Origin of the sequence: Luteimonas rhizosphaericola (genome assembly GCF_029888045.1) — a bacterium.
In the GTDB taxonomy this organism is placed as follows: Bacteria; Pseudomonadota; Gammaproteobacteria; order Xanthomonadales; family Xanthomonadaceae; genus Luteimonas; species Luteimonas rhizosphaericola.
Window position 1 is genome coordinate 297,050 of record NZ_JARXRN010000020.1, and the last position, 57,671, is coordinate 354,720.

The 57,671-nt window shown below is 71.1% G+C and carries 35 protein-coding genes (1 of these 35 cut by a window edge); 10 read left to right on the top strand and 25 right to left on the bottom strand.

Annotated elements, in window-relative coordinates; genetic code table 11:
• Positions 1–125: 125 nt before the first annotated feature.
• The 5 genes from pbpC to gyrA form a co-directional block, all read right to left on the bottom strand.
• Positions 126–2,465, bottom strand: coding sequence for a penicillin-binding protein 1C (gene pbpC / locus QFW80_RS05305; protein WP_280600342.1), 2,340 nt, complete (start codon positions 2,463–2,465; stop codon positions 126–128).
• A 176-nt stretch (positions 2,466–2,641) separates the two neighbouring features.
• Positions 2,642–7,576, bottom strand: coding sequence for an alpha-2-macroglobulin family protein (locus QFW80_RS05310; protein ID WP_425603501.1), 4,935 nt, complete (start codon positions 7,574–7,576; stop codon positions 2,642–2,644).
• Between the two features lie 242 nt (positions 7,577–7,818).
• Positions 7,819–9,126, bottom strand: a complete 1,308-nt coding sequence (locus QFW80_RS05315) for a putative bifunctional diguanylate cyclase/phosphodiesterase (RefSeq protein WP_280600345.1) — start codon at positions 9,124–9,126, stop codon at positions 7,819–7,821.
• A 4-nt stretch (positions 9,127–9,130) separates the two neighbouring features.
• Positions 9,131–10,606: a cyclic di-GMP phosphodiesterase gene (locus QFW80_RS05320; protein WP_280600347.1), complete on the bottom strand. Its 1,476-nt coding sequence runs from the start codon at positions 10,604–10,606 to the stop codon at positions 9,131–9,133.
• A gap of 168 nt (positions 10,607–10,774) precedes the next feature.
• Positions 10,775–13,423, bottom strand: coding sequence for a DNA gyrase subunit A (gene gyrA / locus QFW80_RS05325; protein WP_280600348.1), 2,649 nt, complete (start codon positions 13,421–13,423; stop codon positions 10,775–10,777).
• Positions 13,424–13,751: 328 nt separating this feature from the next.
• On the opposite strand from gyrA, the gene QFW80_RS05330 reads away from it, so the two are divergent.
• The gene (locus QFW80_RS05330; RefSeq protein ID WP_280600350.1) at positions 13,752–14,537 is read left to right on the top strand and encodes a CPBP family glutamic-type intramembrane protease; all 786 of its coding nucleotides are present in this window, start codon (positions 13,752–13,754) and stop codon (positions 14,535–14,537) included.
• Between the two features lie 97 nt (positions 14,538–14,634).
• On the opposite strand, the gene mtnA is transcribed toward QFW80_RS05330, so the two are convergent.
• The 10 genes from mtnA to QFW80_RS05380 form a co-directional block, all read right to left on the bottom strand.
• Entirely contained in the window at positions 14,635–15,705 is a 1,071-nt protein-coding gene (mtnA, locus tag QFW80_RS05335; RefSeq protein ID WP_280600351.1) for an S-methyl-5-thioribose-1-phosphate isomerase, read from the bottom strand.
• A 57-nt stretch (positions 15,706–15,762) separates the two neighbouring features.
• On the bottom strand, positions 15,763–16,347 hold the full coding sequence (locus QFW80_RS05340) for a DUF3011 domain-containing protein (RefSeq protein WP_280600353.1): 585 nt from the start codon (positions 16,345–16,347) through the stop codon (positions 15,763–15,765).
• Between the two features lie 95 nt (positions 16,348–16,442).
• Complete coding sequence (gene epmA / locus QFW80_RS05345; protein WP_280600355.1) at positions 16,443–17,465, bottom strand: EF-P lysine aminoacylase EpmA; 1,023 nt, start codon at positions 17,463–17,465, stop codon at positions 16,443–16,445.
• Positions 17,462–19,975, bottom strand: a complete 2,514-nt coding sequence (gene ligA, locus QFW80_RS05350; RefSeq protein WP_280600356.1) for an NAD-dependent DNA ligase LigA — start codon at positions 19,973–19,975, stop codon at positions 17,462–17,464. Before ligA ends, epmA begins: the two co-directional genes overlap by 4 nt.
• An 883-nt stretch (positions 19,976–20,858) precedes the next feature.
• The gene (zipA, locus tag QFW80_RS05355) at positions 20,859–21,605 is read right to left on the bottom strand and encodes a cell division protein ZipA (protein ID WP_280600357.1); all 747 of its coding nucleotides are present in this window, start codon (positions 21,603–21,605) and stop codon (positions 20,859–20,861) included.
• Between the two features lie 28 nt (positions 21,606–21,633).
• Positions 21,634–25,137 (bottom strand): chromosome segregation protein SMC, encoded by a 3,504-nt coding sequence (gene smc / locus QFW80_RS05360; RefSeq protein ID WP_280600358.1) that lies wholly within the window; start codon positions 25,135–25,137, stop codon positions 21,634–21,636.
• Positions 25,138–25,308: 171 nt separating this feature from the next.
• Complete coding sequence (gene otsA / locus QFW80_RS05365) at positions 25,309–26,679, bottom strand: alpha,alpha-trehalose-phosphate synthase (UDP-forming) (protein WP_280600359.1); 1,371 nt, start codon at positions 26,677–26,679, stop codon at positions 25,309–25,311.
• The gene (locus tag QFW80_RS05370; protein WP_280600627.1) at positions 26,676–28,469 is read right to left on the bottom strand and encodes a glycoside hydrolase family 15 protein; all 1,794 of its coding nucleotides are present in this window, start codon (positions 28,467–28,469) and stop codon (positions 26,676–26,678) included. Before QFW80_RS05370 ends, otsA begins: the two co-directional genes overlap by 4 nt.
• Entirely contained in the window at positions 28,469–29,218 is a 750-nt protein-coding gene (gene otsB / locus QFW80_RS05375) for a trehalose-phosphatase (RefSeq protein ID WP_280600361.1), read from the bottom strand. Before otsB ends, QFW80_RS05370 begins: the two co-directional genes overlap by 1 nt.
• 46 nt (positions 29,219–29,264) lie before the next feature.
• Positions 29,265–30,356 carry an ABC transporter ATP-binding protein gene (locus QFW80_RS05380; RefSeq protein WP_280600362.1) on the bottom strand — a complete coding sequence of 364 codons (1,092 nt, stop codon included), beginning with the start codon at positions 30,354–30,356 and terminating at the stop codon, positions 29,265–29,267.
• A 173-nt stretch (positions 30,357–30,529) separates the two neighbouring features.
• On the opposite strand from QFW80_RS05380, the gene QFW80_RS05385 reads away from it, so the two are divergent.
• From QFW80_RS05385 to QFW80_RS05410, 6 genes are all read left to right on the top strand, one after another.
• Positions 30,530–31,903 carry a GH1 family beta-glucosidase gene (locus QFW80_RS05385; RefSeq protein WP_280600363.1) on the top strand — a complete coding sequence of 458 codons (1,374 nt, stop codon included), beginning with the start codon at positions 30,530–30,532 and terminating at the stop codon, positions 31,901–31,903.
• 21 nt (positions 31,904–31,924) lie between these two features.
• Complete coding sequence (zwf, locus tag QFW80_RS05390) at positions 31,925–33,343, top strand: glucose-6-phosphate dehydrogenase (protein WP_280600365.1); 1,419 nt, start codon at positions 31,925–31,927, stop codon at positions 33,341–33,343.
• A complete protein-coding gene (gene glk / locus QFW80_RS05395; protein WP_280600366.1) occupies positions 33,340–34,347 on the top strand; it encodes a glucokinase in 1,008 nt (335 codons plus the stop codon). The genes zwf and glk overlap by 4 nt, the downstream gene beginning before the upstream one ends.
• A 20-nt stretch (positions 34,348–34,367) precedes the next feature.
• Complete coding sequence (gene pgl / locus QFW80_RS05400) at positions 34,368–35,084, top strand: 6-phosphogluconolactonase (RefSeq protein WP_280600367.1); 717 nt, start codon at positions 34,368–34,370, stop codon at positions 35,082–35,084.
• A gap of 46 nt (positions 35,085–35,130) precedes the next feature.
• The gene (gene edd / locus QFW80_RS05405) at positions 35,131–37,047 is read left to right on the top strand and encodes a phosphogluconate dehydratase (protein WP_280600369.1); all 1,917 of its coding nucleotides are present in this window, start codon (positions 35,131–35,133) and stop codon (positions 37,045–37,047) included.
• Between the two features lie 168 nt (positions 37,048–37,215).
• Positions 37,216–37,878, top strand: coding sequence for a bifunctional 4-hydroxy-2-oxoglutarate aldolase/2-dehydro-3-deoxy-phosphogluconate aldolase (locus QFW80_RS05410; protein ID WP_280600370.1), 663 nt, complete (start codon positions 37,216–37,218; stop codon positions 37,876–37,878).
• Positions 37,879–38,001: 123 nt separating this feature from the next.
• Here QFW80_RS05410 and QFW80_RS05415 read toward each other — a convergent pair whose 3' ends face one another.
• From QFW80_RS05415 to QFW80_RS05460, 10 genes are all read right to left on the bottom strand, one after another.
• Positions 38,002–38,670, bottom strand: a complete 669-nt coding sequence (locus QFW80_RS05415) for a hypothetical protein (protein WP_280600371.1) — start codon at positions 38,668–38,670, stop codon at positions 38,002–38,004.
• Between the two features lie 170 nt (positions 38,671–38,840).
• Complete coding sequence (locus tag QFW80_RS05420; RefSeq protein WP_280600372.1) at positions 38,841–42,074, bottom strand: discoidin domain-containing protein; 3,234 nt, start codon at positions 42,072–42,074, stop codon at positions 38,841–38,843.
• 585 nt (positions 42,075–42,659) lie between these two features.
• Positions 42,660–43,493: a carbohydrate ABC transporter permease gene (locus tag QFW80_RS05425; RefSeq protein ID WP_280600373.1), complete on the bottom strand. Its 834-nt coding sequence runs from the start codon at positions 43,491–43,493 to the stop codon at positions 42,660–42,662.
• On the bottom strand, positions 43,490–44,368 hold the full coding sequence (locus QFW80_RS05430) for a carbohydrate ABC transporter permease (RefSeq protein WP_280600375.1): 879 nt from the start codon (positions 44,366–44,368) through the stop codon (positions 43,490–43,492). Before QFW80_RS05430 ends, QFW80_RS05425 begins: the two co-directional genes overlap by 4 nt.
• The gene (locus tag QFW80_RS05435; protein ID WP_280600376.1) at positions 44,358–45,635 is read right to left on the bottom strand and encodes a sugar ABC transporter substrate-binding protein; all 1,278 of its coding nucleotides are present in this window, start codon (positions 45,633–45,635) and stop codon (positions 44,358–44,360) included. The genes QFW80_RS05430 and QFW80_RS05435 overlap by 11 nt, the downstream gene beginning before the upstream one ends.
• Before the next feature lie 117 nt (positions 45,636–45,752).
• Positions 45,753–47,417, bottom strand: coding sequence for a glucoamylase family protein (locus QFW80_RS05440; RefSeq protein WP_280600377.1), 1,665 nt, complete (start codon positions 47,415–47,417; stop codon positions 45,753–45,755).
• Positions 47,418–47,486: 69 nt separating this feature from the next.
• Positions 47,487–50,495 carry a TonB-dependent receptor gene (locus QFW80_RS05445; protein ID WP_280600378.1) on the bottom strand — a complete coding sequence of 1,003 codons (3,009 nt, stop codon included), beginning with the start codon at positions 50,493–50,495 and terminating at the stop codon, positions 47,487–47,489.
• A gap of 74 nt (positions 50,496–50,569) precedes the next feature.
• Entirely contained in the window at positions 50,570–51,607 is a 1,038-nt protein-coding gene (locus QFW80_RS05450; RefSeq protein WP_280600379.1) for a LacI family DNA-binding transcriptional regulator, read from the bottom strand.
• Between the two features lie 163 nt (positions 51,608–51,770).
• Positions 51,771–54,050, bottom strand: a complete 2,280-nt coding sequence (gene bglX / locus QFW80_RS05455; protein ID WP_280600380.1) for a beta-glucosidase BglX — start codon at positions 54,048–54,050, stop codon at positions 51,771–51,773.
• Positions 54,051–54,195: 145 nt separating this feature from the next.
• A complete protein-coding gene (locus QFW80_RS05460; protein ID WP_280600381.1) occupies positions 54,196–54,495 on the bottom strand; it encodes a YciI family protein in 300 nt (99 codons plus the stop codon).
• A gap of 450 nt (positions 54,496–54,945) precedes the next feature.
• On the opposite strand from QFW80_RS05460, the gene QFW80_RS05465 reads away from it, so the two are divergent.
• The 3 genes in view from QFW80_RS05465 to QFW80_RS05475 are tightly spaced (at most 50 nt apart) and all read left to right on the top strand, a layout consistent with a single transcriptional unit that may run on beyond the window.
• Entirely contained in the window at positions 54,946–55,845 is a 900-nt protein-coding gene (locus QFW80_RS05465; protein ID WP_280600382.1) for a segregation and condensation protein A, read from the top strand.
• A 50-nt stretch (positions 55,846–55,895) separates the two neighbouring features.
• A complete protein-coding gene (scpB, locus tag QFW80_RS05470; protein WP_280600383.1) occupies positions 55,896–57,002 on the top strand; it encodes an SMC-Scp complex subunit ScpB in 1,107 nt (368 codons plus the stop codon).
• On the top strand, positions 56,995–57,671 hold the start of the coding sequence (locus QFW80_RS05475; protein WP_280600384.1) for a pseudouridine synthase. It continues 829 nt past the right edge of the window; only the first 677 of its 1,506 coding nucleotides appear in the window; it begins with the start codon at positions 56,995–56,997; its stop codon lies beyond the right edge, outside the window. Before scpB ends, QFW80_RS05475 begins: the two co-directional genes overlap by 8 nt.

Sequence of the window (57,671 nt, forward strand, 5' to 3'; positions counted from 1 at the left end):
GTCTGCCGGTGGCCCCGGCAGCGCCGCGACACGCGCGACCACGCGTCCGCGTTCGCGGCCTCCGGGCGGTATGCCGGGGCGTCCCTGCGCCCGGAAGTGCGGGCGCCACGGTGCGCGGCCCCTGCTCAGTCCAGTACCCGCACCGTGAGGCTGTGCCAGGCCCCGGTCTCGGCCAGCGCGGTGAGCCGGTGGGTCCCCGGCGCGTCGAAGACGTGCACGAACGCGTTCGCGCCGCGGGTCCCGGCGATGCGGCGCCCATCGAGCAGCCATTCCACCGGCGCCTCGGTCCCCAGCGCGCGCAGCGAAATCCGGATGCCGCGCGTGCTGCCGGGCGGTTTCGCCAGGGTGGCGCCGTCCTCCAGGCCTTCGATGCGCAGTTCGGCCATCGCGTCGCGCCCGTCGGGCGCGCAGTCCGGCGACAGCGGCGGCAGTTGCGCGGCCCGGCGCGCGGAGGCCGGCAGCCAGGGCGCCGCGAGCGCAGGCCAGCGTGCGATCGCCGCGGTCCGCGCCTCGTGCGGGGCGCTGCAGGTGGCCGACAGCCGCAGCCCGGTCCGCGCGTCCACGTCGAAGCGTTCCACGCCCGCGCTCCAGGCGCGCGCGCCGCGCTCGGCGAAGGTCGGCGGGATGGCGCCGTCGAGCACCCAGGCCTCGAACCGGCGCCGGCACAGGGCCGCGGGCTGCCCTTCGGCCGCGGTGCCCAGCGGCCAGCACACCTCGCGCCGCGACACCTGTGCCGGCATCGGCACCGGCGCGACATCGCCGGGGCCGCGCGGCAGGCTGTCGACCACCTCGAACAGCAGCGGCAGCGCGGTGAGCGCGCCGTACTGGCCCGGCAGCGGCGTGCCGTCCGGGCGCCCGACCCACACGCCCACGGTGTGGCGGCGGGTGCCGCCGATCGCCCAGGCGTCGCGGAAGCCGTAGCTGGTCCCCGTCTTCCACGCCACGCGCGGGCGGCGACCGGCATCGAACATGCCGTCGCGCTCGCCCGGGCGCGGATTGGATTCGAGGATCTCGCGCACGATCCACGCGGCGCCCGGCGACAGCAGCCGGCGGTCCAGCACCGGGTCCTGCGCCGTGTAGCGCACGCGCCCGGCGATCCCGTCGCGGTGCAGCGCCGCGTGCGCGCCGACCAGGTCCTCCAGCCGCGCACCGGTGCCGCCCAGGATCAGCGCCAGATTGGGCGAAGCGCCGCGCGGAAAGCGCAGGCCGATGCCCGCGTGCGCCAGGCGCGCCGCGAAGCGCGCCGGCCCGACGCGGTCGAGCAGGTCCACCGCCGGCACGTTGAGCGACAGCCGCAGCGCCGTCGCGGCCCCGACCGGCCCGTTGAACGCGGCGTCGAAGTTGCCCGGCCGGTAGCCGCCGAACGACTGCGGCGCGTCCACCAGCAGGCTTTCGGAGTGGATCAGCCCGTCGTCCAGCGCCATGCCGTAGAGGAAGGGCTTGAGCGTCGAGCCCGGAGAGCGCCAGGCGCGCACCATGTCCACGTGCCCGAGGCGCGCGCGGTCGGCGAGGTCGAGCGAGCCGACGTAGGCGCGCGCCTCCAGGGTCGCGTTGTCCACCACCAGCAGCGCCGCGGAGGTGCGTTCGGGCAGGCCGGAGAAGTAGGCCGCCACGCGCGCTTCGAGCGTGCGCTGCAGCCCGGCATCGAGGGTGGAGACGATGCGGGCCCGGCGCGGATGCGCGCTGCGCAGCCGCTGGGCGAGCAGCGGTGCGCTCAGCGGTGGCCGCAGCCGCCGCGCCACCACGGTCTCGATCTTCGCGTCATCCACCTGCGCGCGCGACCACGTGCCGAGCGTGGCCATGCGCTCGAGCACCTTGTCGCGCGCCGCTTGCGCCGCGTCCGGATGGCGGTCCGGGCGCAGCCGGCTCGGCGCCTGCGGCAGCACCGCCAGCATCGCGGCCTCGGCATGCGACAGCCGTGCGGCGGGCTTGCCCAGGTACGCCCAGCTGGCGGCTTCCACGCCTTCGATGGTGCCGCCGAACGGCGCCCGCTCCAGGTACAGCGCGAGGATCTCGCCCTTCGACAGGTGCGCCTCCAGCTGCAGCGCACGCAGGATCTGCCGCAGCTTGCCGGACACGCTTCGGGTCGAGCCGCCCTCCCCCTGTTCGAGGATGCGCGCGACCTGCATGGTCAGCGTGGAGCCGCCCGAGACGATGGCGCCGCCGCGGACCCATTGCCATGCGGCGCGCAGCAGCGCGACCGGATTCACGCCCGGGTGGTGCTCGAACCAGCGGTCCTCGTAGCCGAGCAGCGCCTGCAGGTACAGCGGCGACACGCTCGCGCGCGTGGCCGGATGCCGCCACACGCCTTCGGCGTCGGCGAACGCGCGCAGCGGGGTGCCATCGGCCGCGACCACCAGGGTGCTGGTGTCGCGCGCACCGGGCAGCCGCGGCGGGAACGCGAGGTCGAGCGCCAGCACTGACAGCAGCAGCGCGACCGTGCCCCAGCGCAGCCAGGGCAGCATCCGACGCAGCCTGCGGCGCGCCGCCGCCGGGACCGGTGGCCGGGGGGCGGCCTTTCGGTGTTCCCGCATCACTCCGCCTCCCTACCCGCGGTCGCTGCGTCGGATCGCCGTCCGGCCGCGTGCGCGCCTGCCGGCCCGACGACCACGGTCGCGCGCGAAGCGGACGCCGCCCGCGCCTACGGCTGGACCACCGTGACCGTCGCCGGCACGGCGCGGCCCACGCCGCGGGTCTCGGGCCGGTACATGTCCTCGACCATCGGCGGCGGCACGGTGTAGCTGCCTGGCGTCACCGCGCGCACCAGGTAGAACACGCGCGCCTTGCGCCCCGGATCGAGCGCCAGCGCGGCGACATAGCGGTCGTCGCGGAACTCCTCGTGCTTCACGTCCGCGGCGTCGGACCGCTCGCTGATCCCGATCCCGTCGACCACGACGTCGGCCCACTGCTTCGCGTCGCCGAGGTTGAAGTTCTCGATCTCCAGCCCCGCCGGCAGCAGGTCGGTGAGCAGCGCGTCGGGCATGGCGACGTCGGAGGTGATCGACACCGCCACGATCAGCGCCTCGCCTTCCTTCAGCGGTGCCGGCGTCCACGGCCGGCCCTCGATGGTGAACAGTGCGCGTTCGACCTTGATCCGGCTCGCATCCGGCACCGGCGCGGACGTCGGCACGCCGGCGACGTCGATGCTCACGAACAGCGGGCCGGCCCCGGTGCCGGCCGCGACCTCCGGATCGAAGCGCACGCCCCTGCCCAGCGCACCGGCATCGTAGGTCCGCCCGACCACCCGCGCGGCGGGCACCGGCTGCGACACGCCGCCCTCGACCAGCGTGCCCGACACCCGCCGCCCCTGCGCCGCCGACAGCGCCTTGCCCAGTCGCGCCAGCGCGATCTGCTCCTGCGTGCTCAGGTACAGCCAGCCGCGGTCACGGCGCGTGTCCAGCTCGCGGCCGATGTCCACCGCGCGCGCATCCCAGGCCGCGCGCGACTGGCCGCGTTCGTGCGTCAGCGCCACCATCAGCGACTGGTCGCGCAGCGGGCTGCCGTAGTCCCACAGATAGCCGGGACGATCGCCCTTGAACGCGAACGCCGCCTCCAGCGCCTTGCCGCCGCGCGCCGTGTCGCCCTGCAGCGACAGCGCCAGCCCCAGGTGCGCCAGCGGCAGCGCGGTCAGCGTGGCCTTGCGCTCGTTTTCGTACAGCGCGCGCAGCGTGCCCAGCGGGGCGCGGTTGACGCGCGCGAGCACGTAGCCGGCGTGCGCCTGGTAGGCGAACTTCAGGTGCGAGCGGTGGTCGCGGCCGTAGAACTCGTTGCCGCCCGCCAGCAGGTCCTCGCCGAGACGTTCCAGCGCCTTCTGCAGCATGGCCTCGGGCACGTTGAAGCCGGCTTCGCGCGCGTCGAGCAGAAACTCGACGATGTAGGGCGTCAGCGCCGGGTTGACGTCGCCGTCGTTGCCCCACATCGAGAAGTGCCCGGTGCTGGTCTGCATCGACGCCAGCCGGCCGAAGGCGCCTTCCACATACTGGCGCCGCTTTTCGTCGTCGACGTCGCGGATGCCCAGCATGTCGGCCGTGGCCCGGTCGAGCTGCAGCGCGGCGTAGCCCTTGCTCGTGGTCTGCTCGGCGCAGCCGTAGGGATAGTCGAGCGCGCCACGGATCGCGCTCGCGAACGGGATCGGCGGAATCGCGCTGACGGTGAACTGCGCCGTCACCGACCCCGGCATCAGGCCATCGGCCAGCGCCGCGTCCAGCGTCACCGGCGCCGGCGACTGCAGTACCTGCGTGCGCGAGCGCAGTACCGACGGCCACGCGGCGCGCACCGGCAGGTCGTAGCTGCGATCCACTTTCGCCCCGTTGCCGTCCACGCGCACGCGCACCTTCGCCACGGTGTAGCCGGTTCCGGCCTGCAGCGGGAAGCTCAGCGTCGCCTTGCCGTCCGGGTCGAGACGCGCCTTGCGCGCGCCCTCGCCGATCGTGACCGGGCCGACGCCGTCCACGCGCACGTCGAACTCGCCGGCCCGGCCGGTGAAGTTCGTGAGGTCGAGCGTCACCGTGCCGCGGTCGCCCGGCGCCATCACCCGCGGCATGCTGGCCTCGGCCACCACCGGCGCGCGCGACACCGTCTCCACCGCGCGGCTGCCGTAGCCGTCGGCCGAATACACCAGCGCCGACACCCGCAGCGTGCCGTTGAAGTCCGGCACCTGCACCGCGACCTTCGCATTGCCCTGCGCATCGAGCTTCACCGGTCCGGAGAACAGGTCGACGGTCTGCACCCGTGCGGTCGGGCGCCGTGCCTGCGGCAGGGCCGCCAGCGCCATGTCGCCACCGAAGCGCAGGCGCGCGGTGCCGCCTTCGAAACTCTCGACCACGCGTCCGTAGACGTCGTACGCATCCACGCCCAGCCGCCGCTGGGCGAAGAAATGCGCCAGCGCGTCCGGCACCGGATAGCGGGTGATGTTGACGATGCCCAGGTCCACCGCCGAGACCGTGGCGTACGCCTCCTTGCCCGCCAGCTGGGGCGCGCTCAGCACCACCTGCATCGGCCCCTCGGGCCGGATCTTCTCCGGCGCTTTCAGCCCCACCGCCACCCGCCGGTCGCGCCGGTCCATCGCCACGTGCGCCACGCCCACCGCCCGCGCCGGAGTGACCTTGCTCGACGCGCTGCCCCCTCGGAACACCAGCGCGGTCACGTAGACATCGTGCCGCTCCCATTCCCCGGTCACCGGGATCTCGAACCGGCTGCCGGCGCGCACGTCGATCTCCTGCACGTACAGCATGCGGTCGCTCTCGACCATCAGCAGGCCCTTGCCCGGGTGCGGCGGCGTCACCGTCACCGCGAGCGTGTCGCCGGCCCGGTAGCGGGTCCGGTCGAGCGACAGCTTCACCTTGTCCGGGCGCGCGTCCAGGCCGCGGTTCTCGTCGCCCCAGCCCCAGCCGGCGCGGAACGGGTAGCGCGTGACCAGCTTCGTCTCCGGATCCAGCACGTCGAGCCGGTATTCGCCCCACTCCACCGGCACGCTGATGCGTGCCGCGGTGTCGCCCAGGTCGACGGTCCGGGTCTCGACGTTCTCGAACCGGCTCGAGTACTCGTAGTCCCAGCCGCCGTCCTCGTCGTATCGCCAGTGGTAGTCGCGGTGCTCGCGCACCAGGGTGACCTGTACGCCCTTCACCGGGCGCGGCTTGCCCGCGCCGTCCACGCGCAGCAGTTCGAAACCGGGGCTGGAGTCGGCGTCGGCGCCCTCCTTGTCGTCGAACTGCGGGCGCACCGCGACCAGTGTCGGTGCCGGCCACAGCACGCGCTCCAGCGTCCGGTTGACCGTGCGTCCCCCTGTTTCATACAGGCTGCCGGAGACCACGGCCACTACCGGCGTGGTCGCCTTCACTTCTTCGGGGAGCGGGATGTCCTGGCGCAGGCGCCCCTGGGCGTCGAGCGTCGCGTCGACGACATCCTTCGCCTCCTTCGGCAGCTGCACCGTCGGATCGCCGAAGAACCAGCCGGGCATGCCCTCGACCGGGTGCTGCTCCACCGCGACGGCCAGCTTCGCAGTGAAGCGGTTGCCCGCGGCCGGCGCGCCGTACAGGTAGGCGCCGGCCGCTTCCAGCACCAGCGGCTGGCCGGGGGCCAGCACGGCGGCGGGCGACGCCAGGTCGAGTTTCATCCGCTCGGGCAGGAATTCCTCGATCCGCAGGGTCATGCCCTGCACCGCGTCCTTGCTCGACGGGTCGGTGCGGAACTCCACCTGCCAGCGGCCGGTGGGCGCATCGATGGGCACCTGCTTCTCGAAAGCGAAGTAACCCAGCGCGCCCGGCTGCAGCCGGGTCTCGAAGAACGTCTTGCCATCGGGCTGCCGCAGCCGCACGAACAGCGACTGCGCCTCGCCGTCCTTCGCCGCCACCGGCCGGCCGTCGTGGTCGCGCAGCAGCGCCGAGACGCGCACGGTCTCGCCCGGGCGGTAGAGGTCGCGGCCGGACCAGGCGTAGACGTCGAACCACGCGTTCCCGCGCCCCGACACCGCGAACTCCGACAGGTCCAGCGCCGGCTGGTTGAAGGGCAGCATCGACACGTTGCTGCCGCGGCTGGCGACCAGCACGTGCGCGGCATCGAGCGTGTAGTCGAGCATCGCGTTGCCGTTGCCGTCGGTGGTGCCCCTGTAGATCGTCTCTCCGCGGGCGTCGAGCACCCGCAGCTCCACGCTGCCGACCGCGCCGCCCTCGCGCAGCGACGCGGTATGCACGAACAGCGTGTCCTTGTACGCCCGCGCATGCAGGCCGATGTCGCTGACGGTGAAGAACGCGGTCTCGAACCGGTCCTGGAACGAGCCGGCCGGCTTCATCACCGCGAAATACAGGCCCGGCTGCTGCAGTTCGGCGATGTCCTGCAGCGGCAGGTAGGTCAGCACCCGCTCGTTGCGCGCGCCGCCGAGCACGAACCGGTTCACGTACACCGGCTCGGCCAGTTGCGAGATCGGCAGCTTGTCGCCCCAGCGGCTGTCGAGCTCCCAGCTGCCGCGGCGGCCGCCGCGCTGGTATTCGGCGAAGAACTTCGGCAGCGACGACTCCCGCACCCGCAGGAACTCGACGTCGACTTCTTCCACGTTCACCGACACCACCGGCAGGCCGCGCGAGTCCTTCGCCGGCAGGACGCTGCCCTGCGAGGCGAAGCCGACCACCGGATCGAGCTCGCCGGTGTAGACCTTCTCCTCGCGCGCCTGCCCGAGGCGGGTACCATCGGCGGCGGTCAGGTCGCCGGCGATGCGCACGGTGTAGTGCGCATCGGCCTCGACATGCGGATAGCGCAGCACCCTGCCGTCGTCCGACAGCGTCCAGCCGCTCGGCTCGGCCACGGTTTCCGCGAACGTGACCAGGCGGTCGAAGTCCTGGGTGCCGACCAGCGGCTGCGAGAACTCCAGCGCGATCGCCAGCCCGTCCGCGGACTGGTCGGGGAACGCGCGCACCAGGCCGAACCCCTCGACCGCGTCGCGCTCGCCCCGGATCGCCTCGCCGCTGACGGCCGGCAGCTGGCCCGATTCGTTGCGCTTGCAGCCTCCCGTCGCCAGCGCCGCCGCCAGCAGGGCCAGTCCCGCCCAACGTCCGAGTCTCCGCATGGCCTTCCGTTCCACCCGACGTACTCCCCGATCCGCTGTCGCCCGAAGTATAGGGATTGCCTGCACGCGCACGCACCCTCGAACGGGAGCGCGGGACGGGGCGTCACCGGCCCACGCACCCTGCCGCCCGCGCGACGGCGCGCGTGGACGAGTCGCGTGCGGGTGCGCGCGCGTCCGGTGCACGTCGCGTCCTGGCCGCCACGGCAGCCGGTGTCCCGGCGTTCGACATCCGGCGCCGACGCGCCGGTGGCGGCGCGTCACGCGGTCGCGGCGGTCGCCCGGGTGCGGTCGGCCAGCCAGGCGCCGAATTCGCGCTGCGACATGGGCCGTCCGAACAGATAGCCCTGCAGCACGTCGCAACCGAGGTGCGCGAGGCGCGCGCAGGTCGCCTCGTCTTCCACGCCTTCGGCCGCCACCGACAGCCCGCAGCGGTGCGCGAGCGCCACGATGAAGCCGACGATGTCGGCGCTGGCGGGATCGGTCGACAGGTCGCCGACGAACGAGCGGTCGATCTTCAGCTCGTCCGCCGGCAGGTTGCGGAAGTACGACAGACAGGAATAGCCGGTGCCGAAGTCGTCGATCGAGATGCGCACGCCCATCGCGCGCAGGCGTGCGAGGATCGGGAACGCGCGGGCGGCATCGACGATCGAGCCTTCGGTGATCTCCAGCACCAGCCGCACGTCGGGACCGGACCAGAGTTTCAGCGCGGCCTCCACCAGCTCCGGCAGGTCGGGCTCGACCGCGAGCGACGCCGGCAGGTTCACCGCCACCGAGACAGGCGCGCCGCCCGCATCCCACTGCCCGGCCTGGCGCAGCGCGGTATTGAGCGCCCACAGCGTCAGGCGCCGGATCTCGCCGGTGCGTTCGGCGACCGGGATGAAGACCGCGGGCGAGACCAGCCCGCGCGACGGCGACTTCCAGCGCATCAGCGCCTCCGCCCCGACCACGCCCCGTTCGCGCGCGTCGACCTTGGGCTGGTAGTACAGCTCCATCTCGCCGCGCTCGACCGCCCCGGTCAGCTGCAGCTCCAGGTCCCACAGGTCGGAGATGTCGAGGTCGGCCGGCGCATCCGGCGTCCAGCCCGTGCGCACGCCGGTGCGTCGCGCACGCAGAAGCGCGGCCTCGGCGCGGCGCAGCAGGAACTCCGCGTGGCTGGCGTGCTGCGGGCACAGCGCCACGCCCACCGTCACCGGGACGCGCAGCTTCGCGTCGCCCGCCAGCATCGGCGGTTCGAGCAGGCGGAACAGCTTCTGCACCGCGAGGCCGGCGTGGCCGCGGTTGAGCATGCCGCTCAGCAGCAGGGCGAAGCGGTCGTCGCCGATCCGTCCCACGTAGTCCTGGCGCCGGGCCACGGCCCGCAACTGCGCGGCAAGATGTCTGAGGATCGCGTCGCCGGCCTGGAAGCCGTGCACGCCGTTGAGCTGCATGAACCCGTCGATGTCGACCACCACCAGCGCCATGGTGGCGCGCCGCTCGCAGGCGGCCACCACCTGCCGGCCGAGCAGCTGCATGAAGTCGCGTCGGCCGCGCAGGCCGGTCAGTTCGTCTTCCCCGGGCGCATGCATGGCGTCAGTCCAGGAACAGCAGGGCCGGGTCGATGCCGTACGAGCCGAGCGGCAGGCCGCCGCGCACGCTGAGCCCGATGCCCGGCGCGTCCGCGGCGGGCCGCGACAGGTCGACGACCTCGAACTCCGGCAGCAGCTGCTTGTCCGCGCCCAGCACGCGCATCAGGGTGGGCCGCAGCCGCTGCAGCGCGTTGACCGCCATCACCACGCCCACGGTGCCGTCGCTCAGCTCCACCAGGGTGCCGGTGGGGTACACGCCGCAGACGCGGATGAACTGTTCGACCACCGCGCCTTCGAACAGGCGGTCGCGGGTCTGGTACAGCTCCATCATCGCCTGGTGCGGCGAACGCCGCGAGGCGTAGCCGCGGTCGCTGATCATCGCGTCATAGCTGTCCACCAGGCCGAGGATGCGGCTGCCCAGCGCGATCCCCGGTCCGCGCAGCCCGTGCGGATAGCCGCTGCCGTCGTGGCGTTCGTGGTGCTGGCCGACCATCCGCGCGACCGCGGGCGACAGCCCTGAAATCGCCCCGACGATCGCGCGGCTCTCGTCCACGTGCGCGCGCAGCGTCCGCAGCTCGTTCTCGTCCAGCGCACCGGACTTGAGGAGCAGTTCGGAGGGCATGCGTACCTTGCCCACGTCGCACAGCAGCGCGGCTATCGCGAGTTCGCGCAGTTCGCTCCGCTCCAGGCCGATGTGCCGGCCAAAGGTGGCGGCCCAGATGCTGCAGGCCACGCCGTGGCGGTAGATGTAGTCGCCCTTGCGCTGCATCTCGACCACCCACGACAGCGCCGCCGGATTGCGGCCGAGCGAGTCCAGCATGTCGTCCACGCCGTCCTGGAGTCCGGCCGCAGTCAGGGTCTGGTCGCTGCGCGCCGCGTCAAGCACCCGGCGGATCCCGCATTCGAGCTTCGCGTGCGCCGCCTCGGCGGCCGCCAGCTCACCGCCGAAGACGTCGACGGCAGCACTGCGGACCGGCGACGGCACGGGCGCCGACTGGCCCGCAGCCGATGGCCCGGCCGTCGCCGGCATCGAGGCCCAGCCATCCAGGACCGGGTCGGTCGGGGGCGGAGGCGGCCATCGCACGGCGGCGGGTGGCTGTGGCTGTGGCTGTGGCTGTGACTGTGCCTGTGGCGCCGGCGCCGGCGCCGGCGGCGGCGGCGATGGCGATGGCGATGGCGATGGCGATGGCGAAGGTGCCGGCGGCTCCGCCGCCGCGGACCCGGTCGACTCGGGGACATCGTCGAGGATGACGTGGATCGTGTCGGGCGACTTGCCGCGCAGCACGTCCACGTGCACCCGGCGGCATGCGGCACGCACGCGGCGGACCTCGTCCTCGGTGCGCACCAGCCAGCCTTCGAACGCGAAGCCGGCCTCCTGCCACGGGCGGTCGAGGCGGCTGATGTACATGCCCGCCTCCAGCCCGGCCGTCCAGATGCACAGTTCCATCGCGAACGGAGCATCGGGTGTCGCCTGCGTCATGGCGTCCGCCCGGCGCCGCCGCGGGCGCTCGCTCGTTGGGTGCGCGCGGGCCGGTGCACGGCCGCAGACCCGCTGCTGGCAACTGGACGCATCTCGTTTCGGCCCCCCGACCTCTTGCGAGGTATCGGCCAGCCCAGCCGGCGCTGGAGCGCCGGCCGACGAACGGCGTCAGCCTGTTGGATCTCCCGGGGTGCCCGCGTCGACTGCGGCACCGCCCTCGGCCTGCGGCGGCGCGATCCCTGGGCCTGCGGCAGCCGCGACCTCGGCCGGCACGCCGGCATCGTCGGCTTCCAGCAGGGCGTCGACGCGCTCGATCGCCTGCAGGCTCTCGTCCTGCGCCAGGCGCATCAGCATCACGCCCTGGGTGTTGCGGCCGACCTGGGAGATCTCCGCCGCGCGCGTGCGCACCAGGGTGCCGCCATCGGAGATCAGCAGCACTTCGTGGTGGTCCGAAAGCTGGATCGCCCCCACCAGCCGGCCGTTGCGGGCGGTGGTCTGCAGCGCGATCACGCCCTGGGTACCGCGGCCCTTCTTCGGGTACTCGTCGACCGGCGTACGCTTGCCGAAGCCGCGCTCGCTGGCGGTGAGAATGTCGCCCGGCCCCTCGACCACCACCAGGCTGCGCACTTCCTCGCCCGCGGCCAGGCGGATGCCGCGCACGCCGGTGGCGGTACGGCCCATGGCGCGCACGGACGCCTCGTCGAAACGCACCGCCTTGCCGTTGCTGGCGAACAGCATGATGTCGCGGTGGCCGTCGGTCAGCGCCGCGTTGACCAGGGCATCGCCCTCGTCGAGGTTGATCGCGATCTTGCCGCGCGCCAGGCGGTAGGCGAACTCGGTGAGCGGCGTCTTCTTCACCGTGCCGTGGCGGGTGGCGAAGAACACGAACTTGTCGACCGCGTACTCGCGCACCGGCACAACCGCCTGCACCTTCTCGCCTTCCTCGAGCGCGATCCAGTTGATGATCGGGCGGCCGCGCGCGTTCGGCCCGGCGTCGGGCAGCTGGTGCACCGGCAGCCAGAACACGCGCCCGGCGCTGGTGAAGGTGAGCAGGGTGTCGTGGGTGTTCACCAGCCACAGCTGGTCGATGAAATCCTCGTCCTTGGTGCTGGCGGCATTGCGCCCGCGTCCGCCACGCCGCTGGGCGCGGTAGGCCGTGACCGGCTGGCGCTTGGCGTAGCCGGCGTGCGAGAGCGTGACCACCACGTCCTCCGGCGCGATCAGGTCGAGGATGTCGAGATCCTCCTCGCTGGCGCGGATCTCGCTCCGGCGCGCGTCGCCGAACTCTTCCCTGACGTTGCGCAGCTCGGTGCGGATCACCTCCAGCAGCACTTCCGGATCCTCGAGGATCTCGATCAGGCCGCGGATGGTTTCGAGCAGCTGCCGGTATTCCTCGGTCAGCTTTTCCTGCTCCAGGCCGGTCAGGCGGTGCAGGCGCATGTCCAGGATCTGCTGCGCCTGGACCTCGGTCAGCTGGTAGCCGTCGGCCAGCAGGCCCACGCCCGCGGGCAGGTCCTCGGGACGCGAGGCCTCGGCGCCCGCGGCGCCGAGCAGCGCGCCGACCAGGCCCGGCTGCCACAGGCGCGCGAGCATGCGCTCCTTCGCGACGGCCGGGTTCTCCGAGGTCTTGATCAGCTCGATCATCTCGTCGATGTTGGCCAGCGCGACCGTCAGGCCTTCCAGCACGTGGGCGCGGTTGCGCGCCTTGCGCAGCTCGAAGATGGTCCTGCGCGTGACCACCTCGCGGCGGTGGCGGACGAAGGCCTCGAGAATCTGGCGCAGGTTGAGCAGCTGCGGGCGGCCATCCACCAGCGCCACCATGTTGATGCCGAACACCGATTCGAGCTGGGTCTGCGCGTAGAGGTTGTTGAGCACCACCTCGGCCGAGTCGCCGCGCTTGATCTCGATGTAGATGCGCATGCCGTCCTTGTCGGACTCGTCGCGCAGCTCGCTGATGCCCTCGAGCTTCTTCTCCTTCACCAGCTCGGCGATCTTCTCGATCAGCCGCGCCTTGTTCACCTGGTAGGGAATCTCGGTGACGATGATCGACTCGCGGCCGTTGTCGGCCACCTCGACGTCGCACTTGGCGCGGATGCGCACGCGGCCGCGGCCGGTGCGGTAGGCCAGGTGGATGCCGCCGACGCCGTTGATGATGCCGCCGGTGGGGAAATCCGGGCCCGGGATGTGCTCCATCAGCCCGTCGATGTCGATCTCCGGGTTGTCGATCAGCGCGATCAGCGCGTCGACCACTTCCGACAGGTTGTGCGGCGGAATGTTGGTCGCCATGCCCACCGCGATGCCGGCCGAGCCGTTGACCAGCAGGTTCGGGAACCGCGTCGGCATCACCGACGGCTCGAGTTCCTTCTCGTCGTAGTTGGGCGTGAAATCGACGGTTTCCTTGTCGATGTCGGCCATCAACTCGTGGGTGATGCGCGCCATGCGCGCCTCGGTGTAGCGCATGGCCGCGGCGGAGTCGCCGTCGACCGAACCGAAGTTGCCCTGCCCGTCCACCAGCATGTAGCGCAGCGAGAACGGCTGCGCCATGCGCACCAGGGTGTCGTACACCGACTGGTCGCCGTGCGGATGGTATTTACCGATCACGTCACCGACGATGCGCGCCGACTTGTAGTAGGGCTTGTTGCTGTGCGCGCCGAGTTCGTTCATGGCGTGCAGCACGCGCCGGTGCACCGGCTTGAGGCCGTCGCGGACGTCGGGCAGCGCACGCCCCACGATCACGCTCATCGCGTAATCCAGGTAGCTGCGCCGCATTTCGTCTTCGAGGTTGACCGGGATGATTTCCTGCGCGAGATCGGTCATCGAATTGCTTGCATCCTCGTGGAGCCGGAAGGTCGCCGCGCCGGCATCGGCGGGTCTGACGAAACAGGGCGGCGGAGCCTAGCGGCTCCGCCGGAAACAATGCCCGGAATGGTATCACGCGCGCGCTCGTCGTGCCAGTATTTTTCATCGGAAAAACAATGACTTGCATGCTGCCGAACCCTCCAGCAAGGGGTTGGCGCGTCGGCCACGCATGCGTTGGCGAAATGTGCGCAAGCCGCCGCATTGCCCGATGTTGACCTGACACCTGTCACTAGGTCGGCCGGCACTCGCGATCCACGATCGGTCCAGCTCCGCCATGGTCGTGCCGATGACGCCGCCCGCCCTGCTCCTGCGCCTGTGCCTGCTGTTCGCCGGCATGGTCCTGCTCTGGTGGGCCGTGCTGTCGCTGCTCCCCTACGAAGCCGGGCGCGATGCGCCGGTGCACGTCGCAGCCGGAGTGCTGGTGACCGCGGGAGTGATGGCGCTGGTGCGGTTCCTGCTGCGCAGGGATGGGCTCTCGTGGCGCGCGGCCGGCTGCGGCAAGGCGCGCGAGAACCTGCGCGCATTCGCGCTGGGCGCCGCCCTGTGGCTGGTCCCCGCCGCGGTGGGGGCAGCCCTGTGCATCGCACTGGGCTGGACCACGCTCGAGCTGCGCGCTTCAGCCGGACCGTTCGCATGGACGTTGCCGGCGATGCTCGCAGGCGTGTTCCTGGTGGAGGCCCTGCCCGAGGAGCTCGCGGTGCGCGGCTATGCCCAGGGCCTGGCTGCGCGTGCGCTTCCGGCCTGGGCGGCGCTGCTGCTGCAGGTCGCGCTGTTCACCGGGTTCGCGTGGGCCATCGGTGCGCTGGTGTCGTTCCAGCAGTGGCTGTTCATCCCGTCGCTCGCGCTGATTCTCGGTTACGTCCGGGCCCTGACCGGCAACGTGTGGACAGGCATCGGCGTGCACACAGCCTGGATGACCGCGCAGCAATGGCTGGCACTCCATGCCGACGCACAGGGCTTGCAGGTCCTGCAGTTCGTCGCGTTCGCGCTGCTGCCATCGGCGACGCTCGGCGCCGTGCTGGGGCTGCGTCACCCGGTTTTCGCCTGGCGCGGGCGGGCGCCAGCACCCTGACCCAGCGGTCGGGCCGCAGCCGAGATGGACCGCCGGGCCACGGCCGTCGGGGCCTGGCGCCGGACCCGTTGGAACCCGCGGGGTCGGACGCCCGGGATCAGCGGCCGAACAGCGCCTGCATCGCGGCGGTGTCGGGACGCTCGACGATGCCCTTCTCGGTCACGATCGCGTCGATCAGGCCGTGCGGGGTGACGTCGAAAACCGGGTTCCAGGCGGCCACGCCTTCGGCCACGGTACGCGTGCCGCCGATCGCGAACAGCTCGGCCGGATCGCGCTCCTCGATCTCGATCAGCTCGCCCGAGGCGGTGTCCATGTCCACCGTGGACGAGGGCGCGACCACCATGAACTTCGCGCCGTGGTGGCGCGCCGAGATCGCCAGCTGGTAGGTGCCGATCTTGTTGGCGGTGTCGCCGTTGGCGCAGATGCGGTCGGCGCCCACGACCACCCACTGCACCGCGCCGGTCTTCATCAGGTGCGCGGCGGCCGAATCCGCGATCAGGGTCGCCGGGATGCCGTCCTGCATCAGTTCCCACGCGGTCAGGCGCGCGCCCTGCTGCCAGGGCCGGGTCTCGCCGGCGTACACGCGCGCGATGTCGCCGCTGGCCACGCCGGCGCGAATCACGCCGAGCGCGGTGCCGAAACCCGCGGTGGCCAGCGAACCGGTGTTGCAGTGGGTCAGCACGCCGCTGCCCGGGCCGATCAGCGAGGCCCCCAGCACGCCCATGGCGCGGTTGGCGGCAAGGTCCTCGGTCTCGATCGCGCGCGCCTCGGCCTCCAGCGCCGCGCGCCAGTCCATGCCCTCGCCCGCGGACGCCCGCACCAGCGCCGCTCGCATCTGCGCCAGCGCCCAGGCCAGGTTGACTGCGGTCGGCCGCGCCGCGTTGAGCCGCCGCAGCGACGGTTCGAGTTCCGGCGCGGCGTCGGAGGCGGTGCCCGCGGCGCACTCGCGCGCCGCGAGCACGACGCCCCAGGCCGCGGCGATGCCGATCGCCGGGGCGCCGCGCACGGCCAGCGTGCGGATCGCGTCGGCGACCGCATCGCTGGTGGCGCAGCGCAGGTACTCGACCTCGAACGGCAGCCGCCGCTGGTCCAGCAGCTCCAGCGCATCGCCGGTCCAGCGGATCGGTCGGATGCGGTCGTAACGGGCGTAGTCGATGGGATCGCTCATGCAGCGATTGTAGGCGGTGGCCCGCGATCGGGTCGCGGGCTCACCACCCTGCAGCGCTCAGCGGACGCGGAACTCCGCCCGGCAACCGCCGTCGACCCAGACGCCGCTGCGGTCCCAGCCCCAGTTCTGCCCACGCACGCAGCGGCGCTCGGACAACTGGCGCACCAGCTGCACGTCGCGCTGCACCTGCACCGGGCAGCGCTGGTGGCGGTCGTTCTTCGATTCGCAGCGCAGGACCTGCTCGCCACCGCCGCCGTAGCCGGGTCCGCCATGACCCGGCCCCGGGCCGTAGCCGCCGCCGCGCCCGGTCACGAACTCCGCGCGGCATCCCTCCGACACCCATACGCCGCTGTTGTCCCAGCCCCAGTTGCGGCCCTGCACGCACTGGGTGCGCGAGAACTGCCGCGTGAGCGACACGCCGCCGCGGGTGTCGACACGACAGTGGCGGGTGCGGCCGTCGTCCGACTCGCAGCGCACGACGCTGCCGGCACCATAGCCGCCACCAGGGTAGCCACCGCCGCCGTAACCGCCGCCCGGATAGCCGCCGGTGCCACCGCCGTAATAGCCGCCGGCGGGATAACCCACACACCCGGCCAGGAGCAGCATCGCCCCGGCGCCCCATGCATTCCTGATCATGCCCATCGGAGTTCTCCCGACCGTCGTGATGCGCGGAACAGTGCGCGCAGGCACGTGAACGCAGGGGCAAGCGGGCCGGTCGACACGGCCCGGCCAAAGGTTCAGGCGCGGCTGAAGTCGAACGCCAGCGTGTCGGCGATGCGCGGCGTGCGCAGCAGCGCCATCAGCAGCCGGTCGACCCCCAGCGCGACGCCCGCGCAGGCCGGCAGCCCGGCCGCCATCGCCTGCAGCAGCGATTCGTCCATCGGCGGCGCGGCCACGCCACGCGCCGCGCGCAGCGCCAGGTCGCGCTGGAACCGGGTGCGCTGTTCCCCGCCGTCGACCAGCTCGTGATAGCCGTTGGCCAGTTCCAGCGGCCCGAGGTAGAGCTCGAACCGCTCGGCGACCTGTACTCCGTCCCGCTCCACCACCCGCGACAGCGCGCACTGCGAGGCCGGGTAGTCGTGCACCACAAGCAGCTGGTTGGGCGGGAAGCCGGGCTGGATGCGATGGGTCATCAGCAGGTCCAGCCAGTCGTCGCGCGTGAGTCCCTGCGGATCGATCGCGATGTCGTGCGCGGTCGCACGGAGGCGGTCGACCGGGTCGGTCATCGGGTCGACGCCCAGGCGATCGCGGTACAGCTCGCGAAAGGCGATCCGCGCCACCGAGGCCTCGCGCCCGACCAGCGACAGCGCCGCCTGCACCAGATCGACTGCCTCGTCAGCCAGCCGCAGGTGGTCCCAGCCCACGCGATACCACTCCAGCATCGTGAACTCGGGGTTGTGCCGGCCGCCGGCCTCGCCGTCGCGGAATACCCGGCCGAGTTCGAAGCAGTCCCCGACGCCCGCCGCCAGCAGCCGCTTCATCGGAAACTCGGCCGAGGTCCTCAGCCAGCGCGTGCGCGGCCCGCCTTCGGTGCGACCCGAGAACTGGAGCGCAAACGAGGCGATGTTGGGGTCGGTGTTGCCGGCGCGCGAGACGAGCGGCGTCTCCACCTCCAGCACGTCGCGTGCGAAGAAGAATTCGCGGACAAGCCGGTTCACCCAGGCGCGCAGTCGGACCGCGTCGCGCGTGCACGATGGGGCCCATGCAGGGCCGGGGCGAGCATCGTCGCGCCAGCCGGGCCCGGGCCCGAACCGACTCATGCGCCCGACCCGTGCGCGGCCAGGAACGCGAGCAGCTGCGCCTCGTCCCAAACCTCGATCCCGAGTTCCTGCGCCTTGGCCAGCTTCGAGCCTGCGTTCTCGCCCGCGACCACCAGGTGCGTCTTCTTCGACACGCTGCCGGCGACCTTGGCGCCCAGCGCGGCGAGCCGTTCGCCGGCTTCGTCGCGGGTCATCGCGTCCAGGGTGCCGGTGAGCACCACGGTGCGCCCGTCGAGCGGACCCGCTTCGCGCGCCGCCTCCTCGGGTGCGGCTTGGAGCAGCCGCCGCATCGCCGCGTCGGCGGCGCGCAGGGCGGCCAGGGCCTCGTCGTCGGCCAGGTATGCGGCCAGGTTCTCCGCACCGGCCGCCGAGGCGCCAGCGCCCGTCCAGCCACTGGCGTTCGCGCGCAGCAGCGCGTCGAGCGTGCCGTAGGTCTCGGCCAGGCGTTCGGCGCTCCTGCCGCCCAGCTTGTCCACCGGCAGCGTCTGCAGCAGGTGTCCCAACCCGAGCCGCTCCCGCAGCGCGGCCGCAGGCGCGCCCTCGTCCTCGAACGCGATGCCGGCGGCGAGCAGCGCGTCGACCACGGCGGCGTTGCCGGGCTGCTCGAAGAAGGTCGCGATCGAGCGCGCGACCTCGGCGCCGATGTCCGGCAGCGCCTGCAGCAGCACCGCCGGCGTGGTGCGTACGAACTCGAGCGATCCGAGCCACTGCGCCAGAGATTTCGCGGTGGTTTCGCCCAGGTGCGGGATGCCGAGCGCGAACAGGAACCGCGGCAGCGTGGTCGCCTTGCTGGCCTCGATCGCCGCGATCAGGTTCTCCGCCCAGCGGGTGGCGAGCCTGCCGCCGAGATCAACCGACAGATGCGCGCGCAGGAAGGTGGCGGTCTTCCACGCGTGCGCCTCGTCGGCGAGCAGCGCCTGGCCGCGCGCGTCCAGCGCCAGTGCGCCGCGGCTGTCGGCGACCGCCTCGGCCAGGTCGGCGGCGGTGGCGGCATCGAGCGCGGCCTTCATCCGCACCAGGTCCTCGACCGTGAGCGCGTACAGGTCGGCCGGCGAGTGCACGAAGCCGAACTCCACCAGCGCCTCGGCCTGGCGGTCGCCCAGGCCTTCGATGTCCATTGCCCGGCGCGAGGCGAAATGGCGCACCGCCTCCCTGCGCTGCGCCGGGCACGCCAGCCCGCCGCTGCAGCGCCAGGCCGCCGCGCCCTCCTCGCGCACCAGCTCGGACCCGCAGACCGGGCACTCGGACGGCATCTGCCACGGTTTCGCACCCGCCGGCCGGCGGTCCTCGATCACGCGCACGATCTCGGGGATCACGTCGCCGGCGCGGCGCACGATCACGGTATCGCCCTCGCGCACGTCCAGGCGCGCAATCTGGTCGGCGTTGTGCAGGGTGGCGTTGGTGACGGTCACGCCCGCCACCTGCACCGGCTCCAGCCGCGCCACGGGCGTGATCGCGCCGGTGCGCCCCACCTGCACCTCGATCGCGCGCAGCACGGTGGCCTGCTCCTGCGCCGGGTACTTGTGCGCCAGCGCCCAGCGCGGCGCGCGCGAGACGAAGCCCATCTCGCGCTGCTGGTCGTAGTGGTCGAGCTTGTAGACCACGCCGTCGATGTCATAGGGCAGCGTGTCGCGCACGCGCCCGATGCGGCGGAAGTACGCCAGCAATCCCTCAAGGCCCGTGGCCGTGTCGACCTCCGGCGCCACCGGGAAGCCGAAGCCGCGCAGCAGCTTCAGCGTCTGCGAATGGGTCGCGGGCAGGTCCAGCCCCTCCACCTCGCCCACGCCGTAAGCGAAGAACGCCAGCGGCCGGCGCCGGGTGACGGCCGGATCGAGCTGTCGCAGCGAGCCGGCGGCGCCATTGCGCGGATTGGCGAGCAGTTTCTCGTTGCGCTCCAGCGCGGCGGCGTTCCAGGCCTCGAACGCCTTGCGCGGCATGTAGATCTCGCCGCGGACCTCGAGCACGGCCGGCGGTGGCGTCCTGCCCGTGCGCAACTTCAGCGGCACCGCACGCACCTGGCGCAGGTTGGCGGTGACGTTCTCGCCGGTGGCGCCGTCGCCGCGGGTGGCGCCCTGCACGAACACGCCGTCCTCGTAGCGCAGGCTGATCGCCAGACCATCGAGCTTGGGCTCGACCGAGAACACCGGCGCCCGGATGCCGAGCTTCTGTTCGATGCGTCGCTCGAAATCGGCGACCTCCGCGTAGCGGACCCGGTCGTCGGCGTCGTCGGCCGCGCCGGGAGTCTCGAACGCATTCGCCAGCGACAGCATCGGGATGGCGTGACGCACCTCGGGGAAGCCGCCGTCCGGGCGCGTGCCGACCGTACGCGTGGGCGAGTCGTCGCTCGCGAGCTCGGGGTGCGCGGCCTCCAGCGCCTCGAGTTCGCGCATCAGCGCGTCGTACTCGGCGTCCGGGATCGAGGGATCGTCGAGCACGTAGTAGCGGTGGTTGGCATCTTCGATGCGCGCGCGCAGTTCGGCGGCGCGGGCGGCGGGATCAGGCTTGGACATGGCGGGATTGTAGGACGGTGCCGGGCGATCGAGTTCATCGCATGACCCCAGTGCGCGGCTTGGGCTGGGACGGCTAGGCGGCGATTGCCAGGGAGTGCGGTGTGGGCAGCGCAAAGCAGTTCCAGGGCGACCGAAGGGCCGCGCCGTGGCCGGCCGGCTTCTGCGGCGAATGTCCCCCGGCATCGGCCTGCAGGCCGATGCCTCCTCCTTGATTTCGCCGCAGAAACCAGCCGACCGCAGCGCGGCTCGGCTGGCGGGCCGATCGCGAACGCAGCAAGGAAGGGTCTCGCGCGTAGTTGCCGAACTGCTGGTCAGAACATGACTGGGCGGGCTCGACTGTAGGAACCGGAGCAACTGCGCCTCGCAACTGGCCTCGCCGCTGGAAGCTGGCACCGAATACGACACGGCCCCCTGGTGGTAGCCCCGACCTCCGAGTACACGCCATCCGCCAATGCCGCAACGCGGGAGGACTCAGGTTCTGCCACGCCGAGCATCGCTCCAGGCGACTCCGGCTACGGTCCTGCGGGGTCGCCGGGATTTCACGTCTCGCCCGGAGCCGAGCCGCGCCGCAGCCGGTGTGCCTTCGCAGCGAACTCAAGGAGGAGGCCTTCGCCGCCAGGCGGAGGCCGGGGGACATTCGCGGAGAAGGCGCGCCGGCTGCGGCGCGGCCCCGCAGGTCGCGACCGACAAGCCGGCGCTGCTCATCAGGTCGCGGATACGTTCGCAGCGCGACTCCTCAGGTCGCGAATTTTCGCTCGTCGCGACACCCGCAGGGCGCGACCGGCATCGCATCGCGTCGAACCCGATGCGGAAACCCGGATCGCGGCCGCCGTTCGAGTCGACGCCGGGACACGCCACTGCCGCTGCCCCAGCCGCGGCAGGATTACCAGCGCGGGCTGCGCGTCACCGGCGGGACTTCGTGCTCGCGGTCCCAGGCGCGCATCTCGTCGCGCAGGCCGGCGATGCGCTGGCGGCCCAGCGCGTTGCGCTGCTCGTCCAGCACCACGCCGTCGAGCAGCTCGGCCATCCGCTGCGCTGCGGGCAGCATCGCATCCCAGGCATCGAGTGCGCTCACCGGCGCCGGCAGGGTGAGGAAGAACGCGATCGCCGGGGTTTCCAGCGTCTGGATCTCCGACATCTCGAAACTGCCCGGCTTGCGGATGTTGGCCACGCTGAAGATCGGGCCGCGCTCGGGATGGCTCTCCACCAGCCGGTGGAACACGTTCATGTGGCCGTAGGTCAGCCCGGCCTTCTCGGCTGCGACCACGATGTCCGGCCCGCGCAGCACCTGGCCCGCTCGCGCGGCGATGTACAGGGTGACGATCTTGTCGAAGTCCTCGCTCACCCGCTTGCCCAGCTCGCTGTTGGGCGAAGCCGCGCCGACCGCACCGTCGAGCAGTTCCATCTCCGACTGCACCGCATCCGCGCCCACGGGCTCCTGCGCATCGGCCAGCTCGCGTTCGATCTGCGCCCCCAGCGTGGGTTCCATGCGATCGCCGCCCTCGCCTTCGCCGCGCTCCGCGCGCGGTACCCGGCGGCCTTGGCCCTGGCGCGGGCGGGTGCCGAAGTACCAGATCGCGGCCAGCAGGATCAGGCCGGCCACCAGGATGCCAATGCGCAGTTCGGTCATTCGGGTCCTCCGGGGATCGTGCGGGGCCTCACGCGGCGCCGGCCAGGCGGGCGGCCTCGGCCAGGTCGACGGACACCAGGCGGCTCACGCCCGGCTCGCGCATGGTAACGCCGCTGAGCTGCTTCGCCGCCTCCATCGTCGCCTTGTTGTGGGTGACGAAGAGGAACTGCACGTGTTCGCTCATCTCGCTGACCATCGCGGTGAAGCGGCCGACGTTGGCTTCGTCCAGCGGCGCGTCCACCTCGTCGAGCAGGCAGAACGGCGCGGGATTGAGCTGGAAGATCGCGAACACCAGCGCCACCGCGGTCATCGCCTTCTCGCCGCCCGACAGCAGCGAGATGTTCGACACGCGCTTGCCCGGCGGCCGCGCCATGATCGCCACGCCGGTGTCGAGCAGGTCCTCGCCGGTGAGTTCGAGATAGGCGTGACCACCGCCGAACAGGCGCGGATAGAGTTCCTGCACGCCGGAATTCACGCGGTCGAAGGTGTCCTTGAAGCGGCCGCGGGTCTCGCGGTCGATCTTGCGGATCGCCTCTTCCAGCGTTTCCAGCGCGCTGGTGAGGTCGGCGTCCTGCGCGTCGAGGTAGTCCTTGCGCTGCGCGGCCTCGGCGTGCTCCTGGATCGCGGCGAGGTTGACCGGCTCCAGCCGGCGCAGTTTCGCGTCGAAGTCGGCGACCATCTTTTCCCAGGCCGCGGCCTCTGCGTCGGCGGCCAGGCCCTCGACCACCTGCGCCATCTCGAACCCGCCCTGCGCGACCTCGGCGGCCAGCTGTTCGGCCCGGATCGCCAGTGCCTGCTGGTCCAGCCGCCGCTGCGCGATCGCCTCGCGCTGCGCCAGCGCCTGTTCCTCGCGCTCGTGGCGCACGCGCTCGTAGCCGCGCAGTTCGTTGTCGATCTCGTCCAGCGCCGAGCGCGCCGCGGCGAGGTTGCGCTCGGCCACCACGCGCTGCTCGAGCGCGGCCTGGCGCTGCTGCTCGAGCGCGACCACCGGCGCATCGCCGTCGGACAGCTGCGCGGCCAGTTCGCCCAGGCGCGCGTCGAGCTGGCCGCGCTGGCCGCCCATGCGCTGCAGCGCCTGCGCCAGGGCCACCACCTGGGCACGCTGGGATTCGAGCGTGAGCGCCAGCGCGTGCGCGGTGTCGCGCGATTCGCGCGCCGCGGCGCGGGCGGCGTCGCGGGCCTCGGCCAGCCGCCGGCGCTCGGCTTCCAGCGCCCCGCGCGCGGATTCGAGGTCGGCCATGCGGCCGACCGCGTCCTCGAGCGTCGCGCGCGCGTCGCGGGCCTGCCGTGCGCTGTCGTCGATGGTCTCGATCAGCTGCGCCAGCTCGGCCTCGATCTTCTCGATCCGGCCGCGCGCGGTGTCGAGGCGGCCCTGCTGGCCCTGCAGCTGCCCGGCCAGCTCCGACACGCCGCGGTGCGCCAGGTACAGCTGGCGCTGGGCTTCCTCGCGCTGCTGTTCGGCCTGCAACAGGCGTTCGCGGCCCGCGGCCAGGGCGGCTTCGAGTTCGTGTTCGCGGGCCTGCAGCTGCTCGATCGTCGCGCGCAGCGACTTGATCTCGCGCTCGCGCAGCAGCGCGCCCTGCTTGGCGGCGCCGGTGCGCAGCACCCGAACCCAGCCCTCGCCCAGTCGCTCGCCCGTGCGGGTGATGACCGACTCGCCCTCACCCAGGGTCGCCTGCAGGGTGCGCGCCTCGGCCAGCGATTCGGCCACGTGCAGCCGCGCCAGCAGGCGGCGGATCGCGCGCGGGCCCTGCACGCGCGAGGCGAGCGACGTCGGCGCATAGGCCTCGTCGCCGTCGGCGCCGGCCACCAGGGCGATACGGCCTTCGCCGAGGTCGGAAAGGGCATCGACCAGCGCTTCGGGGGCATCGACCAGCACGCCCTCGATCAGCTGCCCGAGCGCACCTTCGACCGCGTTCTCCCAGCCCGGTTCGACCACCAGCCGCTCGCCCACGCGCGCAGCGGAATCGAGTCCACGCTGGCGCAGCCATTCCACCGCGGCGCCCTGCTCCTGGCCCAGCGCGGCGTGCTGCAGCGTCTCCAGCGACGACAGCCGGCCGCGCGCTTCCTGCGCCTGCTTGCGCACGTCCGACAGCTCGCCCTGGCTGGCGCGCTGCTGGTCCTGGAGGTCGACCGCGGCCTGCTTGCGCGTCTCCAGCGCCTCGCCGAGTGATTCGAGCGCCGCCTTCTGCTCCTCGTGGCGCAGTGCGAGCGACTCGTAGGCCTCCGACAGCGCGTCGAGGTCGAGCGCGCCGCGCTCGGCCACCAGCTGTTCGCGGCGGCGGTCGGCATCCAGCGAGCGGCGGTCGAGGTAATCGACCCGCGTGCGCTCGACGTCGCCCGCCCGCGCGGCCTCGTTCTGCTCGCGGGTGTGGGCCTCCCAGCGCTGCTGCCAGTCGGCGAGCGCCTCCTCGGCCTCGCGCAGCGCCTCCTGGCGCACCTCGTCGTCCTCGCGCAGCGACGCCAGGCGCGGCTCGGCGTCGGCGATCGCGGCCTGCAGTTCCTCCAGCCGCGCCTCGTCGCCGCTGATGTGGGCGCCGATCTCGTCCAGCGCGTGCCGGGTTTCCTCGCGCGCCCGATGCAAGCGTTCGGACAGCTCGCGCTGGTGCGCGATCTGCTGCTCCACCCGCGCCAGGGTGCCGCCGACCTCGTAGCTCTCGGCCTGGGCGCGGTTGAGCGCGGCGCCGGCGTCCTCGCGGCGCACGCGCCCGGTCTCCAGCTCGCGCTCGGCCTCGCGCTGCTCGGCGATCAGCTGCTGCAGCCGGGTCTCCTCCTGCGACAGCCCTTCGCGCAGCGCCTGCAGCTGCGCGTCGAGGGCGCGGAACTCCAGCGCCTTCCACTCCGCGTCGCGCACCTTGCGTTCGGCCTGGATCGCGGTGTACTGCTCGGCCTGGCGCGCCTGGCGGGCGAGGTGCTGCAGCTGCTTGCCGACTTCCTCGCGCAGGTCGTTGAGGCGGTCGAGGTTCTCGCGGGTGTGGCGGATGCGGGTCTCGGTCTCCTTGCGCCGCTCCTTGTACTTGGAGATGCCGGCCGCCTCCTCGAGGTAGACGCGCAGCTCCTCGGGCTTGGCGTCGATCACCTGGCTGATCATGCCCTGCTCGATGATCGAGTAGCTGCGCGGTCCCAGGCCGGTGCCGAGGAACAGGTCGGTGATGTCGCGGCGGCGGCACTTGGCGCCGTTGAGGTAGTAGCCGCTCTGGCCGTCGCGGCCCACGGTGCGCTTGACCGAAATCTCGTTGAACGCGGCGTACTCGCCCTGGATGGTGTGGTCGGAGTTGTCGAACACCAGCTCCACCATGGCCTGCGAGACCGGCTTGCGCGCGGTGGAGCCGGCGAAGATCACGTCGGTCAGCGAGTCGCCGCGCAGACGGCTGGCCGAGCTCTCGCCCATCACCCAGCGTACCGCGTCGATGATGTTGGACTTGCCGCAGCCGTTCGGACCCACCACGCCGGTCATGTTGGTCGGCAGGTGCAGCGTGGTGGGATCGACGAAGGATTTGAAACCGGACAGCTTGATCGTGGACAGGCGCATGCGGCGTTGGAGGCCCCGGCCGCGCCTGCCGGCGCGGCACCGTTATTCGTGCGAAATGGTAGGAATGACTCTCAAGTCATTGAACGGCTTGGAATCCAGCCGATCCCGGCGCCATCCGAATCCGCGAGTATAGCGACCGCCCCACCCCCCGTCGCGGGCCGCCGCACGCGGTCAGGTCGAGACTTCGCCCAGCCGTTCGAGGAAGCGCCGGCACCAGACGTGGATGTCGTAGTCGCGGATCGGCCGCATCATCGACTCCCAGCGTTCGCGGCGCTCGGACAGCGACATCGACGCGGCGCGGGCGATGGCGTCGGCCACGCCGTCCAGGTCGTACGGGTTCACCAGCAGGGCCGCGTCCAGCTCGGCGGCGGCGCCGGCCAGCATCGACAGCACCAAGGCACCGGGATCCTCGGGGTCCTGCGCGGCCACGTACTCCTTGGCCACCAGGTTCATGCCGTCGCGCAGCGGCGTCACCAGCCCCACCGAGGCCATGCGGTAGAAGCCGGTGAGCGTGGCGTGGGCGAAGTTGCGGTTGACGTAGCGCAGCGGTGTCCAGTCGGGCTCGGCATGGGTGCCATTGATGTGCCCGGCGATGCCCTCGAGCTGGTCGCGCAGGTGCTGGTACTCGGCCACGTCGCCGCGCGACACCGGCGCGATCTGCAGGAAGGTCATGCGCCCGCGCTCGGCCGGATGGCGCTCGAGGTAGCGCCCGAAGGCACGGAAGCGCTCCGGCATTCCCTTGGAATAGTCCAGCCGGTCGACGCCGATCGCCAGCTGGCGCCCGCTCAGGCTCTCGCGCAGCGCGCGCACTGCCGGCTTGGCAACGGCCGCGGCAGACTGCTCGGCGATGCGCGCCGCGTCGATGCCGATCGGGAACGCGCCCACCGCCACCTGTCCGCCGCCCGGAAGCGCGACGGTGCCGTCGGACTCGATCGTCGCGCCGCCGAAGATGCGGGCGTAGGTGCGGAACCGGTCGGCGTCGCGCACCGTCTGGAAGCCGACCAGGTCGTACGCGTACAGGGTGCCGAACAGCCGGCCGTGCTCGGGCAGCGCCGAGACCAGGTCGGCCGAGGGCATCGGCACGTGCAGGAAGAAGCCGATCCGGCACCCGACGCCGCGCTCGCGCAGCAGGGCGGCGAGCGGGATCAGGTGGTAGTCGTGGATCCACAGCACGTCGCTGTCGCGCAGCAGCGGCGCCAGCTTGTCGGCGAACAGCGCGTTGACGCGGCGGTAGCCGGCGCGGGTCTCGCGCGCGTAGTCGACCAGGTCCAGCCGCGAGTGCAGCAGCGGCCACAGCGTGCGGTTGGCGAAACCGTTGTAGTAGGCGTCGTGGTCGGCCTGGTCGAGATCCATGGTGACGTAGCGCACGTCGCCCTCGTCCTGCTCGTGCAGGCGTCCGCTGTCGCCGCGCACCTTGCCCGACCAGCCGAACCACAGCCCGCCCCGGGTGCGCAGCGCGGCCTCGAGGCCGACGGCGAGGCCGCCGGCGCGACTCTCGCCCGGCACCGCGACCCGGTTCGAGACCACGACGAGTCGACTCATGATGCCTCCTGCCAGCTGCGCGACAGCCGCATCGCGGCGATGATCAGGCCCACGTGCGAATAGGTCTGCGGGAAGTTGCCCCAGGCCTCTCCATCGTCGAACGCGAGGTCCTCCGACAGCAGGCCGAGGTGGTTGCGGCGCGCCAGCAGCCGTTCGAACATCGCCCGCGCCTCGTCCACCCGGCCGGTGGCGGCGAGCGCGTCGATGTACCAGAACGTGCAGATGGTGAAGCTGGTTTCCGGCTCGCCGAAATCGTCCGGCGCGACATAGCGGAACAGCGCGTCGCCCCGCCGCAGGTCGCGGCCGATGGCGTCGACGGTGGCGACGTAGCGCGGATCCTCGGGCGCGAGGAAGCCGATGTCGGCCAGCAGCAGCAGCGAGGCGTCGAGGTAGTCGCTGTCGAAGGAGGCGCTGAAGTGGTTGGCCTCGTCCCGCCAGGCGCGCTCGATCACGCGCGCGTGGATCTGGTCGGCACGCTCACGCCAGTGCGTGGCGCGCTTGTCGAGGCCGAGCAGCGAGGCGATCTTGGCGAGCCGGTCGCAGGCGGCCCAGCACATGGCCGCGGTATAGGTGTGCACCTCGGCGCGCCCCCGGAACTCCCACAGCCCGGCGTCGGGCTGGTCGTGCAGCTCGAACGCGCGCTCGCCCAGCGGCTCCAGGCGCGCGAACGCGGCGGCGTCACCGGGTTGCGCCAGGCGCAGGTCGAAGAACAGCTGGGTCGAGGCCAGCACCACGCTGCCGTAGACGTCGTGCTGCTTCTGCACCCAGGCCAGGTTGCCGCGGCGGACCGGGCCCATGCCGCGGTAGCCGGCCAGCGAGTCGACCTCGTGTTCCTCCAGCGCCTCCTCGAACCCGATCCCGTACAGCGGCTGCAGGCTGCCGTCGTGGGTGGCGATGTTGAAGATGTAGCGCAGGAACTCCTCCATGCTGCGGGTCGCGCCCAGGCGGTTGAGCGCGCGCACCACGAAGGCCGCGTCGCGCAGCCAGCAGTAGCGGTAGTCCCAGTTGCGCGGCGTGTCCGGCGCCTCCGGGATCGAGGTGGTCATCGCCGCGATGATCGCGCCGCTGTCCTCGTACTGGCACAGCTTGAGCGTGATCGCGCTGCGGATCACCGCCTCCTGCCAGTCCAGCGGGATCGACAGGTAGCGCACCCATTCGCGCCAGTAGTGCTCGGTGCGCCCCAGCGCCTCCTCCACGTAGCCCGACAGGGAACGCATCAGCGATTCGTCCGGCCCGAACACCAGGTGCACCGTGTCGCCGAGCACGAAGAACGTTTCCTCGCGCACGAAGCGGATCGGTACGTCGGTCGTGAGCCGGAGGGTATAGCCCGGCAGCAGCCAGCGCATGTGGTTGCTGCCCCAGGTCGACTCGGGTACGCGCGCGCCCCAGTCCGCCAGCGGACGGGCGCGGACGCGGATCCGAGGCGTGCCGGACAGCGGCGTGATCCGGCGGATGATCGACACCGGCCGGTAGATGCGACTGTTCTGTTTCCAGCGCGGCGCGAAGTCCAGCACCTCCACCTCGCCGCCGTGGCGGTCGCGCAGCACGGTGCGGAGGATCGCGGTGTTGGTCACGTACGCCTGCTCGCTGCCGATCTGGTCCTCGAGCTCGATGGCGAGGTCCCCGCCGTCGTGATCGCGCGGCGACAGCAGCGCACAGAAGGCGGGATCGCCGTCGAACGCCGGCAGGCAGCTCCAGACCACGCGCGCCTGCCTGTCGACCAGCGCGCCGAAACTGCCGTTGCCGATGACGCCCAGATCGAGCGAGGCGGTCGCCCCGGGTGTTGCCATCATGCCGTCGCTCCCAGCCACGCGTAGACCGCGTCGATGTCGGCCAGCCGATGCTCGGCCAGCGTGCCCTCCCGATCGCCCACCAGCACGCTGACGCCGCCGTGCGCGTTGACGATCTCGAAGCCGTGCTCGTCGGTGAGGTCGTCGCCGATGAACACCGGGCGCCGCCCCTGGAACGGTGCCTCCTCCATGAACGCCGCGATCGCCGCGCCCTTGTCGCCGTGGCTCGGGCGCAGCTCGACCACGTGGTCGCCCGGCTGCAGGTGGTAGCCGGGCAGCCGGGTCAGCGCCTGCACCGCGAACGCCTGCAGGTCGGCCGCGGCCTCGGGCATCGCCCGCCAATGCAGCGCCATGGCCTCGCCCTTGTCCTCGAGCAGCGCATCGGGATAACGGTTGATCAGGGTCTTGGCCTGCATCTTCACCGCCTGCAGCGCGACCGGGGGCGTCGCCGGAGGGGCCAGTGCCTCGCCGACGCGCCGTCGCTGCAGGCCATGCAGGCCGGCCGCCGCGAACCGGTGCGGCGCGAACAGCGCGTCGAGCGTCTCGATCCTGCGGCCGCTGATCAACGCCAGCGCACCGTCCAGCGTGCCTTCGAGCACGGCGAGCCGGTCCAGCACGGCATCGGCGACCCGGACCCGGCCGGGATGGTCTGCGAAAGCCACCAGCGTGCCGTCGACGTCGAGGAACAACGCCCAGCGATCGGACAACGGCGGAGGCGGCGGCAAGGTGGGGGTGCCGTCGGAAGTCATGCGTCCATGATGGCGCGGATCGCGACTAGACGCCATGAAGGCGCCGTCAATCGCGCGTCAAGGCGATGCCACTGTCGGGATCGAACACATGCACGCCGCCCGGCGCGATCCGCAGCGCCAGCGCATGCCCGGGCTGCGGCAACGGCCCCGGCGGCAGCCGCGCGATCAGCGTGTGGTCGCCGAAGCCGAGGTTGACGTAGACCTCGCTGCCCACCGGCTCGACCACCTCCACCATCGCCTCGAATCCGTCGTCCGAGTCGTCCGCGGGCAGCAGGTGTTCGGGACGCACGCCGCAGTCCAGCGTGCGCCCGTGCCAGGCGGGGTCGAGCGGCGCGTCGAACGGCAGCGGCACCCGGCGGCCATCGGAAAGCGCCAGGGTCCAGCCCCCGTCGCGCAGCACCTGCCCACGCAGCATGTTCATCGCCGGACTGCCGAGGAAGGTGGCGACGAACCGGTTCGCCGGGCGCTGGTACAGCGCCATGGGCGTGTCGATCTGCTGCACCTCGCCCTCGCGCATCACCACGATGCGCTGGCCCAGGGTCATCGCTTCGACCTGGTCGTGGGTGACGTAGACCATCGTCGTGCCGAGCCGCTGGTGCAGCCGTGCGATCTCCACCCGCATGCCCGCGCGCAGCTTGGCGTCGAGGTTGGACAGCGGCTCGTCGAGCAGGAACACCTGCGGCTGGCGCACCAGCGCGCGCCCGAGCGCCACCCGCTGGCGCTGGCCCCCGGACAGTTGCGCCGGGCGCCGCGCGAGCAGTGCGTCGAGCCCCAGCATGCGCGCGGCCCCGTCCACCCGCGCGGCGACTTCAGGCGCGGGCATCCCGCGCAGGCGCAGCGCGAACGAGAGGTTTTCTGCCACCGTCATGTGCGGATACAGGGCGTAGCTCTGGAACACCATGGCGATGTCGCGGTCCTTGGGCGCGACCTCGTTGACCACTTTCTCGCCGATGCGAAGGGTCCCGGCCGTGATCGCCTCCAGCCCCGCGATCATCCGCAGCAGCGTGGTCTTGCCGCAGCCCGAGGGCCCCACCAGCACCAGGCGCTCGCCGTCGGCCACCTCGAAGCTGGCGCCTGCCACGCCGACGTGGCCGTTGTCGTAGACCTTGCGCAGGTTGTCGAGCTGCACACGCGCCATCGTGTCTCCTCGCGGATGTCCGGCACGCGGTGCGCGCATGCCGCCGTTGCGCGGGGCATCGCGGGCCCGCACCACGGCGCGCAGCGCATACACTGCGCCGGACGATTGCGCTATTCTGGCATGTAATCGTTTTCAACAACGCCGCCCCCACGCGGCCCAGGACGTCGCCGCCCATGACCCGACCGACCGACACGGATTTCACCTTTCCCGAAGGCTTCCTCTGGGGCGCGGCCACCGCCGCCCACCAGATCGAGGGTTCGCCGCTGGCCGACGGCGCAGGCCCCAGCATCTGGACCCGCTTCGCCCACACCCCCGGCATGACCCTCAACGGCGATACCGGCGACGTGGCCTGCGACCACTACCACCGCTGGAAGGAGGACGTGGCGCTGATGCGCGAACTCGGCCTGCAGGCCTACCGCTTCAGCGTGTCGTGGTCGCGGATCCTGCCCGAGGGCACCGGGCGGGTGAACCACAAGGGGCTCGACTTCTACTCGTGCCTGGTCGACGAACTGCTGGCCAACGGCATCGAACCGCTGCTGACCCTCTACCACTGGGACCTGCCGGCCGCGCTCGACGACCGCGGCGGCTGGCTCAACCGCGACTGCGCCGACTGGTTCGCCGAGTACGGCCGCGTGCTGTACCGCGCGCTCGACGGGCGGGTCAAGAAGTGGGTCACGCTCAACGAGCCGTGGGTGATCACCGACGGCGGCTACCTGCACGGCGCACTCGCGCCGGGCCACCGCAGCCGCTTCGAGGCGCCGATCGCCTCGCACAACCTGATGCGCGCGCATGGCGCCGCGGTACAGGCCTATCGCGCCGAAGGCAAGCACGAGATCGGGCTGGTGGTGAACATCGAGCCCAAGTACCCGGCCAGCGATTCGACCGCGGACGCCGATGCCACCCGCCGCGCCCATGCCTACATGAACGAGCAGTACCTGCATCCGGCGCTGCTGGGGCGCTACCCGCCGGAGCTGAAGGACATCTTCGGCGACGCCTGGCCGGAATTCCCCGAAGACGACTTCAAGCTGATCGTGCAGCCGCTGGATTTCGTCGGCATCAACTACTACACGCGCAGCGTCACCGCCGCCACCGACAGCTACCCGCTCAAGGCCGGCGCGGTGCGCCAGCCGCTGGGCACCTACACCGAGACCGGCTGGGAAGTGTTCCCGCAGGGCCTGACCGACACCCTGGTCTGGTTCAAGGACACCTACGGCGAGCTGCCGGTGTACGTGACCGAGAACGGCGCCGCGTTCTTCGACCCGGCGGTCGCCGAGGACGGGCGCGTGCGCGACCCGCTGCGGATTGATTACCTTCGAAAGCATCTGTCCGCGATCCACGACGCGATCGCCGCCGGCGTGGACGTGCGCGGCTACATGGCCTGGTCGCTGCTGGACAACCTGGAGTGGTCGCTGGGCTATTCGAAGCGCTTCGGTATCATCCACGTCAACTACGGGACCCTCGAGCGGACCCCGAAGGACAGCGCCCGCTGGTACTCTGGCATCATTGAGAGCCACGGTCGCGCCCTGTCCGACCCCCTTCCCTACTGACGAGAGCCGCAAGCGGCGTCCATGCACGATTCACTCCTGCTGTTCGGCGCCACTGGCGACCTCGCACAACGCTACCTGTTCCCCTCGCTGCTGCACCTGCTGCGCGACCGGCTGCTGCCGGAGAATTTCCGCGTGGTCGCGATCGGCCGCACCGAACACGACGACGACGGCTTTCGCGCCTGGCTGCGCGAGCGCATCGGCGACGGCGACGCCCGCAACGGCGCGCTCGACGACCTGCTCGGGCGCATCCACTACCACCCGCTCAACCTCAACGACATCGACGGCATGGCCGCGACGCTGTCGCGCTACGCCGACCGTCCCGCGGTGAGCTACCTGTCCACGCCGCCGAACCTGTTCGAGTCCGCCTGCCTGGGCCTCAAGGCCGCCGGCCTGCTCGAGCCGCCCTCGCGCCTGGTGCTGGAAAAGCCGATCGGCCACGACCTGCCCTCGGCGCGCGAGATCGACGCCACGCTCAAGTCGGCCCTGGACGAATCGCGGATCTTCCGCATCGACCACTACCTGGGCAAGGCGCCGGTGCAGAACCTGCTGGCGCTGCGCTTCGGCAACACGCTGCTCGAGGCGGTATGGGACAACCGCTGCATCGAGTCGGTGGACATCCTGGTCGCCGAGACCGCGGGTGTCGACGGCCGCGAAGGGTATTACGCCGACTACGGCGCGCTGCGCGACATGGTCCAGAACCACATGCTGCAGCTGCTGGCGCTGGTCGCGATGGAGCCGCCGGCGGCGCTCGACGCCGACAGCGTGCGCGACGAGAAGCGCAAGGTGCTGCGCGCGCTGCGGCCGATGACGCCGGTCGACGCCGCGAACGACAGCGTGCGCGGCCGCTACGGACCGGGCGTGGTGGAAGGCTCGGCGGCGAAGGGTTTTACGGCTGACAGCGCTGTCGAGACGTTCGTCGGCCTGCGCGCCTGGATCGACAACTGGCGCTGGGCCGGGGTGCCGTTCCGGCTCGTCACCGGCAAGCGCCTGCCCTCGCGCACCACCGAGGTGCTGGTGAACTTCAAGCCGGTCACGCACTGGGTGTTCGAACGCCCGGACAGCCGCAGCGCCACGCCCAACCGGCTGCGCATGCGCCTGCAGCCGGAGGAGACGATCGAACTCGGGCTGATGGGCAGCCTGGCCGCGCCCGAATGGGGCGCGACCGAGCTGATGCCGATGTCGCTGGACATGGCGATGCTGCCGCCCAAGCGCCGCATCGCCTACGAGCGGCTGATGATCGATGCGCTCAAGGGCGACCAGACCCTGTTCGTTCGCGACGACGAGGTCGAGGCGCAGTGGCGCTGGATCGACAGCATCAGCGCCGCCTGGCAGCAGGCCGGCACCCCGGTGCAGGAGTACCCGGCCGGCTCCTGGGGCCCGGCCGCGGCGGCGGAGTTCCTGCCGCGTACCGTGTCCAGCCGCGCGGGCAGGCGCGGATGAGTGCGCCCGCACGGGTCCTGCTGGCGGATATCGGCGGCACCAACGCCCGCTTCGCGCTGGCCGATCCCCACGCCGCCGCGCCGCTCATCGTCGACAGCGTGCAGCGCTTTGCGGTGTCCGATTTCCCCTCGCTGGCGGAGACCGCGCGCCACTACCTGCACGAAACCGGGCAGGACGAGGCCGGCATCGTGCACGGCGTGTTCGCGGTCGCCGGCCGGGTGGACGGCGACGAGGCGCGCATCACCAACCATCCCTGGGTGATCTCGCGCCCCCGCACGATGGCCCAGCTCGGCTTCGAGCGCGTCACCCTGGTCAACGACTTCGCCGCCCAGGCGATGGCGATTCCGCTGCTGCAGGCGAGCGACGTGGTCCAGCTCGGCGGCGTGTCGTGGACGCCCGAAGCCGCGCCCGTGCACCGCACCTACGCCATCCTCGGCCCCGGCACCGGCCTGGGCGTGGGCGCGCTGGTCATCCGCGAGGGCCGCCACTACCCGCTCGAGACCGAGGGCGGGCATGTCAGCTTCCCGCCGGGCACGCCGGAGGAACTGGCGATCCTGGACCGCCTGTCGGCGCAGTTCGGGCGGGTCTCGAACGAGCGCCTGGTGTGCGGGCCGGGGCTGGTGAACATCCACCGGGCGTTGAGCGAACTCGCCGGCGAGGACCCGGGGCCGATGCAGCCGGCCGACGTCACCGCGCGCGCGCAGGCGGGCGATCCGCGCTGCATGCGCGCGGTCGACGTGTTCTGCGCCGTGTTCGGCGCGATCTCGGGCGACCTCGTGCTCACGCTCGGCGCCTGGGACGGGGTATTCCTGACCGGCGGCGTGGTGCCGAAGATGCTCGATGCCCTGCAGCACTCCGGCTTCCGCCAGCGCTTCGAGCACAAGGGCCGGTTCTCGCCGACGATGGCCCGGGTCCCGTCGCTGGCGGTGATGCATCCGCACGCGGGCCTGCTCGGCACGGCCGCGATCGCGCGCCGCGAGACGACCGAGGCGGTGGGCCTGTGAGCGAGCGGGACGGCCAGGCCGTGAGCACCACGCCGCGTTCGCGCGTGCATATGCACAGCTACGAGTCGCAGACCCAGTGGACCTGGGGCGCCGCGGTGGCGATCTCGTCCGCCCTCGCGCGCGACCTGCAGCAGCAGCCGCGCGCGCGCCTGCTGCTGTCGGGCGGCAGCACGCCCGCGCCGGTGTACGAGGCGCTGTCCAAGGCGCCGCTGGACTGGGAACGGGTCGACGTCGCGCTGGTCGACGAACGCTGGCTGCTGCCGGACGATCCGGACAGCAACTCGCGACTGATCCGCGAATCGCTGCTGCGCAACAACGCCGCCAAGGCCCGGTTCGAGAGCATCACCCGTCCCGGTCGCAGCATCGAGGAAGCGGTGAACGCCGCCAACCTGCACGCGCAGGCGGCGCCGGGCGTGATCGCGCTGGGCATGGGCGAGGACGGCCACACCGCCTCGCTGTTCCCGCGCATGCACAACCTGGACGCCGCGCTCGCCTCGCCCAGCGCCTACGTCCAGGCCGACGCCACCGGCTGTCCCGGCGCGGGCAAGTTCCTGCGCCGGATCACCCTCACCCCCGCCGGCCTCGCACCGGCGCATACGCGGCTGCTGCTGATCCGCGGCGAGAGCAAGCGCAAGCTGCTCGACCGCGTGCTGGACGGCAGCGACCCGCACGAATACCCCGCGCGGGTCGCCTTCCTCACCCCCGGCGCGCCGCTGCACATCCACTGGTGCCCGTGACCCCGCGGTCGCGGTACCGTCGACACGCCTCATCGCCAGAACGCCAATGAGCCTGCATCCCGTACTGCACGACGTCACCGAGCGCATCCGCCGCCGCAGCCGCGCCTCGCGCGCGGCCTACCTGGCCGGCATCGATGCCATGCACCAGGCCGGGCCGAGCCGATCGCGCCTGAGCTGCGGCAACCTCGCGCACGGCTTCGCCGCCTGCGGCCCGACGGACAAGTCGCGGCTTCGCGGCGAGGCCACGCCGAACCTGGGCATCATCACCGCCTACAACGACATGCTCTCGGCGCACCAGCCCTACGAGCCGTATCCCGCGCTGATCCGCGAACACGCGCGCACGCTCGGCGCGACCGCGCAGGTCGCCGGCGGCGTGCCGGCGATGTGCGACGGCGTGACCCAGGGCCGCGCCGGGATGGAACTGTCGCTGTTCTCGCGCGACGTGATCGCGCAGGCCACCGCGATCGGCCTGTCGCACGACATGTTCGACAGTACCGTGCACCTGGGCATCTGCGACAAGATCGTGCCCGGCCTGCTGCTGGGCGCGCTCGCGTTCGGCCACCTGCCGGCCATCTTCATTCCCGCCGGGCCGATGACGCCGGGCATCCCGAACAAGACCAAGGCCGAGGTGCGCGAGCGCTACGCCGCCGGCGAAGCCACGCGCGAGGAACTGCTGGAGGCCGAGGCCGGCAGCTACCACGCCCCCGGCACCTGCACGTTCTACGGCACCGCCAACTCGAACCAGGTGCTGCTCGAGGCGATGGGCGTGCAGCTGCCCGGCTCGTTCGCCAATCCCGGCACCTCGCTGCGCGACGCGCTGACCCGGGCCGCGACCGAGCGCGCCCTGCGCATCAGCGGGCTGGGCGACGATTACCGCCCGCTCGGGCGCCTGATCGACGAACGCGCGATCGTCAACGCGGTGGTCGCGCTGATGGCCACCGGCGGCTCCACCAACCACACCATCCACTGGGTGGCGGTGGCGCGCGCGGCCGGCATCGTGCTGACCTGGGACGACATGGACCGGCTGTCGCAGGTGGTGCCGCTGCTGGCGCGCGTGTACCCGAACGGCGAGGCCGACGTGAACCGGTTCCACGCCGCCGGCGGGGTCGGCTTCGTGTTCCGCGAGCTACTCGACGCAGGCCTGATGCACGGCGACATCGAAACCGTGCTGCCGGGGGGCATGCGCGCCTGGTGCGACGAGCCGACGCTGTCGGACGGCGCGCTCGGCTTCGTGCCGACGGTGGCCACCAGCGGCGACGAGGCGGTGGTGCGTCCGGCGATCCGGCCGTTCGAGGCGCAGGGCGGGCTGCGACTGCTGCGCGGCAACCTCGGCCGTTCGTTGATCAAGCTGTCCGCGGTCAAGCCCGAGTACCGCACGATCGAGGCCCCGGCGGTCGTGGTCGACGATCCGCGCGCGCTCAACAAACTGCACGCCGCCGGCCTGCTGCCGCAGGACTTCGTGGCCGTGGTGCGCTACCAGGGGCCGAAGGCGAACGGCATGCCGGAACTGCATTCGCTGGCGCCGCTGCTGGGCATGCTGCAGAACCAGGGCCGGCGCGTGGCGCTGGTGACGGACGGGCGGCTGTCGGGCGCCTCGGGCAAGATCCCCGCGGCGATCCACCTCACCCCCGAGGCGGCGCGCGGTGGCGCGATCGCGAAGCTGCGCGAAGGCGACATCGTCCGCCTCGACGGCGAGGCCGGCACGCTCGAGGCGCTGGTCGACGCCGCCGATTGGGAGGCCCGTGAGCCCGCGCCCAACACCTCGCACTGCGCCTGGGACGTGGGCCGCAACCTGTTCGCGTTCAACCGCGCGATGGTGTCGCCCGCCGACCAGGGCGCGCTGTCGATCTCCTGCGGCCCACCCGCGCGCGACGGCGGCCAGTGGGACTACGACGCCGAGTACGAGCTCGGCAGCGACCCGCACATGGCGGCCGAAGCCCCGCACGAATCCAAGGATGCGTGAGAACGACGGCCGCCGCGCGGCACCCGCGCAGCCGCCGCGCCTGCGCGAGTCCGATGCACGCGGCCCCTCGCCGAACCACGCTCGCCCGATGCACGGTCGCGTGACCGCTGCCGCGGCCATGTCCGCGCCGAAGATCGTCCCCGCCCCCTGCCCGCCGGATTCCCGCCCATGACCATCGAAATCCTCCAGAGCCGCGCCGAACAGCTGCTGCGCGACGCCGGCATTCTGCCGGTGATCACCGTGGACAGCGTCGATCAGGGCCGCCGCATCGCGGGCGCGCTGCTGGACGGCGGCCTGACCGCGCTCGAGCTGACCCTGCGCACGCCCGCCGCGCTGGATACGCTGGCGGCGTTGAAGAAGGACCTGCCCGACATCGTGATCGGCGCCGGCACGGTGCTCGACGAGACCCACATCCGGCAGTCGATCGACGCCGGCGCCGACTTCCTGGTCACGCCCGGCACGCCGCCGGCGCTGGCGCAGGCGCTGGCGCGCGCGCCAATCCCGGTGGTGCCGGGTGGCGCGACGCCAACCGAGTTCATGGCGCTGCTGGCGCAGGGCTTCCGCTGCTGCAAGCTGTTCCCGGCCAGCGCGGTGGGCGGGCTGTCGATGCTCAAGGGCCTGGCCGGGCCACTGGGCGGGCTGAAGCTGTGCCCCACCGGCGGCATCACCGAAGCCAACGCCGGCGAATTCCTGGCCCAACCCAACGTGCTGTGCATCGGCGGCTCGTGGATGGTGCCGAAGGACTGGCTCGCGGCCGGCGAGTGGGACAAGGTGCGCGAGAGCGCGGCCAAGGCCGCCGCCATCGTGGCGGACGCACGCGGCACCGGCTGACCGGCCGGACAGAACACGGGGGCCTGCAGATGCTTGCCTGCTGCCCCGCCGCACGACCTCCACCAGCCGCCGCGTCGGCCGCCCATCCACTTGCCGGATTGGCGGCGGCGGCCTGGACCAGGCTCAGGCCAGCAGCAGGCGGGTCCGCATCCGCGCCCACAGCGCGGCGTGCAGCAGGTACCAGGCGGCCAGCAGCCAGCCCAGGTGCCATTCCAGCGCATTCTCGATCCGGTCCTGCAGGCCGTCGTCGGCGACCAGCACGCCGGCCGCGACATTGCCCAGCCCCAGGCCGAGCATCAGCACGCTGACCAGCATCATCGCCGCCACCAGCCGCGTGCCCGCGCCGGCGTGGCCGCGCACGCCGCGCAGGAACCGCAGCTGCGCCAGATAGCCGAAGCCGAAGAAGCACACCACCCCGTAACGGCGCAGGAAGCGGTAGGTCTCGCCCTCGGTCCCGAGGAACGTGGCGTAGACCGCGAGTGCGACCGCCGCGACCGCGCCCAGCCAGGCCACGTCGCGATGGCCGGCCCCGAGCCAGCGCGCCGCCAGCCACCAGTGCAGCCCCACCAGCAGCGCGCACGGCAGCACCAGCAGCCTGAAGACATGATTGCCCAGGCCGTGGCGCGCGGCGCGGCTGATCGAGGTGCATCCCTCGACGTAGGGAATGCAGCCCCCGATCCAGCCATCGCGGATCGACAGCCACAGCGCCACGTGTGCGGCCACGGTGAACAGCGCCGCGATGGCCAGCGGCAGCGGCCACAGGGCGATGGGAGGGACCGGCGGACGGGACATGCCTTGGCGAACGCTACTGACGGAGGCTCAGGCTAACCCGCTTCCATCGCGCCGGTGCACGCGGCGGCCGCCCCTGAAGCAGCGACGTGCGGTGCGGATGGCAGCGGTCGCGGCCGGCGGTGCTCCGGCGCGGCGCGCCCGAATGCCTGTCACTGGCCAGTCGGCGTCCATCAGTCCGGTGGCGCGGTCGCTGCCGTCTCGATCCGCACCCGCGCCGGCAGTGCGGTCACGCGCAGCTCGCGTCCGTCCCACGCCGCCGCACCGGCCTCGACCGTCGTCGCGCCGGGCCCGGCGGTGAACGGCCACGGCAGCACCAGGCCGCCGTCCGGCAGCCGCAGCCCTGTGTCCCCGACCTCCAGCACCAGCGTCGCGCCGTCGCGCCGCAGGGTGTAGGCCAGCGCGCCCGACGCCGTGCGCAGCCCGTCGATGCCCACGCCCTGCCCGTCCAGCCACTCGACGGGGATGCCGGCCGCGAGCACCAGGCTGTCGTCGCGCTCGCGCGGATAGGCGAACATGTCCAGCGCCGAGCGCACGAAGTCCGAGCCCACCCAGGCGTGCGGCAGGTCGCCGAGGAAGAACGGCGTGCGCGGGGTGCGCGAGACCACCTCGCCCCACTGGTTCCACGCCTGCGGGGCACGGTCGTCGAAGAAGAAGTCGACCACCTCCTTGGCCCGCCCGCGCCAGCCAAGGCGCACGAACGCGGCCACGTTGCGCCACTCGTACGGCGTGTAGTCCTTCCATTCCAGGCGGCCGTCGCGACGGTCGAGGAAGCGCGTCCAGTACTGCTCGAACGTGTTGTGCAGCAGGTCCTGCGGCAGGCGTTCCTGTTCGCCGCCGGGGGCCAGCGCGATGGTGGTCGAGGTGGGGTCGAAATCGCCGAGCTCGGCGGCGCCGGGCAGGAAGTCGATCCCGTGCAGGTCGGCCGCGGCGCGCAGGGAGTCCATCAGGTCGGCGTGGAACTGGTCGCGCGAGGCGGCCATCGCGCGCTCCGCATCGGCCTTGCCAAGGGCCTGCGCCACCTGCACCGCGTCCTTGTAGCCGCGCAGCGCCCAGAAGTTGTCCCAGTACGAATGCATCGGCTTGGCCGAATAGCCCTCGTGGCTGATCGACGCCGGCATCATGCCGTAGAACGCGCGGTTGACGCGGCGGTTCGCGGCCGTGCGCTCGGACAGGCGCAGCTGTTCCATGTACCGGTAGGCGCCCTCCACGTGCGGCCACATCCGCTCCAGGAACGCCTGGTCGCCGGTATGGCGCCAGTATTCGGCGATGTTGAAGATCAGCTCGCCGTGGCTGTCGTTCTCCGGCACCGGGTCGCTGCCGCGGTCGTCCACGCAGCACGGCACCTTGCCGTTGTCGAACTGGAATGGCGCGTACCACTCCACGTACTCGCGCACCACGTCGGGCCGGCCCATGCGCAGCAGGCCTTCGGAGATCATCGCGCCGTCGCGGATCCAGCTGCGCGCATAGGAGCGCGTGCCGGGCTGCAGCCGCGGCCCGATGCGCGAGATCAGCATGTGCGCCAGCGAGGTGCGCAGGGTGTCCGCCAGCGCCTGGCCCTGCGGTGGCACGGTCAGCGTCACCCGGTCGAGCTTGTCGCGCCAGATCGCGGCAGTCTCGGCCTGGAGGTCGTCGGCATCCCACCAGCGACGCGCGAGCGCGGCGTTGCCGGTCATCGGCATCATCACCTCGATTGTGCGCGACTCGTAGGGGGCCAGGCGCATGCGGTACAGCAGCGCCCCGGATGCGAGCTCGACCGGATCCACCACCTCGGCGGCCGCCGGGCGCGAACCCGCCGCGAGGTGCGCGGCCGCCATCCCGCCGTCGAAGGGCGTGGCGAACGCGGCCGACGGCAGTTGCTTGGCGAACACCCGCGCGCGCCCGTCCACCGACACCGTGCCGCCGTCGATCGACAGCGCCCTGATCGGGCTCACGCCGCCGCGCGTGTTGAGGAACTGGCTCGGCGGGTTGACCTGGAACGGCTGCACCGCGAGCGCCAGGGTGTAGTCGCGCGCGTCGCCGCCCGGATTCGACAGCCGGTAGCGGGCGACCAGGCGCGAATCGCGCGGCTCGCCATGGGCGAACGCGGTGATCTCGAGCGCGAGGTCCTCGCGCGTCCAGCGCACCGACGGTATCGGCAGGTAACCGTCCTGCAGCGACTGCGCGGTGGTGACGTCGGCCCAGGTCGCCAGCGCGTCGTCGACCAGCACGAACGGTTCAACGCTGAAGCCGCCACGCGCGACCTCGATCGCGCCATCCTCCCCGATCAGGCCCTGCTGCTGCCCACCGTCGAGCCCCAGGATCGTCCAGTAGGGCTGTTCGCCGTGGAATCCACGCGGGAACCGGCCCCGCGCCGACTGCGCGGCGATCGCGCCGATGAAGTCGTTGGGCGTAGCACCGAACGCGAGCGGCTCCACCGAAACCTCGGCCAGCGCGTAGCGCCCGCTCGGTCCGTGCTCCAGATCGAGCGCGATGTAGCGGGCCTCCGATTCCGGCAGCGCGATCCAGTCGTCGCCGCCGTTGCCGCCGTACACCCGCCGCGCGTCGCGCCAGCCGGTGCCGTCACCGGACAGGCTGATCCGGTAGCGTGATGCATGGTCCTTCCCGTCCCAGCGCAGCCGCAGGCCGCCGAATTCGCGCAGCCTGCCCAGGTCCAGCACCAGCCGCTGCGGCAAGGAGGTCTTCTCGGCGCGCCAGGCGGTGGCCATGCGGCCATCCACCGCCAGCGCGGCGTCGCCCGCGGTCGCCATCGCGGTGGCCGTGAGCGGGCCATCGTCGTCGGCGGGAAGCACCTCCAGCGACAGGCTGTCGAAGCAGACGCTGCCGCGTCCACCGACCTGGTTGTAGATGGTGAACTCGAGCTTCGCGCTGCTGCGCAACACAGGATCCGCGCCCGGGCCCCAGGCCTTGTCGATGTGCCGGCGCTTGTAGTGCACGGGCGTCCAGGCGCGCGGATAGTCGTACTTCGGCCGGTTCACCCACCACACGTTGTCGCCGCTGGCGTCGACCAGCTTGAACTGGAAATCGTTGTCGGGCGAGTCGCCACGCAGCTCGAACGAGAAGCGGAAGTTGCCTGGATACTCCAGCGGCAGGTCGCGCTGGATGCCCGCGTAGCCGGACACGCCGTTGAAATCGTAGTCCAGGCACAGCGCACGGCCCTCGGCGCCTTCCACCGCGCGCAGGCTACCGCTGACCTGGTCAGAGGTGACGACCCGCCAGGGCGTCGCGTCCTCGAAGCCGTCCAGCAGGCGCGGGGGGTCGGGGGTGAAGGTGACGACCTCGTGCGCGGCAGCCTGCGTCTCGGGCTCGGCCGCGGAGGATGCCGTGCAGGCGCCGACCGAGAGCACGGTGGCGACGCAGGCAAGCAGGGTGCGGACAGGATATGGAGCCGGGCAGCGGTCGATCATCGGGACTGTGCGGGTTGCGTGCAGGTAGGCGGCGTCAGGGATTGTGGCGTGGCGCGGAAGGCATGGGAACGGGTGTGCGCGCCGGTGCGTCGCGCGTGCAGGTTGCGGGCGCACGAGGCATGGCTCGCAAGGGTGCATTGCATGACCAATGGCGTGTCGCCATCCCTGGCGCAACAGCATGGGCTCCGGAGCCACCGGCCCAGCCTGTCCAGCCCCGCGCAGCGCGGCGGGCGTTTCGCCATGGCGCGGGGTGGTGCCTCGCAGGCGCGCGTTGCGCAATGAATGGGGCGAGGCCATCCATGGCGTGACATCACGGGCTCCGGATACCCCTGCCCGGCCTGTCCAGCCCCGCGCAGCGCGCGGGGCGTTCCGCCATGGCGAGAGGCGGTGGCTCGCAAGCGCCATGGCGTCGCCCGTGGCCGCGCGTTCGCCGCGGCGCGAGCCAGTGGCTCGCAAGCGCCCGTTGCGCAATGAATGACGTGTGGCCATCCATGGCGGAACAGCACGGGCTCCGGAGCCACCGGCCCGGCCATCATGGCCGCGCGTTCGGGCGGGCGCGAGGCAATGCCTCGCGAGCGCCCGCCCTCACCCTTTCACGCTTCCGAGCAGGAGGCCCTGGATGTAGTAGCGCTGCAGCAGCAGGAACAGCACCAGCACCGGCAGGACGGTGACCACTGCGCCGGCCATCATCAGTTCCACGTCCATGATGTGCTCGCGCGAGAGCGCGGCGAGCGCCACCGGCAGCGTGTAGCGCTCCTGGTCGGTGAGCACGATCAGCGGCCACATGAAGTCGTTCCAGGCCGCCATGAAGGTGAACACCGCCAGCGTCGCAAGCACCGGCTTGAGCATCGGCAGCACCACCTGCCAGAAGACCCGCAGCTCGCCGGCACCGTCGATCCGCGCCGCCTCGATCAGGTCGTCGGGAATGCCGCGAGCGTACTGCCGCACCAGGAAGATGCCGAACACCCCCGCCATGCCGGGAATGATCACGCCCCAGTAGCTGTTCACCAGCCCGAGCTGCTTCATCAGCAGGAACAGCGGCAGCATCGCCACCTGCGCCGGCACCACCAGGGCGGCCAGCAGCAGCTGGAATACGCGCTCGCGGCCGCGGAAGCGCAGCTTGGCGAAGGCGTAGCCGGCCATGGTGTTGACCAGCAGCGACAGCAACGTGATCGCCATCGAGACCAGCAGGCTGTTGGCGAAATTGCGCGCCATGCCGGTGCGGGCGAACAGGTCGCGATAGTTCTCCAGCGTCGCCGACGAAGGCAGGAACGGCGGCGGGAAATGGCTCGCTTCCCCACGCGGCATGAACGAGACCGACACCATCCACAGCAGCGGCGCCAGGCTCAGCATCGCCAGCACGAGCAGCGCGCCATTGACGCGCAGCGCCTGCCAGCGGCTCTCCCCGACCAGCCTCATACCACCCCCCGCCGGCGGCCGAGGCGCAGCATCAGGGTGGTCGCGGCGAGGATCACCAGGAACAGCACGAAGGCGACCGCCGAGGCGCGGCCGAGGTTCCACCACTTGAAGCCTTCCTCGAACATGTAGTACAGCACGCTCACGGTGCTCTGGAGCGGATCACCGCGCGTCATCACGTAGGGTTCGGCGAACAGCTGGAAGTAGCCCGACACCGTGATCACTCCCACCACCACCAGCACCGGACCCAGCTGCGGCAGCGTGATGTGCACGAACTGCTGCCAGCGCGAGGCGCCGTCGATGCGCGCGGCCTCGTACAGGTCCTGAGGGATCGCCTGCAGCCCGGCGAGGAAGATCACCATGTTGTAGCCGAAGTTCTTCCACACCGCGAACAGCATGATCGTGGGCATCGCCCAGCGCGGGTCCCCGAGCCAGTCCACCGGCCCCAGCCCGAGGTGCGACAGGCCCCAGTTCACCAGCCCGTAGCTGGTGTGGAACAGGTAGCGCCAGATCACCGCCACCGCCACCAGGGTGGTCACCACCGGGGCGAACAGCGCGGTGCGGAATACCGCGCGCAGCCGCGCCAGAGGCGAATTCAGCAGCAACGCCGCCCCCAGCGACACCGCGATCGACAGCGGCACGCCCACGGCGACGAAGTAGAACGTATTGCCCAGCGACTTCCAGAACAGCGGCGTGCGCAGCAGTTCGAGGTAGTTGCCCAGCGCGACGAAGCGCAGGTGCGAGGGATCCGCGAGCGCGTACAGGTCGAAGTCGGTCAGGCTCAGCAGCAGCGCCGCGCACACCGGCAGCCCGAAGAACACGCCGATCACGAGCAGCGCCGGCGCCGCGAACATCCATCCGGCCAGGCTAGCGCGCATCGGCGGCCTCGCGCTCGCGCACCCAGCGCCGCTTCTCCAGGATCGCGTCGACACGGGCGTCGAGCTCCGTCACCGCGGCGTCCTGCGAATGCCCGCCGCGCACCACGCGCTCGGTCGCCAGCCGCATTTCCTGCACGATGCGTTCCCATTCCAGCACCTGGGGCGTCGGCCGCACGCGCTCGAGCTGGTCGCGGAACGCCCGCGCGAGTTCGTCGTCGGCCAGCCCCGGATGTTCCCAGGTGCTGCGCCGCGGCGGCAGGTTGCCGATCATCGCGTGGAAGCGCTGCTGGATGTCCGGGCGCGAGAGGAACTCGACCAGCGTCCAGGCCGCGTCCTTGTTCGGCGAGGACCGGAACAGCACCAGGCTGGTGCCGCCGGCGATGCCCGCGCCGGGGCCGTCGGGGCCCGGCAGCGGCATCGTGCCCCACTGCTCTTCGAGGTCCGGCGGCGCACGACGCCTGAATTCGCGGATGTTCCAGGGGCCCGAGAGATAGAACGCGAACCGGCCCCGGAAGAACTCGTCCCACACGTTCGAGATCTGCGTCTCCGAGACCGCCGGCGCCCAGCCCTGCGCGAACACGTTGGCGTAGAACGCGAGTGCCTTGCGGAAGCCGTCGCTGCGGAAATTGCCGCGGCCGTCGTCCTCGCGCAGCAGCGGATCGCCGGTCTGCAGCGCGAACGAGAGCTGCGGCTCGAACTCGTTCACCGGCATCAGCACCGCATGCCGGCCGGGGCCGGCATCGCGCACCACCGCCGCCATCGCCTGCTCCCACTCGGCCCAGGTCTGCGGCAGCGCATCCACGCCCGCGCGCGCGAGCAGGTCCTTGCGGTAGAACAGCAGCCGCGTGTCGACGTACCACGGCACGCCGACCAGGGTGCCGTCGACCACGTTGGTGGCCCAGATCCCGGGGAAGTAGTCGGCCTGGTCGATCACGTCCGAGGCATCGACCCGGGCCTGCACGGGCTCGAGCGTGTCGAGCGCCGCGAATTCGGCGATCCAGGTGTTGCCGAGCTGGCACACATCCGGCAGGCCGTCGGCGGCGAACGCGGTGAGCAGCTTCTCGTGCGCCGCGGTCCACGGCACCTGCTGCAGGTCGACCCGGATGCCGGGATGTTCGCGCTCGAAGTCGTCGAGCAGTTCGGCCACCACTTCGGCTTCCCGGCCCATCGCCCAGAAGCGGATCGTGGTGGTGTCGTCCACCCGTGCGCATGCCGACAGCACGACGCACAGCCACGCGGACAACAGCAGGAGACGCGCCGATCGCATTTGCCAATCCTAGACGCCTGAGACCGGATCGCGACGAACCATACGCGCGACCGCCGCTGCACCCGTGCGCGGCCGCATGCGCACGGCAGCGCCGTCGCCGCGCTTCATGCCGGGCCCCTAGGCCGGCGGATCCGACGCACGCGGCTCGGCCGGGGGATCGTCGTCCTGGTCGCCCTCCCGCGACTGGGCACGCCGCATGTCCTCGGCGTTCGCGGCTTCCGGATCAGGTTCGCCGGAGGTCTGCGGCCCGTCCGGCGGCGCCAGCCATCCGCCCGTGAACCCCGCGCGTTCCAGCCCCTTGCGGATGTAGGGATTCTCGCGCATCACCTTCCACACGAAGTCGTTGCGGTAGTTGGCGATCATGGTGAGGATCGGCCCCTGGTCGATGCCGATGTAGTCGCTGGCCACCCAGCCGCGACCGGGGATCAGGCGCCCGGTCTTGAGCGGGACGTCGTACTTGAAGCTCGGGTTGACCGCGTCGAGGAAGCCGTAGCTCGAGTAGAGGTACTCGCCGTAGCGCTCGTACAGCTCCTCGGTGGCGGGGATCACGATCTCGGGCGCGAACGGCAGCGAGGCGATCGCAGCGGTCGGCGCGATGGTGCCGTCATCGAACTCGTCCGACAGGCCCGCGCCGCGCGCGCTGTAGTGGCGGAATTCGCGCTGCTGGCCCTTGAATTCCTGGGTGGTGCGTTGCGGCCCGTCGCTGGCGGTCAGGCCCCAGACGTTCTCGCCGTAGTCCTCCCACCCCATCGGGTTGTCGATCGCGTAGGCGCGCTGGGCGTAGGTGGCGCGGCGGCTGTTCTCGAAGTAGTCGATGCCGCGGTTCTTCATGTACTCGTCGCGGATGCCGCGGAAATCGATCCACACGTGCGAATACTGGTGCCCGAAGTGCGGGCCGAAGCTCAGGTATTCCTGGCCCTGGAACACGCCCCAGTCGCGCTCGTAAGTCTGGGTCCACACCTCCCAGGCCTCCGGCTCGACAGGATGGGTGGGCGAGCCGAGTGCGAGGATGTAGACCAGCATCGCCTCGTTGTAGCCCTTCCAGTCGTGGGTGATGAAGCCGCGCTCGGGATACCAGCCCATCGAGATCAGTGGCGGGCGCTGCTGCAGGTAGGGCCACTCCACGCGCCGGTAGATCTGGTCGGCCAGCTCGCGGATGCGCACCTCGCGTTCGTCGTCTCCGGTGTAGTAGGACTGCGCGAACAGCACGCCCATCAGCAGGATGCCGGTGTCCACGCTCGACAGTTCCACCCACTTGTCGTAGCGCGCGCCGCTCTGCATGTCGAGGAAGTGGTAGAAGAACCCCTTGTGCCCGCTGCGTCCCTCGGCCTGCGGGCCCATGCGCGCCTCGCGCAGGAACTCCAGCGTGACCAGGGTGCGGTCCACCGCCTGCGTGCGGCTGACCCAGCCGTTCTCGATCCCGATCGGATAGGCGGTGAGCGAGAAGCCGACCGAGGCGATGCTCGCGAACGGCCGCGACGGGAATCGGTCCGGCGTGAGCCCGTTGACCTCGTTGGTGGTGTCCCAGAAGAACTGGAACGTGCGCCGCTCGATGTCGCGGAACAGCGGCGGCAGCTCCGGCGGCCCGGCCGGCTCCTCCTGCTTCGGCTCGGGCGCGGCCTCCGGATCGGGCAGCACGATCTGCGGGATCGGGCCGGGCTTCGGCGGCGCGACGGCGGGTTCCTGCGCAGGGGGAGGTTCGCGCTGACATGCGCCCGCAGATACGATCAGTGCTACCAGCAGAAAGCCGCGAAACAAAGGTCTTGTCGAACTAAAGCGCATGTCAGGACTGTAACCGTTTCCGAGGATGCTTCAAAAGAAGGGCCGGCCGATGCGACCGGCCCAACATGATTACCAGTCGAGTCCGAAGCTCAACTTGAACGTTCTGGTGGGCAGCAGGATCTCATCGCCATTTCGGCTGCGAAACGCCGGATTGCGCGGCTCGCCTGCACCGCCGCGCCATCCTTCGAACTGGTTCCAGTTGCGCCAGTTGAACACGTTGAGAACATCGGCTCGCACCTTCAGCGCAAGGTCCGTACCCGTATTCCAACGCTTCTCCAGGGCGGCATCGAACTGCTTGAATCCCACAGTTCCCTCCGGAACGTACGGATCGAAGAAGCACTGGTTCGAATCGGGCGCGTCATTGCAATTCGTTGCATCCCGGGGACGATGGGTGGCCAGCACAAGTTTGCTGCTGAAGGTAACGTCCCAACCGAGGTCGAAGATTCCGGAGAGGACCAGCCGATGCTTCGGCACTCCCGTCGAAAGAAGCATCTGGTCCGGAATGACCGGATAGTCGCCAACGAAATTCTCCCCGGTTTCGGCGGCGTTGCTGCGGTTTTCCTCTGCATCGCTGTAGGTATACGCGAGGTTCACGCCCCACCTCGACTCCTCTGTAAACGGCTTGTCCGCGGAGATCAGCAGGGAATTGAGGTTGTACTTGATGCCGTTGTCGCCAAGAATCAGGCTGCCGTAACCCGGAATCGCTTGGCCCCACGGCTGGCCGCCCCAGGTTGCGCCCGGAATCTCGTAGTATCTTCCGTCATCCCATCGATTGCCCAGCCTGAAGTAGATTCCGTCACGGCTGCGGATATGGGAGATGGCGACGGACGTGTTCCAGTCGTGACCCAACATCGGCACCACGTTTCGCATGCCGATGCTGAACTGGTCGGAATAGGGTGTCTTCAGGTCGTTGCGCAGTAGCGTGACCTCGCCACCCAACCGCGGGTTCGCATCCACATATTCAGCGATGCCTTCGGGCGTCAGCAGAGCCGGATCGAACGGAATGCAGTTACTGTTTTCCGCGGGATCGCATGGATGCAGCTCGGTATCGAAATCGATGGCGTAGGAAGCGAAAGAACCCGCGTAATATTCGCGTGCAATCAGATCGAAGAGGTTTCTGTCGTACGCCCGGCCCGCACCGCCGAAAATGACGTGCCTCTGATCCGCGAACAGATCATACGAAAATCCGACGCGCGGCTGCCAGGCGTCCTTGAAAGAATCACGGTTGCTTCCGTTGCTGATGTAATCTTCGACGTCGTAATCGGTGTTGCGGATGTTGTCCCATCCCCGCAACGCCGCGACGACGCCCGGATCCACCGCATAGTCCTCGAAGCTCGGCGACTCCTCGTAATCCCAACGCAGACCGAGGTTGAGCGTCAACTTGTCGTTGACCTCCCAGTCGTCCTGGATGTAGATGCCGAACTGCTTGTTCTTCGATTCGACGAAGGGGGCACGATCGGCGCTCGGGGCGGTGAACTCGATCCGATAAGGCTGGTCGAGGCTCTCGTTGACATCGAAGAAGTACTGGGGATATGGAGGATTCTGCTGGAATGCGTTTAGATCGACCTGCTTGTACTTAAAGCCCATCTTCAGGGTGTGCCCTTCCCAGCCAAAGAACGTCAGGTCGTTCTGGAGTGCGACGCCCTTCTGTCCCTTGTCCTGAAAGGTAGGTCCTCCCCCGACATTCAGAACGCCTAACCTCAAGTTGGCGGGGTTGTTCGGATCCACGATGGTGTAGCGGAACCCCGGACCAGCAGTGACCGGGCTCGGGTTGTAAGCGGCTTCCTCGAAGGTCAGGTGCGCATCATTCAACCAGTTCATGGAGCTGAACTGATAACGCAAGTCGACGCGGGTTTCATCATTGACGAAGTTGGTCGCAAAACCCGGCGCACTGATATCGGCACCCGGGCTGATGGAGTCCTCATCGCGGTAACGTATGGATAGATCCACGAGATGTGACTCGCCGAGCGTAAGACTCAGCTTGCCGAAGTACAGATCCTGATTGAACGGTACGCTGTCCCCACCGTAGATCGAGGACAGTTCTGGTGGCAGCACGCTCGGATCGAACACTGTCGGCGGCATGATATTGCGTGGAACGACAAAGTCCTTCGCCTCGTACGACATGAAGAAGTGGAGCATGTCCTGGATGATTGGCCCACCGAACGTGGCGCCGTACTGTTCCGTGACCTCCTCTGATTTGAAGCCACGCTTTTCCTCGATCACGGTCGGCTGCCGCCAGTCCTCGGAGGTGCGGTCCCAGAAGAAGCTGCCTTCGAATTCGTTAGTACCTGAGCGAGTCACCGCTGTGACCGCCGCACTGCTGATCTGGTCGTACTCCGCCTTGTAGTTGGACGTGATGACCTTGTATTCGCCGATAGCCGACTGCGGGAACGGATTGCCGCGACTGTCGTCCTGCCCGGTGATACCACCTGGCGTCACGTAGTTCTTCTGACCGACGCCATCGATAAAGACGTTGATGTTGCTCGACCCCTGCGCACCGCTACGCAGCTGGGATTCCGACCCGTTTGGCGACGAGATGAACTGCATGCCGGGGACCGTATCCGCAAACGCGAGGAAGTTCCGCGAGTTCTGCGGCAGGGCTTCGATCTGTCTCTGCGACACATACGTCGCGATTTCGGACGTCTTCGTCTCCACCAGCGCCTGCGCCGTCACCACCACTGCGTCCAAGTCGGTCGCTTCGCCCGTGGGGGCGGTCTCGGCCACGCCACCGACGCCCAGGTTGAGCGTCGCGGTCTGGCCCACCGCCAGGGTCACATTCTGCGAGCTGGTCTGCCCGTTGGCGGTCACGTCGATGCGGTAGGTGCCCGGCGGCAGGCCGGCAAGGTTGTAGTTGCCGCTGGCCGTGGTCTGCACGCTGCGCGTGAGGCCGGTGGCCAGGTTGGTGGCGGTGACGCGGGCGTCGGTGGCCGGTGCGGAATCGGCCATCACCTGGCCGCGGATGGCGCCCGCGGTAGATTGCGCGAACGCGGGCGCGGCCAGCAGCATGCAGCCGGCCAGGGCACAGCTGAGCACGCTGCGGTCGAGGCTGCGCGACGCGGAACGGATCTTGCGATTCATGGTGAGCCCCTCCCAGGGCGGTCCTCAATGTTGAAACCGGGGGAATGACGCGCCTCGCGTGGGCGCATGTCGCTTCAGTTGCCTGCGGATGCCGCCTGTGACTCGTCTGGTGGAACGGATGCCCCCCCGCTCGACGCGCGCACCACCAGCCGCGGCGCGAGCAGATCCGGCGGTGCCTGGTCGGCCGTTTCATCGGGCTCGAGCAGGCGCCGGATGGCACGTGCGCCGAGCTCGGCGATCTCGACGCGCATCGTCGTGAGCGCGGGGTGTACGTAGCGCGAAAGCGGGATGTCGTCGAAACCGGCGAGCGCGATGTCCTCGGGCACGCGCACCCCGCCCTGGGTGAGCGCGAACAGGCAGCCCAGCGCCATCATGTCGTTGGCCGCGAACACCGCATCGGGTCGCGCGTCGGCGGCCAGCAGTGCCTGGCCCGCCCGATGCCCGGAGGCTTCGTCGAAATCGCCCTGGAGCACCCACGGCGCATGCTCCGGCAGCGCCTGCGCCAGCGCCTCGCGATAGCCCCGCAGGCGTTCGCGCGCGTCGAAGTTGTCCTCGGGCCCGGCGATGAAGGCGATGCGCCGGTGCCCGGCCTCGACCAGGTGCCGCATCATCGTGACCGCGCCGCCGTGGTTGTCCACGCCGACCGACGCACGCGCACCCGCCACGCGGGTGGAATTCATCAGCACCGCCGGCATGGTCGGCGAGAGTTCGCCGGCCAGTGCCTCCGCCCCGTCGACAAAGGGCGACATCAGCAGCAGGCCGTCCACCCGGCCGCGCATCGTGCGCAGGGCCGCACCCTGCTCCTGCAGGTGGCCGTGGTAGCTCGACACGAGCAGGTGCAGGCCGCGCTCGCGCGCCACCTGGTCGATGCCCCGCATCAGTTCGGAAAAGAATTCGCCGTACAGGTCCGGCAGGACCACGCCGATGGTGCCGGTGCGGCGGCTGCTCAGGCTGCGGGCGGCGTGGTGCGGGCTGTAGCGCAGCTCGTCGGCCACCCGCAGCACCCGGCTGCGCACCGCCTCGGCCACGTTCTGGTGGCCGTTGAGCGCGCGCGACACCGTCGCCACCGAGACATTGGCGCGCCGGGCCACGTCCTTGATCGTGACACTCACCGGCCTCTCCTCCAGTGCGGACGGGGCGGAATGTAAACGCTTCCAGCCGATTCTGCAAAGCGCTCCCGCCCGGGCAGCGGGACGTCAGCGCCGGAGGCCTCGCTGCAAGCGGATGCGCGGCGCACCGGACGCGCGGTTCGCGTATTCCGGTGCGCCCGCGCGCTCACCGCGCCACGACCTCGAACGTCGCCGACTGCGCGGCGAGCGAATCGCCGCCGGTGAACACGGTAAACGTGCCCGGCTCGACCACGCGCCGCATCTGCGCGTCGTACAGCGCCAGGTCGTCCTCGCCGAGGGTGAAGCGCACCGTCTTCGATTCCCCCGGCTGCAGCTCCACGCGCTGGAAGCCGCGCAGTTCACGCACCGGCCGGGTGACGCTGGCCGTGTCGTCGCGCAGGTACAGCTGCACCACCTCGGTGCCCGCCCGCGACCCGGTGTTGGTCACCTCCACGCTCACCTCCTGCGCGTAGTCGCCCGCCGCCAGCGTGGCGCTCGCGACGCGCGGCGCGCCGTGCCGGAACGTGGTGTAGCTCAGCCCGTGGCCGAACGGATACAGCGGCGTCCACGGCACGTCGATGTACTTGCTGGTGTACTTGTTGTCCTTCGCCGGCGGGCGTCCGGTGTTGCGGTGGGCGTGGTAGATCGGCACCTGGCCGACGTTGCGCGGCACGGTGACCGGCAGCTTGCCGGACGGCGCCACGTCGCCGAACAGCACGTCCACGATCGCGTTGCCACCCTCCACGCCCGGGAACCAGGCCTCGAGCACGGCCGGGACCTTCCCCTGCAGCGCACCGGTCGACAGCGGGCGCCCGTTGAGCAGCACGACCACCACCGGCTTGCCGGTCGCGGCCACCGCGAGCGCGAGCTGCTCCTGCACGCCGGGCAGATCGAGCGAGGTGCGGTTGTTGGCCTCGGCGCTCATCTCCGGGTGTTCGCCCAGGAACATCACCACCGCATCGGCGCGCCGGGCTGCGCGCACGGCGTCGTCGAAGCCCGAGGTGTCCTCGTCGTTGATGGCGGCACCCCTGGCGACCAGCAGTTTCGTGCGATCGCCGACGCTCGCACGCAACGCGTCCAGCGGCGTCACCGCGTCTTCCGGCCGGCCGATGCCGACCCAGTTGCCGAGCATCGCCCAGGGCTCGTCCGCCAGCGGCCCGATCACCGCCAGCGTCCCCAGCGACTTCGACAGCGGCAACACGTCGCCCTCGTTCTCCAGCAGCACCATCGACTTCTGCGCCATGCGCCGCGCCGCGGCGCGGTGTTCGGGCGTGAGCGTCATCGCCGCCTGGCGCGCGGGATCCTTGCAGTAGCGGTACGGATCTTCGAACAGCCCGAGCCGGAACTTGGCGTTGAGCACGCGGCGCACCGAGGCGTCGACCTCCGCCATCGGCACGCGCCCGGCCGCGACCGCGGCCGGCATGTCCTCCAGGTAGATGTTGCTGACCATGTCGACGTCCACGCCCGCCGCCAGGCCGAGCCGGCCGGCAGCCTCGCGGTCGGCGGCCACGCCGTGCTCGACCAGCTCCAGCACGCCGGTGTAGTCGCTCACCAGCAGCCCGTCCCAGCCCCACTGCCCGCGCAGCAGGTCCTGGATCAGGGGCTTGTGGGCGTGCATCGGCACCCCGGCCACCTCGTTGAAGGCGGCCATGATCGACTGCGCGCCGGCGTCGACCGCGGCCTTGAACGGCGGCAGGTAGACCTCGTGCAGGGTGCGCTCGGGGATCTCGGCGATGTTGTAGTCGCGCCCGCCCTCGGCGGCGCCGTAGCCCACGAAATGCTTGGCCGTGGCCAGCAGCGTGTCGGGCGCGGCCAGGTCTTCACCCTGGAAGCCCTGCACGCGCGCGGCCGCGAAGGCCGAACCCAGGAAGGGGTCCTCGCCGGCGCCTTCCACCACCCGGCCCCAGCGCGGGTCGCGGGAGATGTCGGCCATCGGCGCGTAGGTCCAGTGCACGCCGTGCGCGGTGGCTTCCACCGCCGCCACGCGCGCGGCGTTGCGCGCCTCGTCGGGGTCGAAACTCGACGCCTCGCCCAGCGGCACCGGGAACACGGTGCGCATGCCGTGGATCACGTCGTACGCGTACAGCAGCGGGATCCCCAGGCGCGACTCTTCCACCGCGATGCGCTGCAGGCGGCAGGTCAGCTCGGCGCCGTTGGTGCCCAGCCACGAGCCGATCTCGCCCCGCCGCACCTGGTCCTCGCTGCCGGTCATGGCGGCCGGTCCGGTGTTGTTGCCCACCGCGGGCGGCTGGTTGAGCTGGCCCAGCTTCTCGGCCAGGGTCATCTTAGCCATCAGGGCATCGACGAACGCACGCTCGGCGGTCGCGTCGCCGGCCGAGCTGCGCGCCGGGCCGGGCGCGGCCCAGGCCGCGGGTGCGGCCAGCAGGGTGGCGAGCGCCACCGACAGGCAGGGAAGCAGGGGAACACGTGGAGCGTGACGCGTCATGGATCCGGTCCGGAGGGGCGGGCGCCGAATGTAATCGTTTTCAGCGCCGGATGCATGGCACGACGCAACATGCGGGCGGTCGCTTGCTGCTCCGCGGGTCGGCGCCTCGCTAACCGGCGACCCGGGTGCGCTTCGCTTACCCGGGCTACGGGAGGACCGGCTTGAACGGGCGCACTTCGACCCGTGCGTAGACACCCGCCTCGACGTACGGATCGGCGTCGGCCCAGGCGCGGGCGTCCTCCAGGGAGGGGAACTGCGCCACCACCAGGCTGCCGCTGAAGCCGGCCGGTCCCGGATCCTCGGCATCGATCGCCGGGCACGGTCCGGCCAGGAGCAGGCGCCCGGCATCGCGCAGCGCGACCAGCCGCTGCAGGTGGCGTTCGCGCGCGGCCAGGCGCCGGTCGAGCACCCGTTCGCCGTCGTAGCCCTCGATCGCGTACCACATGGCATCGCTCCGTCTGCGCAGGCGACGATTCTAGAAGAGGCCCGTGCAGGACGCGCGCGGCGCGTCCGCATGCCGACCATCGCAACCCGCCGGCCGCGCCGCGCACGGGACGTCGCTGACGCGCAGACGCAGCCGCTTGGCCACCCGCTGGACAGCCCGGGGGCCAGCGCTTACCCTAGGATCCAAGTTCCGCAGCCGATCGCCGCTCACGTCGCAGCAGGACGCAGAGTCGCGGCCCCTCGGCCAGACCCGACGATTCCCCAGTCAGTCTTCTGCCGGCACCCGGCATGGCCTGCCCCGTGGGCGTCCGGTCGCAAGACGCTTTGCCAGTGCGATGTTCCGGACCCGCGCGATCGGTGCGCGTCCGTCGTGTTGCGCAGCCCGCGGCCGGTTCCGGCGCCGGTGCAGAACTCGACCAAGCCAGCCGGCCCGGAGGGGGCCGCACCGCGAATGAGCCAATCCGCCCAGGACACCGCCGCGCAGGCGCCATCCCATCCGCAGCAGCAGGAAATGCCGCTGGCGGTGGTGCACGGCCAGCCGGTGCTGCAGATCCCGCAGGACCTGTACATCCCGCCGGATGCGCTGGAGGTGATCCTCGAGGCCTTCGAGGGCCCGCTGGACCTGCTCCTGTACCTGATCCGGCGCCAGAACCTCGACATCCTCGACATCCCGGTCGCCGAGATCACCCGCCAGTACGTCGAATACATCGGCGTGATGCAGGACCTGCGCTTCGAGCTGGCGGCCGAATATCTGGTGATGGCCGCCATCCTGGCCGAGATCAAGTCGCGGATGCTGCTGCCGCGGCCTCCTGCCGCGGAAGGCGAGGAAGACGACCCGCGCGCGGACCTGGTGCGCCGCCTGCAGGAATACGAACGCTTCAAGCAGGCCGCCGAGGACCTCGACACCCTGCCGCGCATGGAGCGCGACACCGCGCCGGTCTCGGCGCACGTGCCCGAGCGGGTCGTGGTCAGGACACCGCCGCCGGTGGAACTGCGCGAGATGCTGTCGGCGCTGCACGATGTGCTCAAGCGCGCCGAGCTGCTCACCAGCCACGCCATCCGCCGCGACGCCCTCAGCGTGCGCCAGCGCATGGGCGAACTGCTCACCCGGCTCGAGGATGGCGCCTTCCATCGTTTCGAAGCCCTGTTCGATCCGGGCGAAGGCAAGCTCGGCGTGGTGGTCACCTTCCTGTCGATCCTGGAACTGGCCAAGGAACGCCTGCTCGACATCGTCCAGGAAGCGCCGCTGGCGCCGATCTACCTCAAGTCGCTCGCCAGCGGGCGTTCGGCCGATGAACCGCTGGAGTTTTCCAGCGAGTTCGATATCACCACGCCCGAAGACGACCGCTGACGTCCGCCTCGCGCCCGCCGCGCGCCATCCATCCCGCCAGACACCGACGCATGGATCAACAACTCATCAACCGCATCGTCGAGGCCGCGCTGCTGGCATCGAGCCAGCCGCTGACCGTGGTCCAGCTCGGCGCGCTGTTCCCGCTCGACGAGCCGGCGCCCGAGGGCAGCCTGCAGGCCGCGCTCGAGACCCTGCAGGCCGAATCCGCCGGTCGCGGGGTGGAACTGGTCGAGGTCGCCTCCGGCTGGCGCTACCAGGTCCAGGCCGACGTCCACCCGTGGGTGGCGCGGCTGTGGACCGAACGCCAGACGAAGTACACCCGCGCCACGCTGGAAACGCTGGCGCTGATCGCCTACCGCCAGCCGATCACCCGCGGCGAGATCGAGCAGGTGCGCGGCGTGGCGACCAACAGCAACATCATCAAGGCGCTCGAGGAGCGCGAGTGGATCCGCGTCGTCGGTCACCGCGACATGCCCGGCCGCCCGGAACTGCTCGGCACCACCAAGGCGTTCCTGGACTACTTCGGCCTCAAGCGCCTGGACGAGCTGCCGCCGCTGTCGGAGCTGAAGGACTTCGGCGAACTCGAGCCCCAGTTCGAGTTCGAGGGCGGGCGCGCGGTCGGAGGCATCGCGACCGGTGACGGCGATGGCGGTCCCGATGGCGACCCAGGCGGCGCGCCGGCCGCCAACGATCCAGCCGCGCCCGCCGACACCGATGGCGACGAGGTCGGCGACGACGACGGCGCTTCCGGCGATCGCGTCGACGACGCATCGGCGCGCGGCGAAGACGAGGACGAAGCCGGATCCGCGTCCGTCGCGGACGGCGATGCGGAACCCGATGCGCACGCTGGTGCGGAACGCCAGGCCGGCGACGACGGCGAGGATCGCGCCGCATCGCAGGACGCCGCAGATGCGGAGATCACACCGGATACGGCGGACACGACGGATCCTGCCGCCTCCGCCGACGCCGGCGAACCACCGCGCGCGGACACCGATGCTTCGCCTGCCGCCAGCGCATCCGACGACACCCCCGGCGCGGAGGACGAACCCTCGCCCCGCCCCACCCCGCTTTCCCACACTGCCGACCGCGCCGATGCGGCGGCCGAACCAGACGCCCTCGCCGACGACGGCGACAGCACCGGAGTACGACATGAGTGAGCAATCCCCCACCGCCAGCCGCAAGCTCTCGCTCAAGCGCGGCGACGACAAGGCCGCCGACACCCCGCGCCTGGAAGAACGGCTGCACAAGGTGCTGGCGCAGGCCGGCCTCGGCTCGCGCCGCGCGCTGGAGCAGCGCATCGCCGACGGCCTGGTCAAGGTCAACGGCGAGATCGCCCAGACCGGCATGTCGGTCGGCGGCGGCGACCGGATCGAGATCGACGGGCGCCAGTTCGTCGCCAGCGCACTGACCGAACCGGCACGCGTGCTGATGTACAACAAGCCCGAGGGCGAAGTCACCACGCGCGAGGACCCCGAAGGCAGGCCCACCATCTTCGAGTCGCTGCCCGCGCTCAAGGGCGCGCGCTGGATCGCGATCGGCCGCCTGGACATCAACACCACCGGCCTGCTGCTGCTCACCACCGATGGCGAGCTTGCGAACGCGATGATGCATCCCTCCTACGAGGTCGAGCGCGAGTACGTCTGCCGCGTGCGCGCGCCCGAGGGCGAGGAGACCGTGTCGGACAAGATCGTCGACCGCCTCGCGCGCGGCGTCGCGCTCGAGGACGGGCCGGCGAAGTTCGACCAGATCAAGCGCATCGGCGGGACCGACTCGAACGAGTGGTTCCAGGTGCTGCTGAAGGAGGGCCGCAACCGCGAGGTGCGCCG

Excerpts from the sequence above, each read along its gene's own strand:
- pbpC (WP_280600342.1), bottom strand. The coding sequence starts at position 2,465 with ATGCTGCCCTGGCTGCGCTGGGGCACGGTCGCGCTGCTGCTGTCAGTG.
- QFW80_RS05315 (WP_280600345.1), bottom strand. The coding sequence starts at position 9,126 with ATGCATGCGCCCGGGGAAGACGAACTGACCGGCCTGCGCGGCCGACGC.
- QFW80_RS05320 (WP_280600347.1), bottom strand. The coding sequence starts at position 10,606 with ATGACGCAGGCGACACCCGATGCTCCGTTCGCGATGGAACTGTGCATC.
- gyrA (WP_280600348.1), bottom strand. The coding sequence starts at position 13,423 with ATGACCGATCTCGCGCAGGAAATCATCCCGGTCAACCTCGAAGACGAA.
- QFW80_RS05330 (WP_280600350.1), top strand. The coding sequence starts at position 13,752 with ATGACGCCGCCCGCCCTGCTCCTGCGCCTGTGCCTGCTGTTCGCCGGC.
- mtnA (WP_280600351.1), bottom strand. The coding sequence starts at position 15,705 with ATGAGCGATCCCATCGACTACGCCCGTTACGACCGCATCCGACCGATC.
- QFW80_RS05340 (WP_280600353.1), bottom strand. The coding sequence starts at position 16,347 with ATGGGCATGATCAGGAATGCATGGGGCGCCGGGGCGATGCTGCTCCTG.
- epmA (WP_280600355.1), bottom strand. The coding sequence starts at position 17,465 with ATGAGTCGGTTCGGGCCCGGGCCCGGCTGGCGCGACGATGCTCGCCCC.
- ligA (WP_280600356.1), bottom strand. The coding sequence starts at position 19,975 with ATGTCCAAGCCTGATCCCGCCGCCCGCGCCGCCGAACTGCGCGCGCGC.
- zipA (WP_280600357.1), bottom strand. The coding sequence starts at position 21,605 with ATGACCGAACTGCGCATTGGCATCCTGGTGGCCGGCCTGATCCTGCTG.
- smc (WP_280600358.1), bottom strand. The coding sequence starts at position 25,137 with ATGCGCCTGTCCACGATCAAGCTGTCCGGTTTCAAATCCTTCGTCGAT.
- otsA (WP_280600359.1), bottom strand. The coding sequence starts at position 26,679 with ATGAGTCGACTCGTCGTGGTCTCGAACCGGGTCGCGGTGCCGGGCGAG.
- QFW80_RS05370 (WP_280600627.1), bottom strand. The coding sequence starts at position 28,469 with ATGGCAACACCCGGGGCGACCGCCTCGCTCGATCTGGGCGTCATCGGC.
- otsB (WP_280600361.1), bottom strand. The coding sequence starts at position 29,218 with ATGACTTCCGACGGCACCCCCACCTTGCCGCCGCCTCCGCCGTTGTCC.
- QFW80_RS05380 (WP_280600362.1), bottom strand. The coding sequence starts at position 30,356 with ATGGCGCGTGTGCAGCTCGACAACCTGCGCAAGGTCTACGACAACGGC.
- QFW80_RS05385 (WP_280600363.1), top strand. The coding sequence starts at position 30,530 with ATGACCCGACCGACCGACACGGATTTCACCTTTCCCGAAGGCTTCCTC.
- zwf (WP_280600365.1), top strand. The coding sequence starts at position 31,925 with ATGCACGATTCACTCCTGCTGTTCGGCGCCACTGGCGACCTCGCACAA.
- glk (WP_280600366.1), top strand. The coding sequence starts at position 33,340 with ATGAGTGCGCCCGCACGGGTCCTGCTGGCGGATATCGGCGGCACCAAC.
- edd (WP_280600369.1), top strand. The coding sequence starts at position 35,131 with ATGAGCCTGCATCCCGTACTGCACGACGTCACCGAGCGCATCCGCCGC.
- QFW80_RS05410 (WP_280600370.1), top strand. The coding sequence starts at position 37,216 with ATGACCATCGAAATCCTCCAGAGCCGCGCCGAACAGCTGCTGCGCGAC.
- QFW80_RS05415 (WP_280600371.1), bottom strand. The coding sequence starts at position 38,670 with ATGTCCCGTCCGCCGGTCCCTCCCATCGCCCTGTGGCCGCTGCCGCTG.
- QFW80_RS05420 (WP_280600372.1), bottom strand. The coding sequence starts at position 42,074 with ATGATCGACCGCTGCCCGGCTCCATATCCTGTCCGCACCCTGCTTGCC.
- QFW80_RS05425 (WP_280600373.1), bottom strand. The coding sequence starts at position 43,493 with ATGAGGCTGGTCGGGGAGAGCCGCTGGCAGGCGCTGCGCGTCAATGGC.
- QFW80_RS05430 (WP_280600375.1), bottom strand. The coding sequence starts at position 44,368 with ATGCGCGCTAGCCTGGCCGGATGGATGTTCGCGGCGCCGGCGCTGCTC.
- QFW80_RS05435 (WP_280600376.1), bottom strand. The coding sequence starts at position 45,635 with ATGCGATCGGCGCGTCTCCTGCTGTTGTCCGCGTGGCTGTGCGTCGTG.
- QFW80_RS05440 (WP_280600377.1), bottom strand. The coding sequence starts at position 47,417 with ATGCGCTTTAGTTCGACAAGACCTTTGTTTCGCGGCTTTCTGCTGGTA.
- QFW80_RS05445 (WP_280600378.1), bottom strand. The coding sequence starts at position 50,495 with ATGAATCGCAAGATCCGTTCCGCGTCGCGCAGCCTCGACCGCAGCGTG.
- bglX (WP_280600380.1), bottom strand. The coding sequence starts at position 54,050 with ATGACGCGTCACGCTCCACGTGTTCCCCTGCTTCCCTGCCTGTCGGTG.
- QFW80_RS05460 (WP_280600381.1), bottom strand. The coding sequence starts at position 54,495 with ATGTGGTACGCGATCGAGGGCTACGACGGCGAACGGGTGCTCGACCGG.
- QFW80_RS05465 (WP_280600382.1), top strand. The coding sequence starts at position 54,946 with ATGAGCCAATCCGCCCAGGACACCGCCGCGCAGGCGCCATCCCATCCG.
- scpB (WP_280600383.1), top strand. The coding sequence starts at position 55,896 with ATGGATCAACAACTCATCAACCGCATCGTCGAGGCCGCGCTGCTGGCA.